Raw genomic sequence first — 52,620 nt, forward strand, 5'->3', positions numbered from 1 at the left:
ATTTCAATCGTGATGTGCCCCTCAAAACCGGGCTCAAAGGGCGTTACGTTTACGATGATGCCGCAGCGCGCGTAGGTGCTTTTACCGAGGCAGATCGCAAGCACGTCGCGCGGCATTTTGAAGTATTCGATAGTGCGCGCTAGCGCGAAGGAATTCGGCGGCACGATGCAGACATCGCCTTCAAAATCCACGACGTTTTTTGCGTCGAAATTTTTAGGATCGACGACAGTTCCGCCGACGTTTGTAAAAATTTTAAACTCTCTTGCGACCCTGATGTCGTATCCGTAGCTAGAAAGTCCGTAGCTAACGACGCCGCGACCGATATTTTCCTCGCAAAAGGGCGCTATCATATCGTGCTGCTGCGACATCTGTCTGATCCATTTATCGCTTTTCAGTCCCATAAAATTTCCTTAAAATAATCAAAATTTTTCGCGCATTATAGCAGCAAAATAAAATATAATAAAAATTTTATGCTAGAATTTTGCTTAAATTATAAAAATTTTATCACTTTTTAAGGAGCAACTATGGGACTACTCAAGAAATTTGCGTTTATTACGTTTTTTATCGTGTCATCTTTGGCTGCTGCGAAGCCAAATATTTATATTTTAGCTACCGGCGGCACTATCGCGGGAAGCAGCGCAAGCGCTACGGAGGGTAACTATACCGCAGGTTCTAAGGGCGTAGAAGATATCTTAGCAGCAGTACCGCAGCTAGGGGATTTAGCTACGATTAAAAGTGAGCAAATTTCAAATATTGGCTCGCAGGATATGAACGATGAAATTTGGCTCAAGCTCGCAAACCGCGTAAGCGAACTGCTTACTAAAAACGACGTAGACGGCGTCGTCATCGTGCATGGAACCGATACGATGGAGGAGACGGCGTATTTTTTAAGCCTGGTCATAAAATCTAAAAAACCGATCGTTTTGGTGGGCGCGATGCGAAACGCAGATTCGATGAGTGCTGATGGACCGCTTAATCTATACAACGCCGTTGCCGTCGCGGCAGATAAAAACGCTCGCGAAAAGGGCGCTCTTGTAGTGATGAACGACGACATCCACGCCGCGCGCGAGGTTACGAAAACAAATACTACTAATGTTGCGGCTTTTGCCTCGCCGAATTCCGGCAAAATCGGCACCGTGAATTACGGAGTCGTAAATTTCTATATGGCACCGCTTCGCAAACACACTATAAGCAGCGATTTTAATATCAAAGATATCAAGGCGCTTCCGCGAGTCGATATTATCTATGCGCATCCGCAGGACGTGAGCGATTTCGTAGAGACTGCCGTGCAAAAGGGCGCTAAGGGTATCGTAGTCGCTGGCATGGGAAATGGAAATTTATACCCCGATACGGAGGCTGCGCTTGCAAAAGCTAGCGAAGCGGGCGTGATCGTCGTGCGCTCAAGCCGCACGGGCAGCGGCTCGACTAGCGTAGGCTCAGAGGTGGACGACGCTAAGCTCGGCTTTTTAACCGCCGATAATCTAAATCCGCAAAAGGCTCGCGTGCTGCTGATGCTGGCTCTTAGCAAAACGAGCGATAAAGCGAAAATTCAGAGCTTTTTTGCGACACATTAACGCACAGGACTTCGCTCGGATAGGATTTCGGCGCGGGGTTATAAAACAAAATTTCAGCGCGAAATTTTAAAGAAAAGCAAGGCGCAGGATTTTGATACGAGCCCGAAGGTGGAATTTTAAAGCAAAGCGCGGATTTAACGTTTTAAGCGTAGAATTTTAGTCGTAAGATTAAGTATAAATTTTAAAGAATTCAAAATAATTTCGTGCTCTTACGGCAAAATTTCGTGTTTCGCTTGCGAAGTTCGAGCTTAAAATGGGCGAGGCAAATCTCGCTCCGTAAATCCTTAAAATCAGTCCGCAAATTCTGTCGTAAATTTCGCTTTGCACTTCTTAAAAGTCCCGCAAAAATCCATTTAAAGAAACAATTATAAAAATTTAGCTAAAATTTCGCAAATTTTTTCAGGAGAAATTTATGACAAAAGCAGAAATCAAAGAGTTAATGGATTTTTTCGGCGAAAAGCAGGGCATTAACGAGCTAAAAATTAAAGATAAAGATTTTGAAATCGAGATAAAAAAATATGGCCCATGCGGTGGGAGCACGCCTCAGCTCGCCGCACCGGCACCTGCCCCGCAGCTTGCTGCGCCTGCGGTAAATGTGCTCGTGGGTGATAAGCCCGCCTCAAAAGGTGCGATGGATACGATCGACAGCCCGATGGTAGGTACTTTTTATAAAGCGCCAAGTCCCGGTGCGGCAGAGTTCGTAAGCGTAGGTCAGGTCGTGCATAAGGGCGATACGATCGGCATCATCGAAGCGATGAAGATTATGAACGAGATCGAAGCGGAATTCGACTGCCGCATCAAAAAAGCCCTCGTCGAGGATGGACAGCCCGTCGAATACGCTATGGCGCTGTTTGAGGTCGAGAAGCTATGAGGGAGCTTAAGAAAATTCTAATCGCAAATCGCGGCGAGATAGCGCTTAGAGCGCTTCGCACGATCCAAGAGATGGGCAAGCAAGCCATCGTCGTGCACTCCACCGCCGATCAGGATGCGCTTTACGTCAAATACGCCGACGCATCGGTCTGCATAGGCGGACCGCGCAGCAGCGATAGCTATCTAAATATCCCCGCGATCATCACGGCCTGCGAGCTAACGGAAGCCGACGCGATCTTTCCGGGATACGGCTTTTTGAGCGAAAGTCAAAATTTCGTCGAAATTTGCGCTAAGCACGGCATTAAATTTATCGGTCCGAGCGTCGAGGCAATGACTTTAATGAGCGATAAGAGCAAGGCTAAGCAAGTAATGATGCGCGCGGGCATCCCCGTAGTGCCTGGCAGCGACGGCGCGATCGCAAGCGTCGAAGAGGCGCGCAAGCTAGCCGCCGAAATCGGCTATCCGGTCATCATCAAAGCCGCAGCCGGCGGCGGCGGGCGCGGAATGCGCGTGGTCGAGCGCGAAGAGGATATCGAAAAGCTCTTTTGGTCGGCAGAGAGCGAAGCGATGAGCGCGTTTGGGGACGGCACGATGTATATGGAAAAATATATCACAAACCCCCGCCACATCGAGGTTCAGGTCTTAGGCGACGAGCATGGACATGTCGTGCATATCGGCGAGCGCGACTGCTCGATGCAGCGCCGCCACCAAAAGCTAATCGAAGAGAGCCCAGCCGTAATCTTGGATGAGCAGACGCGAAAAAGCCTGCATGAAACGGCGGTTCGCGCCGCTAAGGCGATCGGATACGCAAGCGCGGGAACGTTTGAGTTTTTATACGATAGCAAGGACAAGAAATTCTATTTCATCGAGATGAATACTCGCTTGCAGGTCGAACACACCGTAAGCGAGATGCGAAGCGGGCTCGATCTGATCGAGTGGATGATCCGTATCGCGCAGGGCGAGAAGCTGCTGCCTCAAAGCGAGATAAAATTTAGCGGACACGCGCTTGAGTGCCGTATCACCGCCGAGGACTCCAAAAGTTTTATGCCAAACCCGGGCAAAATCACAAAATACGTCGCTCCGGGCGGCAGAAACGTGCGCATGGATAGCCACGTCTATGAGGGCTACTCGGTGCCGCCTTACTACGACAGCATGATCGGCAAGCTCATCGTTTACGACAAGGACCGCGCGCGCGCGATCGCAAAGATGAAAGTCGCGCTAGACGAGCTCATCATCGGTGGCATAAAATCGACGCGCGATTTTCATCTTAGGATGATGAACAACCCCGATTTCGTGGATAATAACTACGACACAAATTACCTAGCCAAGCACTGAATTTAAAATTCCAAGGGATGAAATTCTCTTGGAGTTTTAAAATTTATTTGAAATTCTGCATTTGAAATTCCGTCTGAAATTTTACATTTAAAAAGCTACTTGAAATTTTGTTTTAAAATTCCGTCGCGCCACGCTTTAAATTTGCCGCTAAATCTAAGTGAAGATGCGCGAGATACATCGTCGCACGTGTTTTATGGCTATATAAATGCTGGGCTCGGTTGAAATTTTACGTTCTGCGGCGGTTGAAATTTAGACGTATGTTTCGCTGCCGCAAACACTCGTTTTCGTCTGCGCAATTTAGCGTTGATTGCGCCGCTATAGTATTTTACTTTCATCCATACCGACCGAGTAAGATTTAATGCCACGCGCGCTCTATTATCCATTTCGATGATCGGCTATCGCTGCGTGCGAGAGCGGTATAAAATTTACCGAACGATCTGCCCGCGCCTGTTCGGCGCAAATTTTATCGCGCTTGCCGTTGCGAGTATGAAAAAAGCAGTATCGAGCTGTAAATTTTAAACTATCTCGCCGCACGCGCTTGAGAATAGTGCCCTGCTTCGCGGGCAAAGCGCGCTAGGCCTTTAAACCGTCAAATTTCAACTCCCAAATTCCTCGTAAAATTTATTTAGATAATCGGCGTAGTAGAAGTTTTGATTTCTAGCGTCAAATCTGCCCGCCAGCTCTAAAGCCGTCTTGTAGTCGTTCTCATCGCCAAATGCGCTAACGGCGATGAAAAATCGCAGGTCGTTTAGATCGTCGTTGCTATCTAGTATAGTGTGCGAATGCTTACGCGCCAAGCTTAGCGCTGTTTCGCGCTCATCCAGCCTAACGGCGATCTCGATTAGCGGCGCGATCTGATTTATGACGCGAGGATTTGACTCGATCGTCGCCGCAGCCTTGGGTAGCAGGGTTTTCGCCTCCCAGGTCCTACCTAGCGCTATCATGCTAAAAAGTATCGGCGCGTAGGTTATGTGCGGCACCTCGGAGCAGCTTAGCTCGCCTGATAGTATCGGCGCGGCAAGCTCTAGCGCGGCCTCATGCTCGCTGACAAAGCACAGATACGCGATCTCATCGCTTGCTTCGCATGCCTCGCAGTCGGCCATATCGTCTTTGGCGAGCTTTTTCCACAGCTCGTAGTTTGCCTTCGCCTCTCTAGTATCGCCCATGTCGATGTTTTGATTCATCAAGGCCTTGTAGTAGGCAGCCAGCGAGAGCTCCATGCGCTCGTAGTAAAACAGCATCGCTTCGTTTGCCTCGTCTATGAGCTCCTTTTCTATCATGGAGCTTTTGGCGACGCCCGAGACGATCCATTTAAATTTCCATAGGCAGCTCTCAAAGTCGTCGAAATTCGGGTATTCGCTTTCTTTTAAATTTTGCGCGATGTAGTCCGTGAGCCATAAGAGCGCTCTGGTTCTTAAAAACGCGCCGAATTTTTCAAATTCGTCGTTTAAAACAAAGTCGCAAATTTGCGCGGCAAATTCGAAATTTCCCGCTTCTACGGCGTCTCTTATCGCGTCAAATAGACACTCCTCCTTATCTATCACGCTTTTAAGCTCATTTAGCTTTTCATAAAGCCCCTCTAGCGAGCCCTGTTCCATCCTTGCTCCTCATTAAATTTTGCGGTAATTATATCCGTTTAGTCTGAAGTTAAGTAGGCTCGTCGAGATTTTAAAGCCTAAAAGGCAAAATGAAATTTAAACGCTATTTTAAAACAGCTCTGCTCGCGTGCCGTTTTAGCGCCATATTTGCCGCCGCGATAGGCAAATTTCAGCTTCGTTATATAAATTTGATATTAAAATGCCGTATTCATAAATTTTTTAAAAAAGGGGAATTTATGGAGATAAACATACAGCGCTTTAAAAGCGAGTTCGAGCAGATAAGCCGCTTTGGGGCTTTGGCGGGCGGCGGGCTTACGCGGCTTGCGTTTTCGCGCGAGGATAAAGAGGCGCGCGACTTCCTCATATCGCTACTTCAAAAAGAAAATTTCAAGATCAAAATCGACGATGCGGGCAATATTTTCGCTAAATTTGAAGGCGTTAAAAATCACGATCTACCGTCCGTCAGCGCGGGCTCGCATATCGATAGCGTGCCGCAGGGCGGCTTTTACGACGGTACGCTAGGCGTCATGGCCGCTTTGGAGGCGATCCGCACGGTGCGAGATAGCGGAGAGAGGCTTGCGCGCCCGCTGGAGCTCATCGTCTTTGTTTGCGAGGAATCAAGCCGCTTTAAAATGGCGACCGTAGGCAGCAAGATAATCAGCGGCAAGCTCTCGCGGCAGCGGCTAGGCGAGCTAAAGGATAAAGACGGAATTTCGCTATTTGGCGCCATGCAAGATTTTGGGTTAAATCCCGCAAATTTAAAAAGCTGCGTCCTACCCAAATCCAGCTTTCATAGCTACATCGAGCTTCATATCGAGCAGGGACCGGTATTGCAGCGACGCGGCATCCCAGTAGGCGTCGTCACGGGTATCGCCGCGCCCGTGCGATACGAGCTGCGGATCGAGGGCAGGGCCGATCACAGCGGCGCTACGCCGATGGATATGCGCTGCGACGCCCTGGCTTGCGCTAGCGAGATCGTTTTAAGCGCGGAGAGGATCGCCAAGGAGGGCAAAACCACGGTCGCGACGACGGGCTATGCAAATGCGCTACCCGGCGTACTAAATGTGATCCCGGGCTCCTGCACGCTAGGTCTTGATATACGCGATATCGATGAGGAAGCGCTTAGGGCGGCGGACGATAAAATTTGCGCTGCGATAGATGAAATTTGCGCTCGCCGAGGGTGCAGATTTGAACTAAAAAATCTCATCAAAGATCGCCCCGTAAAGCTAAGCGAGGAGATGATAGATCTGCTTGAAAGCTGTGCCGGCGAGCTTAAAATTCCAAACCTAAGGCTTCCTAGCGGTGCGGGACACGACGCGATGAATATGACGGAGCTTGCGGATCGCGTTGGGATGCTTTTCGTACCGTGCAAGGACGGTATCAGCCACAACGTAAATGAAAGCATAAACTGGCACGACGCGTTTGCCGCTACGAAGGTTCTAGCCGCGGCGATGTTAAGCTTAGCCAAAAAATAAAGGAGAAAAAAAATGGATGCTATCGCACAAAAAGTAGAGGCGCTCAAGGGCGAGATGATCGGGGATCGCAGGTTTTTTCACTCGCATCCCGAGACGGGCTGGTTTACCTTTTTTACGACCGCCGTTATCGCAGATCGTATGCAGCGCTTGGGCTATGAGATAAAGCTCGGTCGCGAAGTGGTGAAAGCTGAAGCCAGGCAGGGCGTAGGTAGTAAGGACGCCTGCGAGAAGGCGAAGCAGCGCGCCGAGGGGCTGCTAAACGCGGATCAGATAAAATTTCTTGATGCGATGGAGGATGGGCTAACGGGTCTCGTGGCCGAAATAGACACGGGGCGTGCGGGCAAGACGGTCGCTTTTAGATTTGACATAGACGGCGTGGATGTGACCGAGAGCACGGACGCGGATCACCGCCCTTTTAAGGAGGGCTTTCGCTCCGACATTAGCGGCATCACGCACGCGTGCGGGCACGACGGGCATATCACGATGGGGCTTGCTTTAGCAAAGCTGATCGCGCAGAGCCTAGACGATTTTAGCGGTAAATTTAGATTTATCTTTCAAACCGCCGAGGAGGGCACCAGAGGCGCCGTAGGCATGGAAGCTGCGGGCGTTACCAAGGGCGTGGATTATCTGCTTGGCGGTCATATCGGCTTTCAGGCAAACACGATGAGAGGCATCGTCTGCGGCACCAAAAAGCTACTTGCGACCACTAAATTTGACGTAAATTTAAAGGGTAAGTCCGCTCACGCCGCGGGCGCGCCGCAAAACGGAGCCAACGCTCTGCTTGCCGCAGCCGAGATGGCGCTTGATATGCACGGCATCACTAGACACGCAGACGGCGTCACGCGTATCAACGTTGGCGTGCTGCGCGCGGGCGAAGGGCGTAACGTCATCGCGCCTAACGGCTACCTTGCGTGCGAGACGCGCGGCGAGAGCACGGAGCTGAATGAGTTTATGAAGGCCAAATGCATGGACATAGTGGAGGGCGTTTCTAAAATTTACGGCGTCAGCTACGATGTGCAGGTTACGGGCGGCACCGCGGGTGGCGATAGCGACGAGGCCACCACGCAGCTTTACGAGGATGCGGCGAAGGCGTCGCCGTTTATCGACGATGATAAAATCGTAAGGGAGTTAAGCTTTGGTGCATGCGAGGACTTCGCGCATTTTATGCGCTCGGTGCAGGATGCGCGCGGCAAAAGCGGATACTTGATGATCGGCACGACGCTTGCGGCGGGACATCACAACGCCAAATTCGACTTCGACGAAGACTCGCTGCTTGCTGGAGTGGACGTGTATCTGCGCTGCGCGTATAAGCTAAACGGCAAAGTTTAAAGGAGACGAGATGAAAAGAGCACTACTTCTAAGCGCTTCTAGTTACAAAGACAGCGGCTATCTGAACCACTGCAAAGGGTGGATAAAGGAATTTTTAGGAGGTCTTTGGGAGGATGAAATTTTATTCATTCCGTTTGCGGGCGTTAGGCGCACAAACGAGCAATATGAGCAGAAGGTCTCAGACTGCTTGGAGAGTAACAAGATCAGATCGATCCATCGATTCGCCGATATGAAAGCCGCCGTTAGAAATGCCAAATCGATCTGCATCGGCGGTGGTAATACCTTCGTGCTGCTAAATGAGCTTTATAAATTTGATCTTTTGGGTGCGATCAAAGACGCCGTGGACGGCGGTACGCCGTATTTCGGCTGGTCTGCGGGCGCAAACGTCGCGGGCAAGACGATGATGACTACCAATGATATGCCGATCGTCTTCCCGCCCTCGCCGGTAGCTCTGGGGATCTTTCCGTATCAGATCAATCCGCACTTTATAAGCGGTAAAATTTCAAACCACAACGGCGAGAGTAGGGAGGAGCGGCTGGAGGAGTTTTTGATCGTCAATCAAAACGACAGCGTCTATGCTATGCCCGAGGGCAGCGCGTTTTTGATAAACGGAAACGAGTGCGAAGCGATGGGGCATGCGGACGTGCTGAAATTCGAGTACAAAAAAGAGATCTCGCGCATTGCCGCGGGAAGTAAATTTAAAATTTAAAAGGAGTTATCGTGCAGACGTTTAGGCTATTTTTGGCGCTTGCGGGTATCGTCGCAGTCGTCGCTTTGCTAATCATGAAAAAGGATACCAAAACCGTGCTTATCGGCGTGGGTCTGGTGCTGTGCGCGCTTTGTCTAAAGCCTCTGGACGGGCTGGGCGCCTTTACCTCGTATATGACTAAAGCAGGGCTCATTAAGGCGATATGCGCCAGCATGGGTTTTGCCTTCGTGATGAAATTTACCGGCTGCGACCGCGCTCTTGTAAACTTACTAACCAGACCTCTTGGTAATATCGGATTTTTATTGATCCCTATCGTCGTGGCGCTTACATATTTTATCAATATCGCTATCCCCTCCGCTGCGGGCTGCTCGGCTGCGGTCGGCGCTACGCTGATCCCCGTGATGATGGCTGCGGGCGTTAAACCGGAGATGGCGGGAGCTGCGGTATTTGCGGGCACTTTCGGCGGCGTCTTAAGCCCTGGCTCGGCGCACAATGTATTCGTAACCGATATGGTAAAGGCGCACAACCCCTCCTATACGGTTCAAGATGTCATAGCTGTGCAGTTTTCTAGCGCGATTACCGCTTTGATCGTAGTTTTGATCGTAATTAGCATAACGGCGATAGTTTGCAAAGACTACACCAAGGGGGTAAATTATCTAGCGCAAAGAGAGGGCAGCGCAAATTCCGTTGCGGCAAGTTCCGGCGATAGTTCAAATTTAGACGCGCAGCCCCAGAAGCTAAACGTCTTACACGCGCTTATGCCGCTAGTGCCGCTGGTGATCTTGGTAATCGGCGGCACGAGCCTAAATCAGGTCTCTTTTTTAAAATGGACGAAGATGGGCGTTGCCGAAGCGATGCTGCTGGGTGCTATTCTTACCATCGCCGTTACTCTAACCGATCCTCAAAAAATTACGAAGGAATTTTTCAAAGGAATGGGTAGTGCGTATGCCGAGATCATAGGTATCATCATCGCAGCGGGCGTCTTCGTCGCGGGTCTTAGCGCGTGCGGGGCGATCGATTTCGTAATCGAGTGGCTGAAGGGCGAGCAGGGCTACGTAAAATTCGGCGGAACCTTCGTTCCGTTTTTTATGGGCGTCGTAACGGGCTCGGGAGATGCGGCGGCGATGGCGTTTAACACCGCCGTGACCGTGCACGCCGATGCGTTAGGCTTTGAACAAGATAGGCTCGGTATGGCGGTTGCGATAAGCGGCGCGCTAGGCAGGAGCGCATCGCCGATCGCGGGCGCTTGCATCGTTTGCGCGGGACTTGCGATGGTAAGTCCTATTCAGATCGCTAAAAGAACGGCTTTAGGGATGTTTCTATCCGTTTGCGTCATCGCATTTTTCATTTTGTAAAAAGGCTTATTTGTGGATATCGTGCAGAGATTTTTAAACTACACCAAGATCAACACTACCACGAATAGAGTCGCGGGTGCAGCGGGCATAATGCCCTCAAATCCCAAGGAGCTTGAGCTCGCAGGCCTCATAAAAGGCGAGCTAGAAGCCCTGGGCATAAAAAATATCAGTCTTAGCGAGAAGTCGATTTTAATCGCTAAAATTCCCTCAAATTTAGACGCGTCCGTTCCGAGAGTAGCGTTTTTTGCCCATCTTGATACTAGTGCCGAGCAGACGAATGATACCAAAGCTCAGATCGTAAGATACGAAGGCGGCGATATTTGCTTAAACAAAGAGCTAGAGATCTATCTTAAAGAGAGCGAAAATGAGGAGCTGCAGGATTACAAAGGAGATGAGATCATCGTAACGGACGGCACTAGCTTGCTAGGCGCGGACGATAAGGCGGCGATCGCTGCGATCGTGAATGCGCTGGAATTTTTCGTCCAAAATCCGCAGATCAAGCACGGCGAGATAATCGCTTGCTTCGTGCCGGACGAGGAGCAGGGCTTGCGGGGCGCAAAGGCGCTGGATGTAAGCGAGATAGGCGCAGATTTTGGCTACTGCCTTGATTGCTGCGGCATCGGCGAGTTTATCTACGAGAACTGGAACGCGGGCGATTGCGTCGTTACCTTCAAAGGCCAGTCCGCCCATCCGATGAACGCCAAGGGCAAACTCGTAAATTCCTTGCTTTTGGCGCATAAGTTTATCTCGCTGCTGCCTGTGGGCGAGGCGCCCGAATACACCGAGGGCAAGGAGGGCTATTTTTGGGTCAAGGAGCTTAGCGGCAACAGCGCAAAGACCGTCCTAAAGATCGACGTGAGGGAATTTGACGAGAAAAGATATGAGCAGCGCATGGAATTTTTGCAAAAAACTGCGGACGGGCTTCGCGCAATCTGGGGCGATCGGATCGAAATTTCGCTAAACGACCGCTATAAAAACGTCTATAACTTTTTGAAAAACGACGACGCGCCAGCAATTCGCTTTGCGAAGCAGGCTTTTAAAAGCCTAAATATCGAGCCCAAGATCAAGCCTATGCGGGGCGGCTACGACGGCGCCGTCATCTCCGCAAAGGGGCTGCCGTGCCCGAACCTCTTTACCGGCGGGCATAATTTCCACTCGATCTACGAATACCTGCCCGTAAGCTCTTTAAAAGCGGCGAGCGAAGTGGTTAAGCGGATCATAACGCTGGCGGCGGCGCAAGCTTAGCTAGGGCGCTTTCTACTCCGCGCGCAGATTTGATTTTAATTTAGCTCGTTCATTCCGCCGCGAAATTTTACCCTACAGGACATAATTTTTGGTTCCGTGGCGACGGATGATACGGGCTACGACTACGATGTTGCTTTTAAGCGCTATCATTCAAGCGAGAAGATGGCGGAATTTCTGCTTGCGCTTTATAATAGCGACGCGTGCGTGGGCGCGGTGGATCGAAACAGCTTCGAGTTTAGCCTGCAAGCTGCGCGATTTGACTACGCGGGAGAACGCTAATTTTTACGCTTTTAGCGCGTCGCGATGAAACGGCAGCTTCTAGACTGCGTATAGTCTTATAAAATTTAAGCTGATTTGATGTACATTTCGCGCCGAACGTGGCTTTGAAATTTAACACGTGAGCTATGGATTTGACTTGCGATGCGAGCTCAAGCGCGCAATTTTCGGGCTCGACTTGCAAACTAGACGAAATTTTTGGCACGGTAAAAGTAAAATTTAACCACACAACGCGATAAAATTTAAAGAAATTCAAGGAGCGAAAATGGGAAAATCCGCCTTGGTATTGGGCGCTACGGGCGTCGTGGGCAGGGAGCTGGTACGCGAGCTTTGCGAGAGCTCGGGTTACGATGAGGTAGAGGTATGGGTGCGCCGCGAGATAGGCTTTTGCCACCCTAAGTTTCACGTGCGGATCATTGATTTTGAGGGTATCTCGGATATCGCACCGCATAAATTTGACGAAATTTTTTGCGCGCTTGGCATGACGATGAAGCAGGCGGGTTCGCGCGAGGCGTTTTTGCGCGTGGATGTGGACTACGTCTATGCAGCGGCGAAGTGGGGCAAAGCAGCGGGCGTACGGCGCTTCGTGCTCGTATCAGCTCCGGGTGCGAGCGAAGGTTCGCTAAGCTTTTATCTGCGCGCTAAAGGGCGTATCGGGCGGCGCATGAGTGAGCTTGGCTTTGACAGCCTTCAGATCGTCCGACCGCCGATAATCTTGGGCGAGAGGTCGGATACTCGCCCGTTAGAACGGTTCGCGGCGGTGGTTTTTAAACTGCTGCCCGCCTGTGCGTTCGGTAAATTTAGACCGCTTAGCGGCGCACATATTGCCCGCTGCGAGCGTGATTTTTAGCTCAAAATCCTATAAAAATTCGCTCATTTTTTCTCTTTATTTTGTTTGATCTCCTCAAGACTTAGACCGCTTTTACCGATGCTGTCCATACTGAGCGTTTCGATCATTACAAGTATTGCGGCTGGATCTTTGCCTAATACGCGCGCTAGCGTGTCCGTAATCTCGGCGATGATTTGCTTTTTTTGCTCTTTTGTAGGCTCTGGAGCGGCTACTTTTATATTTACGAATGGCATTTTCTTTCCTTAAATTTGATAAAGCAGGGCTAATTATATCAAATTTTAGACTGTTACCCGTCTCGTTTGCGTTCTAAAATTTAAGTAGATATATTAGAATTTAACTTTAAATTTGATTTAAAGCTAGTATGATTATTATGTGATTCGGTAGTAGTAAAATTTGATAAATTTACCCAAAAGGAGCGAATATGCGTAAGAATTTTTTCGGTTCTATCGTTTTGGCTGCGGCCTTGGTGGGCGGCGCGTTTATAGCGGTGCCGCAGACTGCGAGTGCGGGCGTTTTGGCGCATCAGGTAAAAACCCAGGGCGAGCTTGGCTCGGTGTTTATCAACCCTTACGATGTGGCGCCTCTAACCGCTATCATCGATAGAGCGGGCAAGGACATCAAGGATATCCACGTGCGGGTTCTAGGCAAACCGAACGGCGGCATCGACATCGCCTATAACGTATCCGAGCATGCGTTGCTGACGCATGACGGCGTGCCGATCTGGGGGCTGTATCCCGACTATCTAAACGAGGTCGAAGTAAGCTACGTTTTTAACGGCGAAAAGAAGGTTGAAAAGTATAAAATTTACGCTCAGCCGATTGTCACGTATAGCCGCGATTATAGATTTAGCCACATGCAAAAGATGAAGGTTAAAAAGGTCGATCCTGCGTTTAAAAACAGGCTCTATCTCATCAACAACACGATCACGAGCGTCTATAAGCCGCTTGATTGGAAAAACGGGGGTGCTGCTAGCTGGAATGATTTCACCGAAAATTTCGTCGTCGATACGCAGGGCGAGGTCAGATGGTATCTGGACTATCAGAAATTTTACGACCGCAGCGAGCGCAGAGTGATGGACGGCGGCATGATGATGGGCTTTCATCAGCTGCCAAACGGCGATCTGAGCTGGGGTATGGCGCAGCGATATATGCGCTACGATATGATGGGCAAGGAGGTGTATAATCGCGAGCTACCGCGCGGCTACATCGACCTTAGTCACGAAGTAATGCCGCTAAAAGGCGATCACTTACTGCTTCGCGTCGGTAAATACAACTACCACCACGCAGACGGCAGGATCTCGCACACAATCAGAGATCACATCATCGAAGTGGACGGCAGCGGTAAGGTCGTGGACGAGTGGGATCTGAATGAAATTTTCGGCAAAAACGTTTACCGCAGCAACCTCATCAAGGCTCTTGACGCTCGCGCCGTATGCCTAAATATCGATATGGACGCCAAAGAGATCAAAATAAGCGACGATCTGCCTTTCGGCGACGTGACATCGACCGGCACGGGACGCAACTGGGCGCACGTAAACTCGATCTCATACGATCCTAGCGACGACGGCATCATCCTCTCGCTTCGCCACCAAGGCATCGTTAAGATCGGCCGCGACAAAAAGGTAAAATGGATCCTAGCGTCTCCTGAAGGCTGGAGCGTGGACTTTAAGGAAAAAGTGCTAGTGCCTGTGGATAAAAACGGCAACAAGATCAAATGCGAAAACTCAAAATGCGAGGGCGGCTTCGACTGGTCGTGGACGCAGCACACCGCGTGGCTCACTCCGCGCTACGATAACAAGGGCTCTGTAAAACACATCAGCGTATTTGACAACGGCGACGGTCGCGGCATGGAGCAGCCTGCGCTAAAAGAGCAAAAATACTCTCGCGCGGTCGAGTACAAGATCGACGAGAAAAAGGGCACCGTCGAGCAGACGTGGGAGTTTGGCAAGGAGCGCGGATTTGACTTCTATAGCGCGGTTACGAGCAACGTGGAGTGGCAAAAGGATAAAAGCACGTACTTCATCTCAAGCTCGAATGTCTATCTGCTAAAGCCCGATAAAACGATCAAAATGGTACTTGTGGAGATCGATCCAAAAACTAACGACATTAAATTTGAAATGGACGTGGAGTCTGCATCGAGAGACGACGTAGCTTACCGCGCACTGGTGATCGATCCGAATATTTTTGATTATTAAAATTTCGCGGTGGGTTGGAATTTGGCTTTTAAATTCCACCTGTCGCTTTGGTGCGGATAGAATTTTACGACTTAAGCGCGAAATTTTAAATTTTATATAAGATGAATTTTTTAGCAAAGGAGCTAAAATGGAATTTGTAAGCTTAAACGACGGCAACAAGATGCCGATTTTAGGATTTGGCGTATTTCAGGTAGATCCGAAAGAGACGCAAAGATGCGTTGAGGATGCGATCTCGGTCGGCTACCGCAGCATTGATACGGCAAAGGCGTATTTTAATGAAGAAAGCGTTGGTGCAGCAATTAAGACGGCTCTTGCAGGTGGGTTAAAGCGCGAGGAGCTATTTATCACTACTAAGCTTTGGATTAACGATGCGGGCGAAAAACAAGCGCTAAAGGCCTTTGATGCGTCTATGAAAAAGCTAGGGCTTGACTACCTCGACCTTTATCTCATTCATCAGCCATATGGCGATATTTACGGCTCGTGGCGAGCGATGAAACGTTTGCGCGATGAGGGCCTTGTTCGCTCTATCGGCGTTAGCAACTTCTACGCTGATCGGATCGTCGATCTGTGCGAAAACAGCGGCGTCATCCCTGCGGTAAATCAGCTTGAGTGCCATCCGTTTTATCAGCGTGAAGCATTAAAGCGCGTGATTGATGGCTACGGCATAACATTTGAGTCGTGGGCTAGCTTCGCCGAGGGTAAAAACGATATATTTAAAAACGCCGTGCTAAGCGGTATCGGTGAAAAATATGGCAAAAGCTCAGCTCAGGTTATTTTGCGCTGGTTAATTCAGCGCGGCATCATCGTCATTCCAAAGAGTGTAAAAATAGAGCGAATGAAGCAAAATTTCGATATTTTTGATTTTGCGCTTGCGCCTGATGATATGGCTGCTATCGCTGCGCTGGATACTGATAAGACGCTATTTTTTGATCATAGAGACGCCGAGCGCGTAAAATGGATAATACATGCTTTTGATAAGTAAAATTTATTGAATTAAAGCGGATTGTTTGCTTTAAAATTAAGCTGCGAGCGTGCAATCCTTGCTATTAAATTTAAACCTGACGGGATCAGAGATAGAGCTTGTAGCGATAAATTAGCCCGCTTGCTCAAACGGTGTTGATGGTGTAGTCTGCTTTTATATATTTTCTGTGGGAGCCGCCTTGCCTTTGTCTGCTTTAATCTCAAATTTACCCTTTATTTTATACAATCTTTGAAATTTACCGCAAAGGAATTTTATGAAAATCGCTAAATTTTTTAAAGCTTTAGCCGCCGTTTGCCTGCTCGGCATCGGTGCAAACGCGCTAGAGGTGGGCGTTAATTATCAAGTGCTGCAAAAGCCGCTAAATGTGCCTAAAAATAGCGTCGTTAAAATTTTTAACTACGAGTGCCCGCACTGCTATGCGTTTGATAGGACGGTCACGCCGCAGCTGATGAAAAAGCTTGAGGGGACGGAGTTTTTGCCGTGGCACCTAAAGACCAAGGGCGTGTTCGGACAGACCGCAAGCGGCGTATTCGCAGCCCTCATCGTGCTTGATGAAAAGGACGATGTGAGTCCGCTAAGCGATGAGTCAAAATTTAAAAAGGCGAAATTTGCGATTTACAAAGCGATCCACGACAAAAAGGACGATTTTGGCGGCGGTAGTGATAAACAAAGGTTCATCAAAACCGCGCTAGATGCCGCGGGCGTGAGCATGAGCGAATACGAAGCGGCGCTTGCCAGCAAAAAGGCCCAGGCTCTGCTCGCGCAGTGGGACGCGGGCTACGAAGTCGCAGTGATTTCAGGCGTGCCGGCATTTGTCGTGAGCGGCAAGTATCTCTTAAACACCTCCTCGTTCGGCTCCGTCGATGAAATGGCCGCCGCGGTAAAGGAGCTGCTGGCGAAATAGGTCTTGTCACATTAAATTTAGCCGCGCCAAAGCAAACTTTGTTTTATGCACCGCGTTAAATTTAGCCGCGGGGCTTCTAGTAAATTTTATCGCTAAGCCCTGCGGCACGATAGCGACTAAATTTTATGTTTTAAAGGCGCGGGTTTCGGCGAGTAAAATTTGAGCTAAAATTTAAAAATTTGACTTTAAATTTAAATGTAAAATTTTAAGGCGAAGTATTTTTGTCATAGACGAGGCGGATGAGCAAGGGCAAAGAAGCGTATAATATAATACGCGACTGCAGCCTGCAGCGAAATCCAACGAAGTATAGGGCAAAAAGACAAGCCGCAAATTTCAAAATTTACCCTACTCGCCGCTTAGTAGGATATACCCACTCTCGCTAATGTTTTTAAATTTAACCCCCAGCTCCCGCTTCAGCCTCAGCACGACGTTTTGTATCGCGCCCTTACTCGTTTGCTCGCCCTCGTAGACGAACTCCTCGATCATCTCGTAGCTCACGAGCTTGTTTAGATTATACGCAAAGAGCCAAAAGAGCTTGTTTTGCAAAAAAGATAGATAAATTTCCTCGCCGTTTTTGTAGATTTTTTCTTTAGCGAGATTTATGCTCGTTTGCGGGCCCAGACGCACGAGCTTTTCGCCCTTTTCGTAGGTTAGAGCCACGAGCAGGCGGCAAAGCGCGGCGATATCGACCGGCTTTTTTAGAAACGACGCCGCGCCGTGCTCGATGCTTTTGATGAGGTTGTCGTCGGTGTCGTAGGAGGTAAAGACGATAAATTTTTGCGCGGGTTTGATGCGCATCATCTCCTTCATCATCTCAAAGCCGTTCATTGCGGGCATGTGGATGTCGGTGATGACGACCGTAGGGGCTAGCTTTTTAAAGCGCTCCAGCCCCTCTAGTCCGTCGCCCGCGCCCCAGACGCTAAGGCAGTAGGGCTTTAGCCCGCCTATTAGCAGCTCCCTTGCGATCTCGTCGTCCTCGACGATGAGGATGCTCAGGTCTTTAAGTAGCTTTAAAGTCTCTTGCATCTCACTCCTTTAAATTTATCTCAAAGCCGAGCTCAAACGTCGTCGGATCGCCCGCACTCAGCAGTTTGACGTCGCCTGCGAGCTTTTCGTTTGCGAGCTTTTTGCCAAAATACAGCCCGATACCGCTTCCTTGTTTTTTGGTGGTTTTTGGCTGGGTTAAAATTTTATCCCGAAGCTCCTTGCTCACGCCGCTGCCGTAGTCCGTGACGGATATTTTGCACATGTCGTTTTCAAATTTGACGTCCAAAAAAACTTGCCGCTTGGCGATCTCGTCTTTGTATCGCTCCACGACCGCGTCTTTGGCGTTGTGAATGAGGATGAGTAAAATTTGCTGCACGATGCCCATTCGCTGCGTGACCTCTTCGTCTTGAAACTCGCGCAAGCTTACCGCGACGTTTGCCTTGCTAAGTTCGGTGTGCATGAGCTTTAGCAGGTCTTTTATGCAGCGCTGCACGCTAAATTTTTGCGGGTTGTCGCTCGTTTTATAAAAATTTCTAAAAATCTCGATCGTATCGCTTAAAAGCACGGTCGCAGCCTGGCCTTTTTGCAGCATACTCTCTAGCGTCGCGGCGTCTAGCTTGCCGTCTTTTTGTAGCATGAGCAGGCTTGATATCATCAAATTTAGCGAATTAACCGGCTGGATAAACTGATGATTTATGCCGCTGATTAGCTCGCCCGCCTCGCTCATACGGGCTTTGTGCTTGAGTAGGGCCTCGTAGTCGTCTTGCAGGTTTTTGATTTTTGAATACATAAAGTTATGGAGGAAATTTGCCACGAGCGCCAACGCTGCGAACGCAAAAAGCAGGATAAGGGCGTTTTTTAGCACGGAGTTAAGCAGCGCGGCGAGCTCTTTTTCGTTGTCCGTACCTGCGCCGATGAACCAGTTTAGCGTGGGGATCTCGGCGACGGAGATGAAATTTGATCCGATATTTAGGCTCGTGATGTCCTCGTCACGCAGGAAAATCTCTTTAAATTTATCCTCGATCTGCTTTTTTAGCGCCGCATCCTTCATCGGCGTTAAAATTTCGCCGCCGTGGGTTACGATAAAGGCGTAGGAATCTGGCGCGAGCTTAAATTTTTCCATATTTTTTAGTATGTTTTGCAGCTTCACGACGCCGCAAAACACTCCCGCAAATGAGCCGCCGTCCATGACGGGTACGCATAAATTTAGCGTCGGCTCGCCCAAAATTTTATGGCGCTGCATAAAATTTACCGTGGGTGCGAGCGTGCTTTTAGTCTCCTCAAACCACACAAGCCCCGTGCGCAGGCCCTTTGGCATCGCTTCATCGTCGCCCAGCTCCTTGCCGTCTACGAAAATTTCTCCATCCTCGCGCAAAAACTGTAAGGCGTCAAATTCTGCGGAGTTTTCTTTAAAAAGCCGTATGAAGTCGCCGAGCTTTTCGTCGTCTCGTATTGCGCCTGCGTTTTGCATAAATTTAGCCGCGCGCACCAGCGAGTGCAGCCGCTCGTCCAGCCAAAACGAGAAATTCCCGACGATATTTTCGCTCGCGGCGATCTTGTTTTTATCCGCGAGCGCCGTGATCTGCGCCTTGGCGTCCTCATAGTTTTTCACGCCCAAAAGCACCACGAAAAGGCTTGCGAAAATGATGATGAAGTAGATTTTAAAATTATGTTCGCGTAAGGCTTTCATGCGCCCAGTATAGCAAAATCGGTCTAAATTTAGACCGATTTAAGCTTTCTTGATAGTTAAAATTTTGCAAACGAACATCGCGGCAAGCACGACGAAGCATACGCCAAAGCCGATTAGCGTGCAGTCCGCCATCGACATAAATTTGCTTGATGGGATCAGGTACCAGCCGTCCTCGTAAAGATCGACGAGATACTTCTGAAAGCCGCTTAGCGTGACGCCGTCGGGCACCAGCGGATTATCGTAGCCGCAATCTCCCGTCGGCAAAAACCAATCCGGCGCCCACCGCTCAAGCGGCAGGCCGAACGGATAATGCGGCTCGGTCGAGCAGCCCTGCACGCCGAATGGATCGTCTCCGTGCACGGCGTCGTGGATCTTGGCGAGCTTTACGCTATACATTATGCCCTGGATCGCGCCCCAAAAGGCTAGCAGGTAGCCGACCGCCGCGAGGAGCAAATTTTTAGGATTTATGATCGCTACCAGGCCTCCTAGCGCCATGCACAAAAAGGCAAAGCGGATATAGACGCACTGCTCGCAAGGCGGCATATAGACGTAGTTTTGAAACAGCGAGTGCGCGAGGATAACAAGCCCTATGCTCACTACTATGAGGATCGCCCACGGCATGCGGCTATCTGCGAATTTCGCTATTTTTTCCGCAAATTTCATGCCCGCGCCCTATTTTTTAAGCAGCTCTTCAATTAGCTGCGCCATGCCGTCGATAGAGCTGATGGACTTCGTCATGATGAGGTATTTGCCGTTTACGACGAACGCCGGCACGCCCTGGATCTTGGCTATGTCGTAGCTCTCGTCCCATTTTTTAAGCAGTTCGGCGACCTTTGGGTCCTCTAGCTTTTTTTGATAGTCCGCTTCGCTAATGCCCGCCGCATCAAGCCCCGTCTTTAAAAACGCAGCCTCGTCCTTGCCGTCGCTCCAGCGCTGCTTTTGATCGTGATAGGCTTTGTAGTAGGCAAATTTAGCTTTTTTAAACAGCGAGTTTTCATCTAGCAGGCTCACGCCCTTTTCCTCGTCCATCACGGCTAAGACGGCAAAAATTTTACTCGCTGCCTCGCCGTATTCGCCCTTGGTTTTTAGATGAAACGGCACGTATTTTAGCCCCGCGACCTTTTCTACGACCTTTGGCGTGACGGTTTTGTCGTATTTGTAGCAAAACGGGCATACATAGCTAAAGACCTTAACTAGCGTGTTTTGCTCGACTGGTAGCGGCTTTTGCAGCTTTACATAGTCCTCGCCCTCGGTAAACGCGGCAGCGCTTATGGCGCCGAACATCGCTACGGCTAAAAAGCCTTTGCTAAATTTAGAAAGTAGGTTCATGGAGTGCTCCTTAAAATGATTTTGTTTGCGTTAATTTTATATCCTCTCGCCGCCGCAGAACTCACGCTAAGATAAATTTTAGATTAAATTTATAAAATTTCGACTAAATTTTGGCACAAAAGCCAAAATTTAAAATTATTTTTTACAATTAAGCAAGTTTTAATAAACGCGTGATTTCTACGTTAGCGAGGTTGATTAAAATTACGATATCAAACCAATTCAAAGGAGAATAAGATGAAGCGAACTCTTTCTTCATTTGCACTAGCTGCGGCGTTACTCGGCGGTCTAAGCACGGCTGCGCTGGCTATCGGCGGACCTAGCGGCGCGCACATAGACTACGCCGTCCCGGGCAAGATCGGCGAAGTAGTCGTAAACCCATACGACATCGCGCCTCTAACGGCGGTCATCAAAAACGGCGGCTACACGCTAGCAAATGCAAAAGTCACTATCGTGCCGAAGCCGGACGGTCAGACGATCAGCTATAAGGTCGCCGACAAGCACCTTCGCACGCACGGCGGAATCCCCGTTTTTGGGCTCTATCCCGACTATCAAAACACCGTCGAGGTCGAGTACGATAAAATTTACAAGGGCCAAACTGAGCACGTAAAAGAAAGCTATAAAATTTACGCTCCGGCGATTTATCTAGAAAGCTCCGGCATGCCGTCTCAAAAGGGCGCGCTGTTTGATAAAATCGAGGTCGTGAAGGCTCCGAGCGCTAAATTTGCTAACCGCCTCTACTACGTAAATAACTTCGTAAATAAAACCGGCAAAGGCACCAAAGTCGTGTGGAATAACCCCGCAGGCGGCGCGATCGAGTGGAACTACAGCCCGAACAACTTCATACTAGACACCAAAGGCGAAGTGCGCTGGTATCTGGAGCCGAGTAAAATTTACGACCTCAAGCAGCCGTTTAGCGCGGGCGTCATGATGGGCTTTAAACAAAACGACGACGGCGCGATGACGTGGGGCTACGGGCAGCGATACGCCAAATACGACATAATGGGTCGCGAAATTTTTAACCGCGAGCTGCCTGCGGGATACAACGACTTCTCGCACTCGATGGACGTAGCGCAAAACGGACATTACTTCCTTCGCGCAGCAAACGCAAACTATAAACGCGCCGACGGTAAAAACGTCCGCACCGTGCGCGACGTCATCGTCGAGGTCGATAGGGACGGCAACGTCGTGGATGATTTTAGGCTGTATGAAATTTTAGATCCGTATCGCGACATCGTGCTAAAAACGCTCGATCAGGGTGCTGTTTGCCTAAATATCGATGCTAGCAAGGCGGGCCACACCGCGAGCACGGACGAGTTAGCCGCGATGGATACGAACGAAAAATGGGGCGACATCGTGGGCTCGGGCCCTGGACGCAACTGGGCGCACGTAAATAGCGTGGATTATGATCCAAGCGATGATAGCATCATCATCTCCAGCCGCCACCAAGACGCCGTCATCAAGATTGGCCGCGACAAAAAGATCAAGTGGATAATGGGCGCGCACAAGGGCTGGAAGGACGAATTCAAGGGCTACTTGCTCCAGCCGGTAGATAAAGACGGCAAAAAAATCGTCTGCGAGGACGAGTACTCAAAATGCCCGGGATACGAGAGCGAGAAGGGCGGATTTGACTGGCAGTGGACGCAGCATACGGCATTTCGCATCGACAGCAAGTCCAAAAAAGGCGTCGTGTATCTCACCGTCTTTGACAACGGCGACACCCGCGGTATGGAGCAGCCTGCGATGGCAGGCATGAAATACTCCCGCGCGGTCGTCTATAAAATTGATGAGAACGCCAAAACCGTCGAGCAGCTCTGGGAGTACGGCAAACAGCGCGGCAGCGAGTGGTACAGCTCGGTCACTTCGCTAGCGCAGTATCAAGACGACCTTGATAGCGTGATGGTTTACTCGGCGGTTGCCGGCATGCAGTTTGACATTGCCAAGGGTCGCCCGGTCGGCGTGCCTAGCCCTCACATCAACGAGTTTGAATGGGGCGCAAAAGAGCCGTCAATCGAGATAAAAATGACCAATGCGATGGGCTATCAAGCGTTTCCGTTTAGCCTAGAAAAGGCGTTTGAGAAGTAAAATTTAAATTGAGCGGCTCTGTTTCGGCAGAGCCGCTTTTAAATTTGCATTGCCTGTTGCTGCGTTTTCGCCATCTTTTCATCGCCTCTATTTGCGGTAAAATTTCGCTCGATTGATTAAATTTATCCATACGAAGCACCCTTGCGCGGTAAAATTTTGATTGATAGTAAATTTAGACTGAAGCAGTATAATTTATTCGAATCGAAAAGCAAGACTCAAATAAAACAAAGGAGCACATATGGAAAAGTACGGCTATGACCACATCAATGATGCGTTTTTGAACAAGGGAACGGCATTTTCTGCCGAAGAAAGGAAAAAGTATCATCTGGAAGGACTGCTTCCTCCGTGTATCGACGATATCGAAACGCAAGCCAACAGGATCTACCGCCAGATGGAACGAAAAACTTCCAAAATAGAAAAGAGAAGATTTCTTATGGATGTTTTCAATCACAACCGAACGCTTTTCTATCACGTATTCCATGAACATATTGTAGAGTTGATGCCGATTGTTTATGATCCGGTTATCGCAGAAAGTATCGAACAGTACAGTGAGCAGTTTGTCGATACGCAGGGTGCGGCATTTTTGTCGATCGACGCTCCTGAGCAAATTGAAGATGCGCTCCGTCATGCCGCCGGTGACAGACACATCAGACTTATCGTTGCGACCGACGCGGAAGAAATTCTCGGTATCGGCGACTGGGGAACGAACGGCGTTGATATCTCCGTAGGAAAACTGATGGTCTATACTGCCGCCGCCGGAATTGACCCGAAATCAGTACTGCCAGTCGTGCTGGATTGCGGAACGAATAGGGAAGCGCTGCTGAATGATCCGCTCTATCTCGGAAATCGCCACAAGAGAATATACGGCGATAGATATTACCGCTTCATCGATCAATTTGTAACGACGGCGGAAAAACTTTTCCCCGACTTATACCTTCACTTTGAAGACTTCGGCAGATCGAATGCCGCAAAGGTTTTACAAACATATCAGAAAACTTTGCCTGTATTCAACGACGACTGTCAAGGAACCGGAATTATTACACTTGCGGGAATTCTCGGCGCTATGAAAATCAACGGGCAAAAGCTTACGGAGCAGGTATATCTGTGCTTCGGCGCGGGAACGGCAGGAGCGGGAATCACGGATCGCATATTCAGAGAAATGGTCGCGCAAGGTCTTTCCGAAGACGAAGCCCGCAGCCGTTTTTATATGGTGGATAAGCAGGGGCTGCTGTTCGACGACATGGACGACCTGACGCCCGAACAAAAACCGTTTGCGCGAAAACGTAGCGAATTTGGTAATGTGAGAGAGCCCGTCTCTCTTACAAAAGCGGTTATGGCCATACGTCCGACGATCCTTGTGGGAACATCGACAGCGCCGAAAACCTTTACGGAAGAGATCGTTCGCGCTATGGCGTCATGGTGCGAGCACCCGATTATTTTTCCGCTCAGTAATCCTACGGAACTGGCTGAAGCTACGGCTTCGGACTTAATTCATTGGTCGGATGGCCGCGCAATGGTGGCAACGGGAATTCCTGCCGATCCGGTGGAATACAAGGGCGTCACGTACACAATCGGGCAGGCAAATAACGCGCTGATTTATCCGGGATTGGGATTAGGCAGTATCGCGGTAAATTCAAAGCTCGTGACGGATGAAATGATCTCGGCAGCTGCACATTCGCTTGGAGCCTTTCTTGAAACCGGAAAACCCGGAGAAGCGGTTTTACCGCCGGTAGCGCGGCTGACGGAATTTTCCGAAGCGGTTGCCGTCGCAGTCGCCTCTTGTGCCGTCCGTCAAAAATTAAACCGCGTTGCAACGGATAACGTGGAAAAAACGGTCAAAAACTGTATCTGGAAACCGGAGTACTAAAGCACGGAAAAGCCGATAATAGAAATGGCGGCTGGTAACAATACGCTCAGCAAGCGATTCTATCGGCAAGTATTCTACGCGCTCACAATCCTTAAGCGCCGCTTCGATGAATGGCGGGAGCTATCACAAAACGAGGCGGCGCAAACTCGCGCAGAGCAAAATGCGGTCAAAGCAGCATAAATGTGCGCGAATTTTGACGCGAGATCGCTGAAATTTGATACATTGAAAGCTCGGGTGGCGCGGCGCTTGTTTGTATAATTCTTGCGGTTTGCCTCGCACAATTTACTCAAAACTCAACCGAGTGGCGCCCGAAGGGACCGGGCGTAGGTTTAATGTGCGTGTGTTTTCAATTTTATCTCGGTTAAGCGCCTCGAAACGGGCCGAGAGGCGCGCTTGATTTTAAATTTAATTCAAATTTAGCCCAAAATCTCCCCCGCGAAAAACAATGCCGACATTGCAAACGTGCACAGCGCGACGACCTTGAGTTGTCCGTCGAAGTGGCAGCACTCCCACACGCGCGAGACGAAAAAGAGATGCCGAAGTAGCGGCGCGAAGCTCAGCGCGTAGAGCAATCTCACGCCCGAGCCGCCGCGCAAAAGCGAGTAGCAAAGCATCAATCCCGCTCCGCCCGCGATCAGCGCGTAGTGGTAACGTTTGGCTGCGCGCAGTCCGATACGAACGGGGATCGTGCGCTTGCCCTTGAGCGCGTCGTTTTGGATGTCGCGCATGTTGTTTAGATTTAGCACGGCGGTGCTTAGCATCCCGCACGCGCACGCAGGCAGCAGTAGCGCCGCATCAAGCGAGCGGGCATATAAAAAATACGAGCCCAGTACGCTCAAAAGCCCAAAAAACAAAAACACGAAAACGTCGCCAAGCCCCTTATAGCCGTATGCGCCGGCGCCCACGGTGTAGCGGATCGCGGCGTATATCGACGCGCCGCCAAGCGTCAAAAATAGAGCCACGAGATAAAACCGCTCGCCGAATGCCAAAACGCTTAGCGCAAGGCTCGAAAATGCCGAAAGCAGCGCCGTAACGACTATGACGCGCTTCATCTGCTCGGCACTCATCTGTCCCGTTTGGATCGCGCGGCGCGGCCCCAGTCTGCCCTCGTCGTCGGTGCCTTTTACCGCGTCGCCATAGTCGTTAGCGTAATCGCTTAGCACCTGAAACAGCAGCGTCGTAAGCAGCGCCAGCGCGAAAATATCGGCTCTAAACGTGCCCGCGCCGTATGCCGCGCCGCTACCGAGCAGTACGCCCGAGACGCTAAGAGGTAGCGATCTAAGGCGAGCGGATGCGTAAAGAGCTTTTGCGGTTATCATTTTTTGCCTTTTTTGATTTTTTGAGTGCCGAATTTACGGCGAACTCAATTTAAAATTTAGCGGAAAAACGCCAAAAATATTATAAATTTAGACTATTCGTAGAGTAAATTTTATTTAAATTCGCCTTTTTAATATAAATAGCGGTAAAATAGAGCCAAAAATTTTAGGAATTGTGATGAAAAAAGTTCTTACCGTTCAAGATATATCCTGCGTGGGCAAGGTTTCGCTGACCGTTGCATTGCCGATACTTAGCGCGATGGGGATGAGCACGAGCGTGATCCCTACGGCGGTTTTATCGATGCATACGGGCTTTTCGGGCTACACCTTTTGTGATCTAAGCTCGCAGATACGCGCGATCATGGCGCACTGGAAAGACCGCGGAGTGGTGTTTGACGGCATCTACACGGGCTTTTTGGGTTCGGCAGCGCAGATCGAGATTATGGGCGAGCTATTTGCGAGCTTCGGCGGCGCGGGCAAAACTATTTTGGTAGATCCTTGCATGGGCGATAACGGCGTGTTTTATCCGGGCTTTAATGAGGATTTTGCCCGTATGATGGCGCTTCTGTGCGCTCAGGCCGATGTAATCACGCCCAATATCACCGAGGCCTGCGCGATTACAGGCGTGCCGTACCGCGAGGATGCGGATAGGGATTTCATAATGGATCTGCTTGCAAGGCTTCGAGAGCTGGGCGCCAGACAGGTTATTTTAAAGGGTATCGGCTACATCGCCGATCAGTGCGGGGTTTTCAGCTACGATGCGCGCACGGGCAGGACGAACGAGTATTTTCACGAGCTGCTGCCGGTTAAATTTAACGGCACCGGCGATATTTTCGCCGCCGTAGCCTTCGGCGCAATAATGCGCGGCAAGTCCCTGGAAACTGCGGTCCGTATCGCTGCGGACTTCGTCGTCAGCACTATCAAAGAGACGATGAGCGACGAGGAGCGCAACGGATACGAAGGGGTCGATTTCGAAGCGATAATTCCTGAGCTGGTGAGGAAAATCTAAGTTCTAGACAGATTTGGAACTCGCCGCGCGGACAGAGGATTTGTGGTAGAGCTTTAAAATTTTACCGCAAAAGGAAATTCCTAAATTTTATCTGCGGCGTGAAATTTTAAAATTTCAAAATTTATGTGTCGTGTGGGGCATGGAATTTTATAGGCGATGCGGAATTTTAGAATTCATGCATTGCGCGGGCTTATAATTTTATCTCCTGCATAGAATTTTAAAATTTGCACCGACGTAAAGATGCGAAATTTATCACTAGCGCGGAATTCTAAACGCAAGGCTACAGCGAATTTATCTGCTTGCAAGTTTGGGCCGCATTTTGAAATTTTGCACAAAATCTGCTTAAAATTTTATTCCTGCGAGTCGTGTGCTATGCACTTATAAAATAATCTCAAAATTTATGAGTAAAATTTAGATTAAAATCCATATCGATGTCACGCAGTTATAGTTTTCGGTATAGAATTTACGCGATGGGTTTATGGCACGAATTTTATTTGAAATTTCGCTTTAAAAATCTAAAATTTGAGCGGTGGAATTCCATCTGCGGCGGAAAGCTATCGCGTGAAATTTTGTGGCTGCTGCGTTTTGTGATATAGGCAAAATGCGCGCCGAGCGTGAAATTTTACAGCAAATATTGTGGAAAAATTCTATTATTTATCGCGTAGCGGTAGAATTTTACTGCGCGAAATCAAGCAGAATTCCGCGCATAAGTCTATAGCCGAAATTTACGCCGTGGCGAATGAGCTTACTCGCACAAAAGGGTGCTAGCGCAAAATTTCATAGCCGAAATTTCCTGGGCAGAGCTTTACTTTGTAGATTTTAAAACTAAATTCCGCTTCGAGTATTAAAATTCTAAGTTTACTTAGCGGGCGAGATTTAAGTGATAAATTCCACCCGCTGCGTAAATAGCAAGCGCTTTAAATTTCATTCCACCGGCGCTTTGCTTTGCAAAAATCGCACGAGCGTCTCGTATTCGTCGGGCTGCAGCCCCGAGTTTTGTATCATCGTCTCGACCACGCTAGGCCAGACATTGACGTTAAACTCGTCGTATCCGTGCAGCGCGTGACAGCTGCCGCAGCGCTCTTTGAATAGATTTTCTCCCGCGTCGTAAATTTTAGCCGCGTCGTCCGTCACGGCAAGCTTCGCGACGTAGCCGTCGATAGTGACGTTCGCCCATTCGTTATCGTAGTCGTCCTTCACGGTCTTTAGCGTCTTTAGGCTCTTTGCATTTTGTGCTTGCAAATCCTGCTCCAAAATCCCAAGCCTCGCGTAGCTTACGTTGCTTCCCTCGGGCACGAAGCCCGCGTATCGCACCTGTACGTAGTCTTTGCCGTCCTTTAGCACTTGCAGCTTCGCGCCTACGTGCAGCTTGGCGATCTCCTTGCCGCCCGCTTTGTTTAGAAGCGGGGTTTGAGCCGCGACGAAAAGATCCGTCGCGCCCAAATGGCAAGCTGCCGCGAGTAAAAACGCCGCTAGCGCTTTGGATAAAATTTTACCTCGCTCGGGTGCGCAAATTTTATCCGTTTCGCATGAAATTTCACCTGCGCCGGACGATGAAATTCTAACTGAGTGAGGCGATGAAATTTGACCTCGCCCGAGCGCGTAAATTTTAAAATTTTGTCTCATCGTTAGCTCCTTTTGCCGAATTTCGGCTGTGAAAATACCGCAAGCGGCGGAAGCTCACCTTGGAATTTCTCGATCTGAACTAGCGCGGTGGCTTGGTTGCCGCACGCAAGCTTCGAACTGGGCTCGTTTGGTACCAGCACGTTTACGTTGCCGTGTACGCACATATCGCCGCTATCGCTAAAGAGCGGATCCCACCAGCCGCCCTCTTGCATCCTCACGACGCTTTGCTTTACGTTTTCGGTGACGATGAGCCCCGCAAGCGCGGCACCGCGATCGTTGAAAACCCTAACTACGTCGCCGTTTTTAAGCCCTCTTGCTTCGGCGTCTTTAGGGTGCATCCACACGGGCTCGCGACCGTCAATTTCTTCTAAGCTTCGTAGCCAAGTGTTGTTTAGCTGCCCGTGCAGGCGGTATTTCGGATGCGGGGTTATTAAATTTAGCGGATACTTTTGCGTCTTTTGCGCGTTCCCCAGCCACTCCATCGGCTCCATCCAAGTTGGATGCGCAGGGCAGTCGTCCAGCGCCGCTTTGGCGATCTTTTTTGAGACGACCTCGATCCTTCCAGACGGCGTTCCGAGGCGATTTATGATAGGATTTTTTCTAAATTCCTCCATCGCTACGTATTCGTAGGCGTGCTTTGGAATTTCAAATTTCACGAAGCCCTTTTTCCAAAACTCCTCAAATTCCGGCATCTTTATCTTCGATGCGTCCGCTTTTTTCTTCGAAGCGTCGTAAAACTGCTTGATCCATTCCATCTCGCTCTTGCCCTCGCTAAACGCCATATACTCCTTCTCGCCGAACTGTTTTAGAATTTCGCAGTAAATTTTATAGTCGTTTTGCGCCTGCTCGTAAGGTTCGGCGATCTTATGCATAGCGATGATAAATTTATTCGTATGCGACTTGGTTATGTCGTCGCGCTCCTGCTCGGTGGTAGCGGGCAGCACGATATCGGCCATGCGCGCGCTCGCCGTCCAGAAGCACTCTTGGACTATGAAGGTGTCGAGCTTTTCAAACGTGCGCGCGAGTAAATTCGTATCGGGGTGGTGCAGATACGGGTTGCCGCCCGCCCAGTAGGCAAGCTTGATGTCGGGATAAGTTATCTTTTTGCAGTTAAAATCTATCTCCTTGCCCGGATTGTTGATACAATCGACGATGCGCGAGACGGGGATTGCGATGTTGTCGCGGTTTTTCCACTCGCCCTCGCTAGCAGGCACGATACTCATGCTGCCTAAGCCCGGGAAAGCCGAAGAGGTAGTCGCCGCGCCGCTTGTGAGGCTTAGCGCGCTTCCTACGGGAGCTGCGGGGCTAGGGCAGCCGCCGTCGCTGTAATGATAGCCAAAGCCGTATCCACCGCCCGCAAGCCCGATCTGGCCCACGAAAGCGGCAAGCACTGTCGCCATCCAGTGAAACTGCTCGCCGTGATGAGCGCGCTGCGGACCCCAGCCACACATTATCATAGTGCGCTTGCTGCCTAAAATTTTAGCTAAGCCTTTGATCTCATCCTCGCTCACGCCGCAAATTTTAGACGCCCACGCCGCGTCTTTTTTGAGCCCATCTTCGCTTTCGCCTTTAAGATAGGCTTTAAATTCCTCTGCGCCGTGAGTGTATTTTTTAAGAAATTTTTCATCCGCAAGCCCTTGCGCCATCATCTCATAACATATCGCCATCATCATCGCAACGTCGGTGGTAGGGTTGATCGAAATGTGCTCAGAGCCTAAAAATTTAGCGGTGTTATTATAGACCGGATCGATTGTGATCACCTTTACGCCGCGCTTTTGCATCTGCTCTTTTAGCTTTGCGAAATACAAATAGCTCTCGTGATCGGGCACGGCCCACGCGATCTGATTGGTATTGATCGGATCGGCACCCCAGATGAGCACCGCTTCGCTATGCTTTAGGATCGTAGGCCACGCGGTTTGCAGGGCGTTGGCCTCGTCCGTTCCGCTGATGTGCGGGGTTATCGCGCTTATACAGTGGCACGAATAGTTAAGTTTTCTCGTAGTGTAGCCGCCGATGATATTTAGCATGCGACCGAGCAGGGTTTGCGGGTTATTTACGCTGCCGACGCTGTACCAGCCGTAGCTGCCGCCGTAAATCGAGCTTGCGCCGTAGTCTTTAAGTACGCGCTTTAGCTCGTCCGCTACGAGTTTATACGCTTCATCCCAACCGATCTCGATCCACTCGTCCTTGCCGCGCATGCTTTTGTCGCTCTGCCAGCCTTTTTCTAGATAGCCTTTTCGCACGCATGGTCGCGCGATGCGCGTAGCGTCGTATGTGCGCGCCGCAAGCCCCTGAGTAAGGCTGATCGGGAAAAAATCGAGTTCACTCGCGCTTAAAACGCCTTCAAATTTGCCGTTTCGCCTAAGAGCCCTAACCGCGCCGAAATGCGAGGCGGTGATCGGCGCATCCTCGCTATTCATCAGATCGTCGCTGATAATGCTAGTGGCGTTCGCACTCGCCGCACCTGCCGCACTCGCGGCAACGCCTTTTAAAAATTCGCGTCTTTTCATTTTCTCTCCTTTAATGTGAAATGAATGAAAGATTTATGGAATTTTAGCATTAAAAATTGCGAATTTTTCGGCCTTAAAACGAAATTTTAAGTTATAGAGCGAAATTTTATTTTTCTATTTTTAAATAGAGCTAAGATTTTCGCGGCTTATAAAAGCTTAAATTATAAATTAAGTTTTTAAAATAATTTTACTTTAAAAACTAGCTTTTTAAATTTCGCACATCGACTCTTAAAAATTTTAGAATTTTTGAGTATATCAAGAGCTCGTCGGTATTAGGCGCTATAAAATTTCATAGCGCCAGTAAGTCATAGATTGAAAATTAGATATTGATGCGATTGCCGTACGCAGGCTGTAAAACATGGCAATCGTATATTTTTGCGCTTATTAAGGAGGAGGTATACTTTCGGCTAAATTTTTAAAAACAAATAGAGCAATAAAATTTAATGCCATTAAATGACAATATCTGACAACGAAAAGTGAAATAATACGAAAAATTTTAAGGAGGAAGAAATGAAAAAAATCATTTTAGCTTTGGCTTTTTTAAGCTATTTTATGTTTGCCGAAGAGGTAAAAGAGCTTACGGATGAGCAAATAAATACATTGGTAAAGGTCTGCGAAAGCGGTAAAGATTTCACGAATGAAAATGGAACCGTGAAGTATGAGGAAGCCTGCGCTACTCTCGGTATGATATATGAAAATATCCCTGTATTAGGCGATCTCGGTGTAAAGCAAGATTTGGCAAAAGCCTTTAAATTTTATAAAAAAGCGTGCGACGGCGGCTATGCTCGTGGCTGCTTTGGATTAGGAGGGTTTTATTTTGAAGGAAAAGAGGTAACAAAAGATGATAAAAAAGCTCTCGAGTTCTTTAAAAAGGCATGCGATATGGGCGATAAAGAGAGCTGCACTTTGGCGGCTGTTATGGACGGCGATAACGCGAATTTAGCAAAGGCGTCCGAGCAACACAAGAAAGATTGCGATAGCAAGGGCGATATACTCGCTTGCGGGTTATTTGCCTTATTTATGGAGGGAAAGGATAATAAAGAAGCGGCGAAATACTATAAAAAGGCCTGCGAGCTTGGCAAAAATATCTCGGATCCCGCATTGCAAAATAACCCCGCATTTAACGATGGGATAAAGCAATTTTGCAGCAGACCTGCTGAGCTTGAAGCGCAAAATTTAAGGGCTGTGCAGGACGTAATTAAAGCGAAAATCGCCGAAGAGTATAGAATATCTTGCGATTCTGAGGGGAACTGGGTATCTTGCGCGATATACGCCTCTAATATAGAGAGCGACGATCAAAGAGCGGCGATGAGATACTACGACAAGGCGTGCAAATTAGGCAAAAAAATCATAAGTGTCGATTCTAACAAGATACTGCAAAAATCTTGCGAAAAAGCCACCCGCTGAGGTGATTTTAAATTTATAGAGGAGTTGTAATGAAAAAGATGATTTTAGCTTTAGTGCTGTTGGGCTATGCGGCGTTCGGCGGTTTGGAAACTAAAATATATGAAATCGTCTGCGAAGCAGGACGCGCCGACTCCTGCGCCTCCGCCGCCGCATCATATCTGAAAGAAGCCGAGCGATCAGATAATCTGACGCCTGAGATTGATCTAGACAAGGCTGCAGAATTCCTAGGCAAAGCTTGCACAGGCAAGCATAAAGTAAGTTGCTTGCAACTTGGTATGATGTATCAAGAGGGAAAGGGCACCAAACAAAATATGGCGCAAGCCGCGCAGCTTTATAAAAAGGGATGCGATGGCATAGGCGGAGAATGGGCGGCTTGCGGATTGTATGCAGAGTATCAAATCGGTATAGAGGAAATGCAGGAAGCGGCACTCTATTACGAAAAAGCCTGCAGACTCGGCGACCGGGCGCGTCTTGGTACGACGGACGAAAAAGTAGGAGATATCGTAAATCATTTATGTGAAGCGTCCGAATCGCTCAAATCGTTCCGACCTAAAGAGTCTGCGGCGCAAAGACTTCTACGCGATGCCGCACGACCTTAATTATGTGGCAAAGCTATAAGACGAGTGCTTTGCTAGGCGTATTTTTCACAATATATCACTCGTCACCGCTTGCATAATCGTGAGTATTTTGGAATTTAACGGCGCAAATTTAAAGCCGTTTGATTAACTTCTGCGAAGCATTTAGTGAGATTATGAAATTTTAAAATTTAAAACAAGAAGGAATGTATACTCGTGAAATTTAAATATGAGCGTCGGCGCAAAATAGCCGCGGAGCGGATCGCTAGCTTCGTTAAAAGCGGCGTATAAAGGGTAAATTTAAAATCGGAGCTTTGCCGAATTTTAAATTTACCCGATTTGCCTCGCTATAAAATTTATTCGCCTAGGAAGTATTTCAGATCTGCCTGCGCGTCGCCGCTGATTAGGCGAAGGCCGAAATTTTGCACCAAAAAGCCCAAAATTTCGTCGTTGAAAAACTCAGGCACCGTAGGACCCACGTTGATATTCTTAACGCCTAGGCTAAACAGCGCAAGCAGGATGATGACCGCCTTTTGCTCCATCCACATCAGCACGATCGAGACCGGCAGGTCGTTTACGGCGATGCCCGTAGCCTCGCTGAGCGCCAGGGCGATCTTAACCGCGCCGTTGCTGTCGTTGCACTGGCCAAGGTCGATATAGCGCGGAAGCTCGGTGTCTGGCACGTTTCCGAAATCCACGTCGTTGAAGCGGAATTTGCCGCAGCTGGAGGTCAAAATCACGCAGTCCTTCGGCAGGCTAAGCGCTAGCTCGCGGTAATACTCGCGTCCCTTGCCCGGCGCGTCGCAGCCTGCGATGACGAAAAAGCGGCGGATTTTGCCCGATTTGATCGCGTCTAAAATTTGCGGCGCGAGGCTCAAAATCGTCTTATAGTGTCCGCCCGTCACCAAACTCTCGTCGCTGTCCATGCTCACGTCGCCGCACGCAAGCGCACACTCGATGAGCGGCGTAAAATCGTCGTTTTGGATATGTTTGATGCCGTCGGTGCCCGCGATAGAGTAGCCAAACAGCCTGTCTGCGTAGCTACAGGACGAGCGAAGCGGCACGATGCAGTTGGTGGTCATCAAAATCGCGCCCTTAAATTCGTTAAAAAGCTTGGTCTGATCGAACCACGCCTTGCCGACGTTGCCCTTTAGATGCGGATACTTGCGAAGCTGCGGATAGCCGTGCGCAGGAAGCATCTCGGAGTGGGTGTAGATGTTGATGCCCTTGCCCTCGGTCGCTTTTAGTAGCGCCTCAAGAGCGTGCAGGTTGTGGCCGCTAACCAAAATCGCCTTGCCCTCGACCTTGTTTTGGCTAACTTTAACCGGGGTTGGTACGCCGAATTTTGCGGTATGCGCCTCGCTTAAAATATCCATCATCTGCACGCCCGCGCTTCCGACAGCCATTAGCTGCGCGATATGCTCGTCAAAGTTAAAATTTGAGTTCGTCAGCGTGAAATACAGCGTGTCGCCCATAACGGTATCGACCGCGCTAGTATCGGCGCCGAGCTCATACGCGTGGTGGCGGTAGGCGCTAAGGCCTTTAAGCCCGAAAACCATAGTGTCTTGAAGCAGGCTTAATGTGGAATTTTTGCCACAGGTACCGCGGTCTTGGCCCTTGGCGCCGCAGCCCTCGGGCGCGCTCATTTGGCACTGATGACAGAACATCTCTAGATTGTCGCTCATAGAAATCCTTTATAAAAAATTTAGTTGGTAATTTTAAGATTTTATTTAGGCAAAAAAATTGATTATAATCAAGAAATGGCTAAATTTTATCAAATTTATTTACAAAATGAGAATTTTAAATTTTATAAAAGGTATTCTAGATTGCTTAGAAAGCATAACGAGAAATTAGAATATTAAAAAATTTCTGGAACAAATTTTTATAAAACTAAGAAAACTTAAAGCTCTTTAAACATCGATAAAATCAGGGGTCTAAAGGAATTTTTGAGTATATATGGCTCCGGATGCTGGATTCGAACCAGCGACCAAGCGGTTAACAGCCGCCTACTCTACCGCTGAGCTAATCCGGAACGCGTAGAATGGATGGTGCGGATGAAAGGACTTGAACCTTCATGCCGTGAGGCGCCAGATCCTAAGTCTGGTGTGTCTGCCAATTTCACCACATCCGCAAAAAAGAAAGCGCATATTAGCCAAAAAGCTCTTAATATGAGCTTAATATGGTACGCCCAAGAGGATTCGAACCTCTGGCCTACGGCTTAGAAGGCCGTTGCTCTATCCAACTGAGCTATGAGCGCAAAATATCAAATCAGTGGTACGCTCGAAAGGAGTCGAACCTTCAACCTACAGATCCGAAGTCTGTTGCTCTATCCAATTGAGCTACGAGCGCATAAAGTGGGGTGAGTTGTGGGAATCGAACCCACGACCCTCAGGACCACAATCTGATGCTCTAACCTACTGAGCTAAACTCACCACAATGGTCGGAGCGAAAGGATTCGAACCTTCGACCCTCTGGTCCCAAACCAGATGCGCTACCAGCCTGCGCTACGCTCCGTAGATTTTCGTGGATTGAATAAAAAGCGTATTATATATATTTTTTCTTAAATTACGCTTTTTACGGCTTTAAATTTAATGAAATTTAGCAAGTCGCATCTGTTTTTCTAAATTTTTCAATAAAATTTGTATCAGCGCCAGCCCCTTCGTACGGTGCGAAATTTTAAATTTCACCTCAGCGGGCAGCTCTCCGATTGTGCGGTCAAACCCACGCGGAATAAACATAAAATCGTATCCGAAGCCGTTGTGACCGCGCTCTTCGCAGATCGCCGTGCCGTGCATGAAGCCGTGCGTGCAAAACTCGCCCAGATCGCATTTTAGCGCGATCGCCGCCGTGTAATGCGCGGGCGAGGAATCTAAATTTAAAGCTTCTAGCTCGCTTGCTAATTTCTCGCGATTGCTTGCATCCGTTGCGCCCGCTCCACTAAAGCGCGCCGAAAATATCCCCGGGGCCCCGCCCAGCGCGTCCACGCAGATACCGCTATCATCGCTTAGCACAAAAAATTCGCTCTGCAAATTTTTACTTTTTAGCGCCTCATGCACTGCGCGAACTTTGATAAGCGCGTTTTGTTTGAAGCTCGTGCCGCACTCGTCGATCTCAAAAGGATCCAGCACCTCGCCGAGCGCGCACACGTCGTATTCCGTGAAAAATTCTTTTATCTCTTTTACTTTATTTTTGTTGCTCGTCGCAAGTAAAATTTTCATCCTCGCTCCTTAAATTTAAGCCGCCATTTTACCCAAAATCAAAGAATTCGTTACGATTTTTGGCTATAATCGGCGCAAATTTCATGTTATTTGAGGTCTAAGATTATGCTAAAAAGCGTCCTTCCGCTTAGTTTTATCATCGCTACGAGGTTTTTTGGATTATTTATTTTGCTGCCCGTGCTTAGCCTGTATGCGTTGAGCTTACGCGGCGCAAACGAAAGCTTAGTGGGGCTACTTTTTGGAATTTATGCGATTATGCAAGTGATTTTGCAAACGCCATTTGGAGTGTTAAGCGATAAGATCGGACGTAAAAAAACTCTTGCGATAGGACTGGCGCTTTTTATCGTGGGCGCTTGCGTTTGCGCGGCGAGTGAGAGTATTTATACGATGATTTTTGGGCGCTTTTTGCAAGGCTGCGGTGCTGTAGGAGCCGTAGCTACCGCACTAATTAGCGATTTTACGCGAGAGGAAGAGCGCGGTAAGGCGATGGCGGTAATGGGCGCGATGATAGGCGTGAGCTTTGGCGTAGCAATGATTTTAAGTCCGCTTTTAAGCGCCAAATTTGGACTTGCCAGCCTATTTCATCTAAGTTCAGCACTTACGCTTTTATGTTTGGTGCTGCTTTTTTTCGTAGTACCTACCGAACCGCATATCCGCTCCCTGCGTCAAAAGGTCCCGCTGGGCTCACTTTTGAGCGATAAAAATTTAATGCTTATGAATTTAACGAATTTTTTTCAAAAGGCTTTCATGACGGCAGCGTTTTTTCTAATTCCAATTTTGCTCGTGCAAAAATTCGGACTTTTCAAAAGTGATTTGACTAAAATTTATGCTCTAGGCGCGATATTCGGCTTTACTGCGATGGGTGCGAGTGGCGCTTTAGGTGAAAAGCGCGCACTAGCTAAGCAAATTCTACTTATCGGCATTTGCTTTTTCATCGCTTCGTATTTGATTTTTGCGTTTGCTAGCGGGGCGAGCGCTTTCGTGGTGGGCGTGATGCTCTTTTTCGTGGGATTTAACGCGCATGAGCCCATTATGCAAAGCCTTGCGTCCAAATTTGCCAAAGTCGCTCAAAAAGGCGCCGCGCTTGGAATTTTTAATTCTTTTGGATTTTTTGGCAGTTTTTTGGGTGGGCTATGCGGTGGCGCACTTTTTGGCAAAATCGGCATCGAAGCGCTAGGCATTGGCGTCGCGGTTTTGGGTGTGATCTGGCTTGTGCTACTTTCTAGGCTGAGCGATCCAAAACTTTTTAAGAATTTATACTTTCCTAAAGGCGGCGATTTTTCCGCACTACAGGGCGTAAAGGGCATTATTGAAATTTACGAGACCGATGGCGAACTCGTTGTGAAATTTAACTCTAAATTGATAAATGAAGATCAAATTTATAAAATCGTAGGAGGCAAATGATGGAATTTGAAAAATTTGAAAGCGCGATGGAGCGCTTCGCAAACACGGTGCAAAAGTCCTCGCGCATCGAAAAAGTCGCGATCACGCAGGCGCTGGGGCGTATTTTGGCAGGCGATGTCGCGGCGCCCTTTAGCACTCCGCGCCGCCCGACCGCCGCAATGGACGGCTACGCGCTAAAGGGCGCGGATCTAAGCGAGGGGGCTAAATTTAAGATCGTCGGCACGACGCCTGCAGGCAAGATGCCTGGCGCCGTGGCAAAGGCGGGTGAGTGCGTCAAAACCTTCACCGGCGGGCTCATGTGCGAGGGTAGCGACACGCTTCTGCCGATCGAAAACGTGCAGGTACAAGCAGGCGGTATTATCGTCACAAAGCCCGTTTCCGCAGGCTTTGCCGTGCGCGCGGCGGGCGAGAGCTACCGCGAGGGCGAGCTTTTGCTTAGAAGTGGCACGAAGCTCGGCTTTTCGCAGATCGCGCTGCTAGCCGAGCTAGGGCTATTTCACATAAGCGTATTCGTCCGCCCAAAAGTAGCAATCCTAGCCACCGGCAGCGAGATCAAGGACCTCGGCGAAAGGCTCGAAAACGACGCTCAAATTTACAGCTCCAACCACATCGCGCTTGCAAATTTAGTAACGCAGCTAGGCTGCGAAGCGATGATAATGCCCCTAGTACGCGATGACGAAAAAGAGCTGGAAGGCGCGATCCTATCGGCTTTACAAAGCGCCGACATACTTCTAACTAGCGGCGGAGTGAGCGTCGGAGACTACGACTTCGTGCAAAGCACGCTACAATCAAAATTTGAGCTCATCGTAAAGGGTGCGGCGATCAAACCGGGCCGCCACGTGCGCGTAGCCAAAACCGGCGAAAAATATATCTTCGCATTCCCGGGCTTCCCTCTCTCGGCGCTCATTACGTGCATTTTGTTTCTACGCGTATATTTGCAAAGATCCTTCGGCGTGCGCGAAAACACGGAATTTAGCGCGATCTTAGATCACGACTACGTAAAAAAGACGTCGTGGCTGGAGTTTATGCCCGCCGTCTTGCAAAACAGAGACGGGCGGCTTTTTGTTAGCCTACAAAGCAAAAAGCAAGGCTCCAGCGCGATTTTGAACAATTTAGACGACGATAGCGTCCTGCTCGTCGCGCCGCTAGAGGTCAAAGAGCTCAAAAAAGGCGAGCTCGTGCGCGTAATCTCGGTACCTAAAATTTAGCCGCGAAAGCTCGGTTTAGGATTTGCAAAAGCTAAAATTTAGACCCAAATCGCGCGTCGCGGCAGGCTCATTATAAATTTTACTGCGCGACGCTATACAGCGAGTGCGCCAAATCTTTGTCGCCGCGCAACTTCAGCTCCAAGCTGCTTCACAGGCGAAATTCGGGTATTTGCGAGAGATAAAGTGAAAATGAAAGATAAATTTATGGCGCTCCGGCGGGCGTTTTCGGCGAATACAAAGCAGGCGTAAAATGAGCCAAACCCACCCTTTTAAGCCGATTTTTGATAAAAATTCTAAAATTTTAATCCTCGGCTCCTTTCCCTCCGTCGTTTCTCGTAAATTTGGCTTTTACTACGCAAATCCGCAAAATCGCTTCTGGCGGGTGCTGGCGCAAATTTTAAACGCGCCGCCGCCTGCGAGCACGGATGAAAAGATAAAATTCCTGCTCGCCCGCGGCATCGCCATCTACGACGCGGCGATCTGCTGCGAGATAAAGGGCTCGAGCGACGCCAAAATGACCGCCGTCGAGCCTGCAAATTTAAAGCCGATCTTTAGCGGCGCGCGTATCGCGCAGGTATTCGCAAACGGCGGCAAGGCGCATGAAATCTGTGAAAAATACCTAAAAACTCAAATTTTAAACGCAACCGGCAAAGAGCCGATCAAGCTGCCATCCACGAGCCCCGCAAACGCAAATTTTAGCTTTGAGAGGCTCGTGCGCGAGTGGACGATCGTTGCGAATATATTAAAAATGACTTAAATTTGGCAAATTTATTAAGTTTGTATAGGGCCTAAAAGAAATGTATAATTAAAATGGTGCTAAAATCTTAGGTATAACTAATTATCACAAGGAAAATAAATGTCAAAAATCAGTAATTCTTTAAATAGTTTTGAGCAGTTAAAAGAAGCGGTTAATACATTAGATATTAAACCTATACCAGAAAACGAAACCCAGGAATTCGCCAGAAATAAAGAAGCGTTAATTTATATAGAAAACTATGTAAATTTATTGGATGAAAATCTACTGCCGAATGCCTTTTTCGGAGATTTTCAAAACTGCTTTGTCAATTGGGATAGAAGTATGTGGCATTTGACTGCCATTATCGACAACGCTTTAACAATATTAGCTAGATATTCAACCATATATATTCCAAAAGATCAAGCAGAATCAACCATTATGGAGATGATTGCGGGATACAATGAGGCCATAAAGACATCGCTAAACGATTTAAAATTGGATGAAATAAAAAATAAAATAGCGAATACCGAAAGTACTATACAAAAATTTAGCATTGCTAATGACGAATTTCTACAACAAAAAGATAAAATTTATGGATACTTTAATGAGATAGAAAATTTTAGAACCAATTTGGTAGTTAAACAAGAAAATAAAGATATATCAATACAGCAAGAAATAGAAAATGCAAGAAATAAGATAACCCAGGATCTGGAAGTAACTAAAGAAAAAATTATCGAAAATTCGCAAAAATTAGAAGAAATAGGAAAATTTCATATAAAGATTTTCGGTGAACTAAATGATAATGTTCGCAGTGGAGGCCTGGAGCAAAAACTTGATAGTATGTTTGAAAATTTATATGAATATGAAAATACCATGAAACAACGCTTCGATGAATACGATAAAATCATTAAAGATTTAAATGAAAAGGCTACAAATGCAAGCTTATCATCTTCATATAAGCAACAAGGAGATGCAATTAGCAAAACTATTAGAAGGTGGGATATTGGGTTTATTTTAAGCATAATTGCGATAGCTGCTGTTGCCATATGGACTTTTATTGGTGTAAATGAAATTTTAAATAAGGATATTAGCGCAGTAATTACAGAACTATCCCAAATACAAGACGGAGTAAATAAAACTTATAATGTATCCATAATACCTGGTGATAAAATTTACATTATGATTTTTGGATTTTTTTCAAAAATAACCATGGCTTTACCTTTTGTCTGGCTTGCCATCTTTTGCTCAAATAGACGTAAAGAAGCCATGAGGTTAGAACAAGAATATGCTCATAAGGTTGCGGTTGCGAGTTCCTATGCTAGCTATAAAGAGCAAATATCTAATCTAAATGAAACTAATCCGGAATTACTAAAAGAATTAATGGCTTCCACAATTAATATTATTTCTAAAAATCCAAGTGATTTTTTAGATAAATCAAAAAGCTCTGATAAATTTATAGACTGTGATGGAATTATAACCAAAATGAAGCAACTACCAGAATGGTTGATTGATTTGATAAAGCAAAAGAATAAAAATTAATTCAAAATAACTTTAATTGGCAGTAATTTATAAAATATAAGGCTAAAGTTGTGAAATTTTTAAATATAAGCACATTAAAGCTCCTGCTTCCGTTTTTGGCGCTGGGCGCGCAAGCCCTGGAGCCAAAAATCGTAATGCAGCCCGAGCCGGTCCTGAAAAACGGCCTGTATTTCGTAGCGGACAAGCCCTACAGCGGGACGCTCAAGGTGCTGCACTACAGCGCCGAGGATCTCTACGACGTAAATTTTATGGGCGTCGTCTACCCCAGAGCAAAGCCGCTGCCGCCGACACTTATCAGAGAGATCGACGTAAAGGACGGCACCGCGGTGCTTCAGCGCGATTACTTTGACGGCAGAGATAAGCCCTCAAACGAATATCCGCTAAAAAACGGCCTGTACGACGGCGTCGCGAAGAGCTACTACGCAGACGGCGGCGAGCTGAGATCGCAGAGCGAATACAAAGCCGGCAAGCGCGAGGGTTTTTACAAGCTGTATTATCAAGGAAGCGGCAAGCTAAAGCAGCAGGGCTCGTATAAAGCGGATAGGCGCGAGGGCGTTTTCACCGACTACTACGAAAGCGGCGAAGTAAGCGCGCGCCATCTGTATAAGGGCGGGCTGCGAAACAGCAAGGACGTGGATTATTACAAAAGCGGCAAAGTGCGCGGGGAACGAAACTATAAAAACGATAAACGACAAGGCGTAGAGAGATGGTATCACGCAAGCGGCGCGCTAAAGCAGACGGGCGCATACAAGGATGACCGCAAACAGGGCGTTTGGAAGTTATTTTATGAGGACGGCAAGACGCGCGTAGTCGAAAATTTCAAAGACGGCGAGCGCGACGGCGCCGTACGCGAATACTACAGGGGCGGCGCGTTGCAGGGCGAATACGAGTTTGAGCGCGGCAAACAAACGGGCACGAGTAAGCAATACTACGCAAGCGGCGCGCTTGCGGCGAAGGTAATGTTCAGAGACGGGCGCAAACACGGGCTATACGAAACATACCACGAAAACGGCGCACTCAAGGCTAGAGTGACGTTCAAGGATGGCCTGGAGATGGGCACGGTGAAGCACTACTACGCAGACGGCAAGCTCGAAGCCGAGGGCGAGTTTGAGCGTGGCAGGCTCGTGCGCGCCAAAAAATACGACGAAAGCGGCAAACTAATCAGCGATAAATCCGATAAAAACGGGCTCGCAAGAGAGTAAAGCGGACTAAATTTTAAAATTTTAAGCGGATTTGGAATTTTAAAAAGGTTTAAAATTTTGAGTAAGTGCGGTTTTGTATTTTGTAGGCGTAATATTTTTGAGCGGAACGGTTTCGTGCCTTGAGCGAGCGCAATTGTAAATTTGATTAGGCGCAGCTCTACACTTTAAATAGACATGACTTCGCGTTTCGATTGAGCGCGGCTTCACGTCTCGGACAAATTTTGATTAGGACGCGGCTCCGCACTTTAAACAGACGCGACTTTGCGCTTCGAGTGCTCACGGTTTTAAATTTTATTGAGTATGTCTTTGAATTTTAAGCGAGCGTGGCCTTACGCATCTGTTTTCGGCTATACATACCGCGCCGTCAAGTGCCGTCTTTAAATGATGGGGCTTTGTATTTGTGAAGCAGCGTGTTGCGTTTTGGACGAGTAAAATTCTACGCCGAGCGGCTTTATGGGGCGCACGAATACGGCTTGACGTTTTCGGACAGGGCTCATACGGTACAGCTCGCTGCGCAATTTGAGCTGATGCGGTTAAAATTCCACGCGCTGTATTTTGGCACACATAGCGCGCATGTATCGCCTGACGCGGCATAGCTTGGCTTTCGATACGGCTTGTCTTTTCCGCGTAACGAGCAACTTTGGCACGGTGCAAATTTTTAAAATTTAAAGCGAAATTTCAAGCCGAAACGGCACTGAAATTTCAACCGCCGAAAGGTTAAAATTCGACGATCGATTTTCGCTAAATTTATCCCACGGTTCGCAAGCTGTACTATTCAGGCGCGAATTTCAAATCTACTGCAACCTTGCCTTTAGCACGGTAAATTTTAGCTGGCTGATATTTTAAAATTTGCTACCCGCTTTGCTAAACAAAATTTTACGAGCATGGTGTGGGCGAGCAAGGCAGGGGGCAGAAAGAGTCGCTTCCCTCCGTATAATTGCGGAGGCAAAGAATGGGCTACCTATCTCGGTATGAAAATTTAATGGGCTTTATTTGCAACTTTAAAATTTTGCGAGATATTCGCTCGTAACGTTAAATTTCAATACGCGAGCGGTGGAAATTTTAAGAAAGCAGAGCTAGATAAAGCGAAATTTCACATAAGGTCTGTGCAACGCGGTATTTGCGCACAAGATATAAGCGCTGAAAAGGAGAAGCACTCGGAATTTGGCGCGTAACGAGCGGTGAACTATAGTTAAGCAAACTTCAAATTAAAAATCTTAAATTTTAATCCGTGGACGCCAAATGGGTTCAAAATAAAATTTACGTAAATTTAGAGCGCGGCAAGCCGGGGGCGCTCTCAGAGCACTACAGGCCGTATAGCTCAGTATTCGTGCGGCAAAATACAGGCATTGAAAGACATACCCATTTGAAATTTAGCGCGCGGCGGGCATAGAGAACCGAAAATCCGCAGCGCTAAAGTTTACTCGGCAAAAGTCCGAATTGATCCGCAGCAGCCACAATCGCAGCGCGAAGAGGCGACGGGATGAAGCTCACTAATGTAGAGCTTCACGGAGTCAAGCCCTTGCTTTTTCGCCTGGAAGTAGGCGTCGCTTGCAAAACCGAAGTCCGCAAAACGCAAGAAGCTCTCCACGTAGGATTTGCGCGCATTTTGATGATCGACATAATAGGCGTGCTCCCAAAGATCGCAGGCAAGCAGTGGAATTTTGCCGCGTGCGATCAGTGTGTCCGCATTTTGCGTCGTGATGATTTCTAAATTCGTGCTGCGCTCGTCGCACACGAGCCAGCACCAGCCGCTACCGAAAAGCCCCAGCGCGCGCTTTAAAAACTCGCTTTTAAAATTTTCCATCCCGCCGAAAGCCTGCGTTAAAGCGTCCGCGAGCTCGCCGCTAGGCTCACTTGGCTGCGCGATACAGTCGAAGTAAAAATCGTGGTTGTAAATTTCAGAGGCGTTGTTAAAAATACGGCTAAAACCTAGGCAAATTTTATAAAGCTTTGAAATTTGCGAAAAATTGCACTCCTCGCCGCGCACCTCCTTGAACGACTGCGTGATGATCGTAAAAAGATCTGCGTTTTGTATCGGCGTGTCCGCTATATCTCGATTTAAGGCAGAGACGTAGTCCTCGCAAAGCCCGCCGTGGTGAAATTTCAAACTCTGCAAGCTCGCGATTTTATTCGTGCGCGGATCAAAAGGCAGCGCCCTGGATCTAAACACTAATAATCCTCGCTGTCCAAATCGCTATAATCGTTAAAACCATCGTCGTCTTCGTAGCTGTAATCATCCTCGTCGTAGTTGTAGTTGTAACTCTCGTCGCCTCCGATTAAATCATCGTCCTCGTATTCGTCCTCATCGAACTCTTCGTCTTCGAAGTCATCGAAATCAGCCATTTTGCTCTCCTTTGTCGTTGGAATTTACTTTTGATTTTACGCATTCACTTGCTATTTCCGGGATATTTTCGATATAAACGCTCTGTGATGGGAAGGCAAACGATAGCCCGTTTTGCTCCACGATCTCCATTATTTTAAATAAAACATCCTCTTTAGTTTGGATAAAATTTGCCCATATTACGGTTTTTGTGAAGCAGTAAACTAAAATATTAATAGACGAATCGCCAAAGCTATCTAACGCCACGAACATAGTGCTTTTATAGCCCGCTAAATCGTCGATAGAGACCATATTTTGTCTATAGCGCATACGAAAATCTTTGGAATTTAGCGCCGTATCGGCAGACTGAGCGATACCCGGGTGAGATTTTAGCATCTCTTTGATGTCGTTTACGCACTTTCGCAGTTGAGCCGTGCTCGCGCCGTATTCGACGCCCACGGTAAGCTTTAAATTCCGTCCTACCTTCCTGCGGCTCCAGTTTTTGATATTTTGCGCCATTATGTTGGAATTCGGCACAAAAACAAGAGCGTTGTCAAAGGTTCTAATCGTCGTCTTTCTAAAGCCCGTTTCTACGACGTTTCCCTCTATGTCGCCTAATACAACCCAATCACCTTGCGAGAACGAGTTATCAAATAATAGCATCACGGATGAGAAGAAATTTGCGATGATGTCCTTGGTCGCAAATGCGATCGCAAGTCCGCCGATTCCAAGTGATGCCATAAGCGCCGAGATGTCAAAGCCCAGACGCTTTAGCACCAAAAGTGCGGCGATGATGATTACGATGATATATAGAATTTTAACGACTAGATTTATGATATCTTTTCTGACGCCTTTTTTCGTGATGTTTCCAAGCACGACAATGCCGTAACCGTCGATGATCTCGATGATGAGCCATGCCCAAAGTACCACGTAAACGATCGAGAATAAATTTGCAAATTTTATTGGCACGGGCGCCGGATAATAAAATATACTAAGACAGATATCGACCGAATAAGCGATCAGCAAAATACCCATCGGACGCTTGATAATGCCCACTACTTGCGTTTTTAGAGTTTCGCTATCCAGCGAAAAGCTTTTATTAAAGAATTTAAATACGAAATAGATGATGTTGGCAAGCAGTCTGCGAAGCGAGTAGAAAAATAGCGTAATCAACGTGATCAAAATGAGCTTGCCGAAATTTACGTGGCTGAGCTTAAACGGAATTTTATCGTTGATATAATCGATCACCGACTTAAAATTTAAGCTCGTAAAAACCACGCTGCTTGCGAGTAGATCGCTATTTCGCGACAGATACGTAAGCACCTCGTCGTAGGTCTGCTTATCGTTTTTCAAATCGTTGATTTTAGACTCTAAGGCGTCTATCTGCTCTTGACTGCTTAGATTATTTTTCAAATCATTAAGTTTGCTAAAATCCCTAGTTTGGATATTTAGTAGCGTGCTACTCAGCTCACTTTCAAGCGCGCTTCTGCTTGCGCCGTTTACAAACATATCCTCAATTTTCATAAGCGAGGTATAAAAGATCTCCGCCATTTCCATTTTTTCTAAATCTGCGCTTGCATTTACGTATTCGGGAGAGCTCTGCTTTTTAGCGTATTTTTTTAGCGTAGTTTGGATATTCTTTTTATTTTGTGCATACGACATTATGCTTTCGATATCCATATCCTGCTGCGTAATCGCGAAAGGTAAGCGATCAAAGAGCTTAGCTTTATTGCGATCGATGGCGTCTAGCTCGTTTTTGCTCGCGTTGGCATCGCCGCCGTTAAGCAGGGAGCTGCGCTGCAAATTTAGCTTTTTAATCTCTTTGATTACAGAGATAAGCGTCTCTCCATTAGGAGCTTTTTTCTGCGAAGTCTCGGTTTTAGCGACCTTTTCTGCGATCATATTTATTACTTCAGTTTTGTTGCCATCCTCTGCACCGAGAGATTTGGATAGAATTTTAGCGACTTCTTTTTTGATCTCGGTTTTGTTGTTTTCTAAAGTAAGATTTGCTTCTGGAGCGGAAGAATTTGTCTCTACAAAGCTTCCCTCGCCGGTCGTGTTGAGGTCTGCAAACGCTAAAGCGGCGCTAAAAAGACTAATCGTTAAAAAGCTGATTATAGATTTTTTCATAATCCATTCCCTTATTTAATAGCGTAAAATGCGCGCCTTCGTCGTCGTAGTTGAATAGCTCGCCCGTTTCGATGACGTAGTGCCAGCCGTAAATTTTAATCTCGCCGTTTTTATAGGCGTCTTTGATGCCAGGAAAGCTAAGTAAATTTTGCATGGAATTTATAATATTTAATCGCTCGGTGATCCACTCGCGCTTGTCGGCGCCGAGATCTTTGAGCTTTTCGACCTCGTCTTTTACAGGCTGCATTAAATTTAGCCAGCGCCTTACGTTTGGAATTTTTTCGAGTTTTTTAGCGTCGTAAAACAGCGCCGCGCAGCCGCCGCAGTTGCTGTGCCCGCAAACGATGATATTTTTGATTTTTAGCGAATACAGCGCGTATTCAATCGCTGAGGTAGTCGCTAAAAATTCCTCGCTAATGCGGTATGGAGGAACGACGTTTGCAATATTTCGTACGACGAAAAGCTCTCCTGGAAGCGTCGAGGTAATTAGGCTCGGCACCACTCGCGAGTCGGAGCAGCCGATAAAAAGCGTGTGGGGCTTTTGATGATTTGCCAGACTTCCGAAAAGCTCGGCATGCTCGGCAAAATTTTCTTCCATAAATTTAATAGCTCCATTTATTAACTGGCTGGGCATACTTTCTCCTTAAAAAAGTCGGGAATTATATATTACTTTCATAAATAGATAGAATTCCGGAAATTTTTAATTATATATTTACCAAATTTTCGCTAAACTCCCCGCTCATAAATCAAAAGAAGGAGAAAATATGAGTCTATACGACAGACGAAATTACGCGGACGGCTATGAGCTATCGGACGCGTCACTGGAACAAGGACGAATCTCTCAGACCATTAAACAAACCTACGCGCTTCTAACCGCTTCGATGATAGCTGCGGCGGCAGGGGCTTTTGTGGCGATGAGTTTCGGCGTGAGCTTGGCTATTCATCCATTTTTATATCTAGTGCTTTTAATGGGGCTAATTTTTGGTATGCAAGTAGCCGTAAATCGCGGTGCTAATACGATTGCGCTGGTTTTGCTTTTTGCATTTACCTTTATTACCGGTCTTACTCTAGGTAAATTGATCACTATTTATATCGCAGCGGGTGCCGGAGATGTGGTAACACATGCGTTTGTGGCTACGGCGATTACTTTCGGTACTCTTACCGTTTATGCGATGAATACAAAGACAAATTTCGACTCTTGGGGCAAACCGCTATTGGTATCGCTTGTGGCTATTATCGTGCTAAGCCTTTTGAACTACTTCTTTTTCAAAAGCACCGTGCTTGATATAGCAATTTCAGCTTTTTCGGCTTTAATCTTTTCGATGTATATCATCTACGATACTAAAAATATTATAAACGGCACCTACACTTCACCGATAATGGCTGCCGTAGATATGTATCTAAACATCTACAACCTCTTCCTTTCGCTGCTAAGAATTTTCGGCGCAAGCAGAGACTAAATTCTATGCACCGCTTCGTGCGGTGCACTCTTAACTTAAAATTTATAAATCTTTTATTATAATCGCGAATTCAATTTTTTCAAAAGGTTTTATAGTGACTACGTTATTTTTGGTTTTACAAGTCGTCTTCGCCGTGATAATTACGATCTCCGTCCTGTTGCAAAAGAGCTCTTCTATCGGGCTTGGCGCATACAGCGGAAGCAACGAAAGCTTATTTGGTGCGAAGGGGCCTGCGGGGTTTTTGGCTAAATTTACCGCTGCAATGGGAATTTTATTCGTGATAAATACACTTGTGCTTGCGTATTTCTATCAGCAAGATGCTAAATCTTCTGTCGTAGATCGCGTAAAGATTGAAGCGAATGCTACTAAATCCGTGCCAAACGCTGTCCCTGGCGTGCCATCCATCCCAGCTTCAGGCGCAAAGCCTAATTTCGCTCCGGCAAGCACCGAATCAAATTCCATAATTAGCGGCGAGACCAATGCGACGGATACGAAAATCGAAGCGCCCACAGTTCCTGCTACCGGTACCACCGCAGCTAGTGCGCATACTCGGTCGCAAGCATCAAGTGATACCAATACCAGCGCTGCTTCCGCAGATCAAAACACAACCAAATAAACTCTAAATTTTAAAATTTAAAAGCGCGAAATTCGCGCTTTTAAATGCTATTCTTATTTTTTTAACGCTATAATTTCGCAAATTTTATTTAAAGGATTTGAATGCTAGAAGCTATCTACAAAGAGCAAAGAGCAAACGGCGATCGAGCTATCGAGGCTTTGAAAAAGGACTTTACGACGCTACGCACCGGCAAGGTGAGCGTGGCGATCCTGGATCATATTTTCGTGGATTATTACGGCTCGCAAACCCCGCTAAATCAGGTCGCGACCGTCCTTTCGACCGATGCGGTTACGATCTCGATCACGCCGTGGGAAAAGCCGATGCTAAAGGCGATCGAAAGCGCGATCGCAGCGGCAAATATCGGCGTAAACCCAACTAACGACGGCGAGAGCGTGAAGCTCTTTTTCCCGCCGATGACCGTCGAACAGCGCCAAGAAAACGCCAAAAAGGCTAAAGCGATGGGCGAGAAAGCAAAAATCAGCATTCGCAACGTCCGCAAAGACGCCAACGACGAGATTAAAAAGCTCGAAAAAGACAAAGCGATCTCCGAAGACGACGCCAAAAAGGGCTATGACGAGGTGCAAAAGATCACCGACTCTTACTCAAGCAAGATCGACGACGCAGTCAAGGCCAAAGAAGCCGAGCTTTTGAAGGTCTGAGCTGTGAATATAGAAAAAATCTATCGCGACTGCGGCGCATATCTGCGAGGGCATTTTCTGCTTTCAAGCGGCAACCACTCGGAATTCTATCTGCAAAGCGCCAAAGTACTTGAGGATCCGCAGCTCGCGGGACAGCTCGCAGACGAACTCGCCGCTATCATCGAAAAAGCGGGCGTGGAGTTTGATAGCGTCTGTTCGCCCGCGCTGGGCGGAATTTTAGCGGGCTACGAGCTAGCTCGCGCGGCAAAAAAGCGTTTCATCTTTACCGAGCGCGTAGATCGCGTGATGAGCCTGCGCCGCGGCTTTGAAGTGCATAAGGGCGAGAGATTTATCGTCTGCGACGATATCATCACGACGGGCGGCTCGGCTCTTGAGAGCGCAAGGCTCATCGAAAACCTAGACGGCGAGGTCGTGGGCTTTGCCGCGCTTGCCAATCGCGGATTTTGCAAGGTCGCAAATTTAGCGGGCAGCAGTGCAAAGGGTGGCGCCAAACTGCCTGCGGATAAGCCGTTTTTTGCGTTAGGCAATTTCGAGTTTGAAATTTACGAGCCCGCGACCTGCCCGCTTTGTGCCGCCGGAAGCAAGGCGATCAAGCCCGGCAGCCGCGGAAACTAGGCGCCGATTGTCGCTAACAAACCGCAACGAGATTAAATTTTATTCTCTCGGCTTTATCGCGCCGAAATTTTAAAATTTAATCCAAAACCGAGTAAAATGGCAAAACAAAAAGCTAAAATTTCGCCGATCTTTCTGCGCGTAAAGGCCTTCATCGTCGATCTTTTCATCATCGCGATGCCCCTATTCTACGGCGTTACCTATCTCGTCTTGGGCTCAAAAGAAGCTCTGTGGCGTAACCAAGCCGCGATCGCACTTATCTGGCTCGCATACGGCGCGATTTGCGCGGCATTTTATGCCCGCAGCGCTCAGACGCCGGGCTATAAGCTCGCGGGGCTTTATCTCATCGACGTTCGCAGCGGGCGCAAAGTAAGCTTTTTTAGGGCGCTAGCTCGCTTTGCATGCTTCGTGTTTGCAGGCTTTAGCGTCGTGGGGCTTTTGATCTGCTTTTTTCGCAAAGATAGATTAAATTTACACGACCTGCTAAGCGGAGCCGTGCCCGTCGTACGAAAGGACGCGCAGTGAGCGGGCAAATTTGCGGCATCGATGAGGCTGGACGCGGCTGCCTTGCGGGACCGCTTTGCGTCGCTGGCTGCGTGCTGCAGCGCGAGATCGTAGGACTTGCCGATAGCAAAAAGTTAAGCGAAAAGCGCCGTGAAGAGCTCTACGCCCAGATCATCAAAAATTCGCGCTACAAAATCGTCGAAATTTCAAGCGCACAGGTCGATGAGATCGGACTCAGCGCATGTCTAAGATCGGCGCTTGAGCAGATTCTCGCGTATTTTATGGGTTTTAGCGGACAGATCATCTACGACGGCAACGCAACCTTCGGCGTGCGCGGGCTTCAGACGCTCGTAAAGGCCGACGCGCAAATCGCCGAAGTAAGCGCGGCGAGCATCCTTGCCAAGGTCACGCGCGACCGCACGATGTATGAGCTCGCGCAGCGCTACCCGCAATACGGCTTCGCGCAAAACAAAGGCTACGGCTCGCGCACACACATTGCGGCGATCGAGCAGTACGGGCTCACGCCTTTTCACCGCGCAAGCTACAAGATCAAATCGCTGCAACCCTCGCTGTTTGATTAACGCCGTAGCAAGCCTGCTTGATCGGCGAGGAAAAACCGCCGATTTCGGTTGATACTCCGTCGGCAAACGGCGCCGAAACTTATACCCAAAGGCACAAACTTCCAATTTTGGTTAATACGGCGAGTCGCTAGTTTCGGCGGGCGGAATCCGCTTTTTGGCTAGCTCGTCGGAATTTTAACCGAACCTCTCCCGTCTCGCGCTCTCGGCTATAGTCTACTCTTTCGCTGCTTACAGGAATTTTAATCCGTACTTTTGTATCTCGTAAGAGTCCGCACAAGGTCGGAATTTTATCTAAAACCGCAAGCTCGGCTCGTTCGCTTATCCGTGCCCGAATAAAATTTCAAATTCCGCGCAGCGTAAATTCAGCCCGCGCACCGCAATAAGGCTAAATTTAAATTTAGCCTTGACGACGAGAAGGCATCGTGCTTTAAATTTAAAACCGCGCGTAAAATCTTGAATGAAATTTTGATACAAAAAAGCGGCTAAATTTTAAAATTTTATAAAATTTAGCCGCGAGATGAGGTGCTTACTTTCTTTCGTAGAAAATTACTAAGGCGTCTTCTGCCACCCTTTTACCAGTGAATGAACTTGTTTTAATAATATCATCGGCAACATCTTCGGTCACCATAAATTTATCCGACAAACTTATGCTTTTATCGGCATTCACGATAAAATTTATCTCAATAACAGCTTTTGATGGATACTCTACTTTTTTGCGTCCAAAAACTGCATCATATTGCTCTACTGTTAGCTGCGAGTAATAGACGGCTCTCTTAAGATATTCTATAATATAATCAACGCTATATTCTTTTTGAAATTCCCCTTTTAATTTATCGTCACAATCAACTATCTTGTCTTCATCGTCGAATTCTATTTTACCTTTAGTTTTAAATGTTTCTTGGAATTTTACCTCATTGAGTTTGCAGTGTTCCTTTGCTAGCTTAAGCAGACCTTGCTCATCATAGACCTTACTTTTGTAATAAATCATAGCATTATTTAAAGATGTATCCAATGCTCTTTGTTTATAAGATTTAAGGCTCTCGGTTTTATCTTGCACTATCTTTGCTTTCATGCGCTCCATATCCAAGTCGCAGACCATCTTAACCGTCTTTAATCCGCCGTTTTCCTCTTTGCTCCAGGTGACACTTTTGCAGATTTTCGAACCCTCGATCGCCGTGCCGATACTCATAGACTTAAAATCGGGCAGAGTGTAGTTTTTCACGAGCTCTACTTCGTCCTCGCCACATCCTGCTAAAAACAATGCCGCAAGTACGGCGCTTAGCACATATTTCATCTTTAACTCCTTGAGGTAAATTTTCTAGAAAATAATGCTA

The 52,620-nt window shown here is 47.9% G+C and carries 46 protein-coding genes and 6 tRNA genes; 29 read left to right on the forward strand and 23 right to left on the reverse strand.

Annotation, left to right across the window (positions count from 1 at the left end):
• A partial coding sequence (gene dcd / locus Q0174_RS05585) for a dCTP deaminase (RefSeq protein WP_298042199.1) occupies nt 1–401 on the reverse strand: 401 nt, incomplete at its 3' end.
• A 174-nt stretch (nt 402–575) separates the two neighbouring features.
• Between dcd and Q0174_RS05590 the strand changes: the two genes are divergently transcribed.
• From Q0174_RS05590 to Q0174_RS05600, 3 genes are all read left to right on the forward strand, one after another.
• Nucleotides 576–1,574, forward strand: a complete 999-nt coding sequence (locus Q0174_RS05590) for a type II asparaginase (RefSeq protein ID WP_298042300.1) — start codon at nt 576–578, stop codon at nt 1,572–1,574.
• Between the two features lie 412 nt (nt 1,575–1,986).
• Nucleotides 1,987–2,445, forward strand: a complete 459-nt coding sequence (gene accB, locus Q0174_RS05595; protein ID WP_291938704.1) for an acetyl-CoA carboxylase biotin carboxyl carrier protein — start codon at nt 1,987–1,989, stop codon at nt 2,443–2,445.
• Nucleotides 2,442–3,779, forward strand: a complete 1,338-nt coding sequence (locus Q0174_RS05600; protein WP_298042202.1) for an acetyl-CoA carboxylase biotin carboxylase subunit — start codon at nt 2,442–2,444, stop codon at nt 3,777–3,779. Before accB ends, Q0174_RS05600 begins: the two co-directional genes overlap by 4 nt.
• Nucleotides 3,780–4,375: 596 nt before the next feature.
• Here the strand turns inward: Q0174_RS05600 and Q0174_RS05605 are convergent.
• A complete protein-coding gene (locus Q0174_RS05605; protein WP_298042204.1) occupies nt 4,376–5,377 on the reverse strand; it encodes a hypothetical protein in 1,002 nt (333 codons plus the stop codon).
• Between the two features lie 236 nt (nt 5,378–5,613).
• Between Q0174_RS05605 and Q0174_RS05610 the strand changes: the two genes are divergently transcribed.
• From Q0174_RS05610 to Q0174_RS05640, 7 genes are all read left to right on the forward strand, one after another.
• Entirely contained in the window at nt 5,614–6,852 is a 1,239-nt protein-coding gene (locus tag Q0174_RS05610; protein ID WP_298042207.1) for a Zn-dependent hydrolase, read from the forward strand.
• A 12-nt stretch (nt 6,853–6,864) separates the two neighbouring features.
• Nucleotides 6,865–8,181: an amidohydrolase gene (locus tag Q0174_RS05615; RefSeq protein WP_298042210.1), complete on the forward strand. Its 1,317-nt coding sequence runs from the start codon at nt 6,865–6,867 to the stop codon at nt 8,179–8,181.
• Between the two features lie 10 nt (nt 8,182–8,191).
• A complete protein-coding gene (gene pepE, locus Q0174_RS05620; RefSeq protein ID WP_298042213.1) occupies nt 8,192–8,890 on the forward strand; it encodes a dipeptidase PepE in 699 nt (232 codons plus the stop codon).
• 11 nt (nt 8,891–8,901) lie between these two features.
• The gene (dcuC, locus tag Q0174_RS05625; protein WP_298042216.1) at nt 8,902–10,245 is read left to right on the forward strand and encodes a C4-dicarboxylate transporter DcuC; all 1,344 of its coding nucleotides are present in this window, start codon (nt 8,902–8,904) and stop codon (nt 10,243–10,245) included.
• 12 nt (nt 10,246–10,257) lie between these two features.
• A complete protein-coding gene (gene pepT / locus Q0174_RS05630; protein WP_298042219.1) occupies nt 10,258–11,490 on the forward strand; it encodes a peptidase T in 1,233 nt (410 codons plus the stop codon).
• Between the two features lie 96 nt (nt 11,491–11,586).
• Nucleotides 11,587–11,769: a hypothetical protein gene (locus tag Q0174_RS05635; protein ID WP_298042220.1), complete on the forward strand. Its 183-nt coding sequence runs from the start codon at nt 11,587–11,589 to the stop codon at nt 11,767–11,769.
• A 262-nt stretch (nt 11,770–12,031) separates the two neighbouring features.
• Entirely contained in the window at nt 12,032–12,616 is a 585-nt protein-coding gene (locus Q0174_RS05640; RefSeq protein WP_298042223.1) for an NAD(P)H-binding protein, read from the forward strand.
• A gap of 23 nt (nt 12,617–12,639) precedes the next feature.
• On the opposite strand, the gene Q0174_RS05645 is transcribed toward Q0174_RS05640, so the two are convergent.
• The gene (locus Q0174_RS05645) at nt 12,640–12,849 is read right to left on the reverse strand and encodes a 4-oxalocrotonate tautomerase family protein (RefSeq protein ID WP_297882796.1); all 210 of its coding nucleotides are present in this window, start codon (nt 12,847–12,849) and stop codon (nt 12,640–12,642) included.
• Between the two features lie 188 nt (nt 12,850–13,037).
• Between Q0174_RS05645 and Q0174_RS05650 the strand changes: the two genes are divergently transcribed.
• The 3 genes from Q0174_RS05650 (at nt 13,038) to Q0174_RS05660 (ending at nt 16,696) form a co-directional block, all read left to right on the forward strand.
• Nucleotides 13,038–14,810 carry an aryl-sulfate sulfotransferase gene (locus Q0174_RS05650; protein ID WP_298042226.1) on the forward strand — a complete coding sequence of 591 codons (1,773 nt, stop codon included), beginning with the start codon at nt 13,038–13,040 and terminating at the stop codon, nt 14,808–14,810.
• A gap of 127 nt (nt 14,811–14,937) precedes the next feature.
• Nucleotides 14,938–15,792, forward strand: a complete 855-nt coding sequence (locus Q0174_RS05655) for an aldo/keto reductase (RefSeq protein WP_298042228.1) — start codon at nt 14,938–14,940, stop codon at nt 15,790–15,792.
• A gap of 253 nt (nt 15,793–16,045) precedes the next feature.
• The gene (locus Q0174_RS05660; protein WP_298042231.1) at nt 16,046–16,696 is read left to right on the forward strand and encodes a thiol:disulfide interchange protein DsbA/DsbL; all 651 of its coding nucleotides are present in this window, start codon (nt 16,046–16,048) and stop codon (nt 16,694–16,696) included.
• Between the two features lie 345 nt (nt 16,697–17,041).
• Here Q0174_RS05660 and Q0174_RS05665 read toward each other — a convergent pair whose 3' ends face one another.
• From Q0174_RS05665 to Q0174_RS05680, 4 genes are read right to left on the reverse strand one after another with little or no spacing between them, the layout of a single operon-like run.
• The gene (locus Q0174_RS05665; RefSeq protein WP_298042234.1) at nt 17,042–17,722 is read right to left on the reverse strand and encodes a response regulator; all 681 of its coding nucleotides are present in this window, start codon (nt 17,720–17,722) and stop codon (nt 17,042–17,044) included.
• 1 nt (nt 17,723) lies between these two features.
• The gene (locus tag Q0174_RS05670) at nt 17,724–19,373 is read right to left on the reverse strand and encodes a sensor histidine kinase (protein ID WP_298042236.1); all 1,650 of its coding nucleotides are present in this window, start codon (nt 19,371–19,373) and stop codon (nt 17,724–17,726) included.
• A 39-nt stretch (nt 19,374–19,412) separates the two neighbouring features.
• Nucleotides 19,413–20,036: a protein-disulfide oxidoreductase DsbI gene (dsbI, locus tag Q0174_RS05675; RefSeq protein ID WP_298042239.1), complete on the reverse strand. Its 624-nt coding sequence runs from the start codon at nt 20,034–20,036 to the stop codon at nt 19,413–19,415.
• 9 nt (nt 20,037–20,045) lie between these two features.
• On the reverse strand, nt 20,046–20,702 hold the full coding sequence (locus Q0174_RS05680) for a thiol:disulfide interchange protein DsbA/DsbL (protein WP_298042241.1): 657 nt from the start codon (nt 20,700–20,702) through the stop codon (nt 20,046–20,048).
• 234 nt (nt 20,703–20,936) lie between these two features.
• Between Q0174_RS05680 and Q0174_RS05685 the strand changes: the two genes are divergently transcribed.
• Together Q0174_RS05685 and Q0174_RS05690 are read left to right on the forward strand one after the other, a co-directional pair.
• Nucleotides 20,937–22,784: an aryl-sulfate sulfotransferase gene (locus tag Q0174_RS05685; protein ID WP_298042243.1), complete on the forward strand. Its 1,848-nt coding sequence runs from the start codon at nt 20,937–20,939 to the stop codon at nt 22,782–22,784.
• A gap of 238 nt (nt 22,785–23,022) precedes the next feature.
• On the forward strand, nt 23,023–24,651 hold the full coding sequence (locus Q0174_RS05690; protein WP_298042245.1) for a malolactic enzyme: 1,629 nt from the start codon (nt 23,023–23,025) through the stop codon (nt 24,649–24,651).
• A gap of 416 nt (nt 24,652–25,067) precedes the next feature.
• On the opposite strand, the gene menA is transcribed toward Q0174_RS05690, so the two are convergent.
• Nucleotides 25,068–25,970, reverse strand: coding sequence for a 1,4-dihydroxy-2-naphthoate octaprenyltransferase (menA, locus tag Q0174_RS05695; RefSeq protein ID WP_298042248.1), 903 nt, complete (start codon nt 25,968–25,970; stop codon nt 25,068–25,070).
• Between the two features lie 175 nt (nt 25,971–26,145).
• Between menA and Q0174_RS05700 the strand changes: the two genes are divergently transcribed.
• Nucleotides 26,146–26,976 (forward strand): pyridoxamine kinase, encoded by an 831-nt coding sequence (locus Q0174_RS05700; protein WP_298042251.1) that lies wholly within the window; start codon nt 26,146–26,148, stop codon nt 26,974–26,976.
• A 924-nt stretch (nt 26,977–27,900) separates the two neighbouring features.
• Here the strand turns inward: Q0174_RS05700 and Q0174_RS05705 are convergent.
• Nucleotides 27,901–28,602: a hypothetical protein gene (locus Q0174_RS05705; RefSeq protein ID WP_298042254.1), complete on the reverse strand. Its 702-nt coding sequence runs from the start codon at nt 28,600–28,602 to the stop codon at nt 27,901–27,903.
• A gap of 2 nt (nt 28,603–28,604) precedes the next feature.
• Nucleotides 28,605–31,112, reverse strand: a complete 2,508-nt coding sequence (locus Q0174_RS05710) for a molybdopterin-dependent oxidoreductase (protein ID WP_298042256.1) — start codon at nt 31,110–31,112, stop codon at nt 28,605–28,607.
• Nucleotides 31,113–31,622: 510 nt separating this feature from the next.
• On the opposite strand from Q0174_RS05710, the gene Q0174_RS05715 reads away from it, so the two are divergent.
• Together Q0174_RS05715 and Q0174_RS05720 are read left to right on the forward strand one after the other, a co-directional pair.
• Nucleotides 31,623–32,519: a tetratricopeptide repeat protein gene (locus Q0174_RS05715; protein ID WP_298042258.1), complete on the forward strand. Its 897-nt coding sequence runs from the start codon at nt 31,623–31,625 to the stop codon at nt 32,517–32,519.
• A 29-nt stretch (nt 32,520–32,548) separates the two neighbouring features.
• A complete protein-coding gene (locus Q0174_RS05720; RefSeq protein WP_298042260.1) occupies nt 32,549–33,118 on the forward strand; it encodes a hypothetical protein in 570 nt (189 codons plus the stop codon).
• Between the two features lie 332 nt (nt 33,119–33,450).
• Here Q0174_RS05720 and hcp read toward each other — a convergent pair whose 3' ends face one another.
• From hcp to Q0174_RS05760, 8 genes are all read right to left on the reverse strand, one after another.
• Nucleotides 33,451–34,779 (reverse strand): hydroxylamine reductase, encoded by a 1,329-nt coding sequence (gene hcp / locus Q0174_RS05725; RefSeq protein ID WP_298042261.1) that lies wholly within the window; start codon nt 34,777–34,779, stop codon nt 33,451–33,453.
• Between the two features lie 272 nt (nt 34,780–35,051).
• A tRNA-Asn gene (locus Q0174_RS05730) sits at nt 35,052–35,126 on the reverse strand.
• Nucleotides 35,127–35,140: 14 nt separating this feature from the next.
• Nucleotides 35,141–35,225 (reverse strand) — tRNA-Leu (locus Q0174_RS05735).
• A 49-nt stretch (nt 35,226–35,274) separates the two neighbouring features.
• A tRNA-Arg gene (locus Q0174_RS05740) sits at nt 35,275–35,351 on the reverse strand.
• 15 nt (nt 35,352–35,366) lie between these two features.
• Nucleotides 35,367–35,443 (reverse strand) — tRNA-Arg (locus Q0174_RS05745).
• 6 nt (nt 35,444–35,449) lie between these two features.
• Nucleotides 35,450–35,526, reverse strand: a tRNA-His gene (locus Q0174_RS05750).
• A gap of 5 nt (nt 35,527–35,531) precedes the next feature.
• Nucleotides 35,532–35,608, reverse strand: a tRNA-Pro gene (locus Q0174_RS05755).
• Between the two features lie 74 nt (nt 35,609–35,682).
• Entirely contained in the window at nt 35,683–36,312 is a 630-nt protein-coding gene (locus Q0174_RS05760; protein WP_298042263.1) for a non-canonical purine NTP pyrophosphatase, read from the reverse strand.
• Nucleotides 36,313–36,417: 105 nt separating this feature from the next.
• Here Q0174_RS05760 and Q0174_RS05765 point away from each other — a divergent pair, with 105 nt between their 5' ends.
• From Q0174_RS05765 to Q0174_RS05785, 5 genes are all read left to right on the forward strand, one after another.
• Nucleotides 36,418–37,716, forward strand: a complete 1,299-nt coding sequence (locus Q0174_RS05765; protein ID WP_298042266.1) for an MFS transporter — start codon at nt 36,418–36,420, stop codon at nt 37,714–37,716.
• Nucleotides 37,713–38,924 (forward strand): molybdopterin molybdotransferase MoeA, encoded by a 1,212-nt coding sequence (locus Q0174_RS05770; RefSeq protein WP_298042269.1) that lies wholly within the window; start codon nt 37,713–37,715, stop codon nt 38,922–38,924. The genes Q0174_RS05765 and Q0174_RS05770 overlap by 4 nt, the downstream gene beginning before the upstream one ends.
• 250 nt (nt 38,925–39,174) lie before the next feature.
• Nucleotides 39,175–39,681, forward strand: a complete 507-nt coding sequence (locus Q0174_RS05775) for a DNA-deoxyinosine glycosylase (protein ID WP_298042272.1) — start codon at nt 39,175–39,177, stop codon at nt 39,679–39,681.
• Between the two features lie 99 nt (nt 39,682–39,780).
• Nucleotides 39,781–41,199, forward strand: coding sequence for a hypothetical protein (locus tag Q0174_RS05780; protein ID WP_298042274.1), 1,419 nt, complete (start codon nt 39,781–39,783; stop codon nt 41,197–41,199).
• Nucleotides 41,200–41,249: 50 nt separating this feature from the next.
• Nucleotides 41,250–42,401, forward strand: coding sequence for a toxin-antitoxin system YwqK family antitoxin (locus Q0174_RS05785; RefSeq protein WP_298042276.1), 1,152 nt, complete (start codon nt 41,250–41,252; stop codon nt 42,399–42,401).
• Between the two features lie 1,420 nt (nt 42,402–43,821).
• On the opposite strand, the gene Q0174_RS05790 is transcribed toward Q0174_RS05785, so the two are convergent.
• Genes Q0174_RS05790 through Q0174_RS05805 form a run of 4 tightly spaced genes read right to left on the reverse strand, consistent with a single transcriptional unit; the run spans nt 43,822 to nt 47,488 of the window.
• A complete protein-coding gene (locus Q0174_RS05790; RefSeq protein ID WP_298042279.1) occupies nt 43,822–44,574 on the reverse strand; it encodes a superoxide dismutase in 753 nt (250 codons plus the stop codon).
• Nucleotides 44,574–44,747, reverse strand: a complete 174-nt coding sequence (locus Q0174_RS05795) for a hypothetical protein (protein WP_005870938.1) — start codon at nt 44,745–44,747, stop codon at nt 44,574–44,576. Before Q0174_RS05795 ends, Q0174_RS05790 begins: the two co-directional genes overlap by 1 nt.
• Nucleotides 44,740–46,854 (reverse strand): mechanosensitive ion channel family protein, encoded by a 2,115-nt coding sequence (locus tag Q0174_RS05800; protein ID WP_298042281.1) that lies wholly within the window; start codon nt 46,852–46,854, stop codon nt 44,740–44,742. Before Q0174_RS05800 ends, Q0174_RS05795 begins: the two co-directional genes overlap by 8 nt.
• The gene (locus tag Q0174_RS05805) at nt 46,820–47,488 is read right to left on the reverse strand and encodes a carbonic anhydrase (protein ID WP_297948409.1); all 669 of its coding nucleotides are present in this window, start codon (nt 47,486–47,488) and stop codon (nt 46,820–46,822) included. The genes Q0174_RS05800 and Q0174_RS05805 overlap by 35 nt, the downstream gene beginning before the upstream one ends.
• Before the next feature lie 130 nt (nt 47,489–47,618).
• Between Q0174_RS05805 and Q0174_RS05810 the strand changes: the two genes are divergently transcribed.
• The 6 genes from Q0174_RS05810 (at nt 47,619) to Q0174_RS05835 (ending at nt 51,286) form a co-directional block, all read left to right on the forward strand.
• Nucleotides 47,619–48,314, forward strand: coding sequence for a Bax inhibitor-1/YccA family protein (locus tag Q0174_RS05810; RefSeq protein ID WP_298042284.1), 696 nt, complete (start codon nt 47,619–47,621; stop codon nt 48,312–48,314).
• Between the two features lie 94 nt (nt 48,315–48,408).
• The gene (gene secG, locus Q0174_RS05815) at nt 48,409–48,930 is read left to right on the forward strand and encodes a preprotein translocase subunit SecG (RefSeq protein ID WP_298042287.1); all 522 of its coding nucleotides are present in this window, start codon (nt 48,409–48,411) and stop codon (nt 48,928–48,930) included.
• A gap of 101 nt (nt 48,931–49,031) precedes the next feature.
• Complete coding sequence (gene frr / locus Q0174_RS05820) at nt 49,032–49,589, forward strand: ribosome recycling factor (RefSeq protein WP_298042289.1); 558 nt, start codon at nt 49,032–49,034, stop codon at nt 49,587–49,589.
• 3 nt (nt 49,590–49,592) lie between these two features.
• The gene (gene pyrE / locus Q0174_RS05825; protein WP_298042292.1) at nt 49,593–50,204 is read left to right on the forward strand and encodes an orotate phosphoribosyltransferase; all 612 of its coding nucleotides are present in this window, start codon (nt 49,593–49,595) and stop codon (nt 50,202–50,204) included.
• Nucleotides 50,205–50,300: 96 nt separating this feature from the next.
• Nucleotides 50,301–50,726: an RDD family protein gene (locus tag Q0174_RS05830; RefSeq protein WP_298042295.1), complete on the forward strand. Its 426-nt coding sequence runs from the start codon at nt 50,301–50,303 to the stop codon at nt 50,724–50,726.
• On the forward strand, nt 50,723–51,286 hold the full coding sequence (locus Q0174_RS05835; RefSeq protein WP_298042297.1) for a ribonuclease HII: 564 nt from the start codon (nt 50,723–50,725) through the stop codon (nt 51,284–51,286). The genes Q0174_RS05830 and Q0174_RS05835 overlap by 4 nt, the downstream gene beginning before the upstream one ends.
• A 526-nt stretch (nt 51,287–51,812) precedes the next feature.
• Here Q0174_RS05835 and Q0174_RS05840 read toward each other — a convergent pair.
• A complete protein-coding gene (locus Q0174_RS05840; RefSeq protein WP_298042298.1) occupies nt 51,813–52,580 on the reverse strand; it encodes a hypothetical protein in 768 nt (255 codons plus the stop codon).
• Nucleotides 52,581–52,620: the final 40 nt, after the last annotated feature.

This window comes from uncultured Campylobacter sp. (assembly GCF_937996225.1).
Taxonomy (GTDB): domain Bacteria; phylum Campylobacterota; class Campylobacteria; order Campylobacterales; family Campylobacteraceae; genus Campylobacter_B.

Coding starts and splice junctions, on each gene's coding strand:
- Q0174_RS05660 (WP_298042231.1), top strand. CDS start 16,046: ATGAAAATCGCTAAATTTTTTAAAGCTTTAGCCGCCGTTTGCCTGCTC.
- Q0174_RS05705 (WP_298042254.1), bottom strand. CDS start 28,602: ATGAGACAAAATTTTAAAATTTACGCGCTCGGGCGAGGTCAAATTTCA.
- pepE (WP_298042213.1), top strand. CDS start 8,192: ATGAAAAGAGCACTACTTCTAAGCGCTTCTAGTTACAAAGACAGCGGC.
- Q0174_RS05610 (WP_298042207.1), top strand. CDS start 5,614: ATGGAGATAAACATACAGCGCTTTAAAAGCGAGTTCGAGCAGATAAGC.
- Q0174_RS05680 (WP_298042241.1), bottom strand. CDS start 20,702: ATGAACCTACTTTCTAAATTTAGCAAAGGCTTTTTAGCCGTAGCGATG.
- Q0174_RS05670 (WP_298042236.1), bottom strand. CDS start 19,373: ATGAAAGCCTTACGCGAACATAATTTTAAAATCTACTTCATCATCATT.
- Q0174_RS05690 (WP_298042245.1), top strand. CDS start 23,023: ATGGAAAAGTACGGCTATGACCACATCAATGATGCGTTTTTGAACAAG.
- Q0174_RS05715 (WP_298042258.1), top strand. CDS start 31,623: ATGAAAAAAATCATTTTAGCTTTGGCTTTTTTAAGCTATTTTATGTTT.
- frr (WP_298042289.1), top strand. CDS start 49,032: ATGCTAGAAGCTATCTACAAAGAGCAAAGAGCAAACGGCGATCGAGCT.
- Q0174_RS05805 (WP_297948409.1), bottom strand. CDS start 47,488: ATGCCCAGCCAGTTAATAAATGGAGCTATTAAATTTATGGAAGAAAAT.
- Q0174_RS05800 (WP_298042281.1), bottom strand. CDS start 46,854: ATGAAAAAATCTATAATCAGCTTTTTAACGATTAGTCTTTTTAGCGCC.
- Q0174_RS05615 (WP_298042210.1), top strand. CDS start 6,865: ATGGATGCTATCGCACAAAAAGTAGAGGCGCTCAAGGGCGAGATGATC.
- Q0174_RS05795 (WP_005870938.1), bottom strand. CDS start 44,747: ATGGCTGATTTCGATGACTTCGAAGACGAAGAGTTCGATGAGGACGAA.
- Q0174_RS05765 (WP_298042266.1), top strand. CDS start 36,418: ATGCTAAAAAGCGTCCTTCCGCTTAGTTTTATCATCGCTACGAGGTTT.
- Q0174_RS05770 (WP_298042269.1), top strand. CDS start 37,713: ATGATGGAATTTGAAAAATTTGAAAGCGCGATGGAGCGCTTCGCAAAC.
- Q0174_RS05650 (WP_298042226.1), top strand. CDS start 13,038: ATGCGTAAGAATTTTTTCGGTTCTATCGTTTTGGCTGCGGCCTTGGTG.
- Q0174_RS05710 (WP_298042256.1), bottom strand. CDS start 31,112: ATGAAAAGACGCGAATTTTTAAAAGGCGTTGCCGCGAGTGCGGCAGGT.
- Q0174_RS05720 (WP_298042260.1), top strand. CDS start 32,549: ATGAAAAAGATGATTTTAGCTTTAGTGCTGTTGGGCTATGCGGCGTTC.
- menA (WP_298042248.1), bottom strand. CDS start 25,970: ATGATAACCGCAAAAGCTCTTTACGCATCCGCTCGCCTTAGATCGCTA.
- Q0174_RS05810 (WP_298042284.1), top strand. CDS start 47,619: ATGAGTCTATACGACAGACGAAATTACGCGGACGGCTATGAGCTATCG.
- Q0174_RS05760 (WP_298042263.1), bottom strand. CDS start 36,312: ATGAAAATTTTACTTGCGACGAGCAACAAAAATAAAGTAAAAGAGATA.
- Q0174_RS05840 (WP_298042298.1), bottom strand. CDS start 52,580: ATGAAATATGTGCTAAGCGCCGTACTTGCGGCATTGTTTTTAGCAGGA.
- Q0174_RS05655 (WP_298042228.1), top strand. CDS start 14,938: ATGGAATTTGTAAGCTTAAACGACGGCAACAAGATGCCGATTTTAGGA.
- Q0174_RS05605 (WP_298042204.1), bottom strand. CDS start 5,377: ATGGAACAGGGCTCGCTAGAGGGGCTTTATGAAAAGCTAAATGAGCTT.
- hcp (WP_298042261.1), bottom strand. CDS start 34,779: ATGAGCGACAATCTAGAGATGTTCTGTCATCAGTGCCAAATGAGCGCG.
- Q0174_RS05830 (WP_298042295.1), top strand. CDS start 50,301: ATGGCAAAACAAAAAGCTAAAATTTCGCCGATCTTTCTGCGCGTAAAG.
- Q0174_RS05665 (WP_298042234.1), bottom strand. CDS start 17,722: ATGCAAGAGACTTTAAAGCTACTTAAAGACCTGAGCATCCTCATCGTC.
- Q0174_RS05775 (WP_298042272.1), top strand. CDS start 39,175: ATGAGCCAAACCCACCCTTTTAAGCCGATTTTTGATAAAAATTCTAAA.
- Q0174_RS05645 (WP_297882796.1), bottom strand. CDS start 12,849: ATGCCATTCGTAAATATAAAAGTAGCCGCTCCAGAGCCTACAAAAGAG.
- Q0174_RS05780 (WP_298042274.1), top strand. CDS start 39,781: ATGTCAAAAATCAGTAATTCTTTAAATAGTTTTGAGCAGTTAAAAGAA.
- Q0174_RS05600 (WP_298042202.1), top strand. CDS start 2,442: ATGAGGGAGCTTAAGAAAATTCTAATCGCAAATCGCGGCGAGATAGCG.
- dsbI (WP_298042239.1), bottom strand. CDS start 20,036: ATGAAATTTGCGGAAAAAATAGCGAAATTCGCAGATAGCCGCATGCCG.
- accB (WP_291938704.1), top strand. CDS start 1,987: ATGACAAAAGCAGAAATCAAAGAGTTAATGGATTTTTTCGGCGAAAAG.
- Q0174_RS05640 (WP_298042223.1), top strand. CDS start 12,032: ATGGGAAAATCCGCCTTGGTATTGGGCGCTACGGGCGTCGTGGGCAGG.
- Q0174_RS05700 (WP_298042251.1), top strand. CDS start 26,146: ATGAAAAAAGTTCTTACCGTTCAAGATATATCCTGCGTGGGCAAGGTT.
- Q0174_RS05685 (WP_298042243.1), top strand. CDS start 20,937: ATGAAGCGAACTCTTTCTTCATTTGCACTAGCTGCGGCGTTACTCGGC.